Below are 52314 nucleotides of genomic sequence, written 5' to 3'. Positions count from 1 at the left end.
ATGACCGCGCTCACGTTCAGGACCGTCATGGTCACCAGGTGCTACACCACTCTATGGGGCACTACTTATGGTCATCTGGATCTTCGTGGAAACCGGCATCATTGGGGGTTCTCATGGCTGCAAGGGCTCTACTTTGCGACAGGTCTCCTCCAGATAATTCTGGTGGTAGGAATACTCGCCGCAGCCGTACGGGAGAACACGGCGGTCTTCACCAGCGCACCACCCCGAGTCATTGGCCAAAAATGAGAGCATGGCATACCGGCTCCGTAGCAGGCACCCTGATCCTGGCGGAATGCCACATCCCCGCGCCCAAGGCTGACGAACTACTCGTGAAGGTACAAGCCTGAGGGGTGTGCCGCACTGATCTTCACGTCATCGACCGCGCATCCACCAGGTGTGATCCCTGATCATCAAGTCGTCGGAACTGTCGCTGCGGTAGGGGACGCCGCATTCCAACATGACTTAGGTGACAGGGTGGGCGTGGCTTGGCTGCGGAGCACGTGCGGGTCATGCCGATGGTGCCGGGAGGGGCCGCGTTCCTCGGGTTGGCCACTGAATTGCGACTCACTCCCAGAGTTGCTCGTTATTCTTTCCCTGAATTGGTAGCTGCGGTCGACAACCTTAGAGCTGGTCGAGGAGCTGGCTCAAGAGTCATGGTCCTTACCTAACTAACCGGCGTTCCAGTGAGTGGACGAGAGCTGATCAGCTCACCAGAACGTTCGCGAATACCTGCCACGCCAGCAGGCTCTTGGCGACCAGGCTCAGCACGATGTACGTGCGCTCTCCCGTCAGGTAGTTCTTCCATCGGCCGAGTTGCTTGTATTGGAGCCACTGGTTGACGGCAAAGATGTTGAAGAAGATGAACAGCGACACGATGATGCCATAGACGAACCCCGGCGGGCCTTCACCACCCTCAATGCCGACGTTGATGATCAGGTAGATAGCGGCTGCTAACCACGGGCCAACTCCGACGACGCATCCGAACCAGAAAGGGGTCCACCATGCTCGCTCACCACGTGCTGAGCGTCCGTTTTTCCCGTGCATAAGGCCGTTGTTTGCCATTTCCATCAGCCAGCCAAAGAAGATCATGGCGACGTTGGCGAGACCCAGGCCGATGAGAGCCGCGATGTCAGAGATGCCAAGTAGGAGGCTGATGAGCACGATCATGAGCGTCGAGGACAGGCTGTACTCCACCCAGCGGAAGCGGTTCCGTCCCTTAGACAGCTCGCGAATGTAGCGCCGAAAGCCCCAGGGGGAAACGATGAGGAAGTGGAAGAGAGCGGAGAGCAGAAGGAAGGATGCTGTCGCGATCCCGAGAGGGAGATCGAATACCAGGTTCGGGGTGCCTTGTGACACCGGTGTCCCTGGCGGACCGTTAAAAGTGAAGGTGGAGAGGGGCAGGGAAAAGTCATTACTGAGGGCGAGCATGGCTGAGCCGGAGACCAAATGGAGCACCCCGATAACAGCGTTGAATATCCGCAACCGCCAAGCTGTCTGCGATGACACCGTGACGCAAGCCGTGTTGAGCTCGAGAGGGTGGGCACTCATGCACAAGAGTCTCCTCTGATCCAGCCATATCGTGAAGGGCCTTTCGCCTCTCTTATGTCTCCTTGGCTACCGGCCGATACGCAAAAGGCAAGCGGGATAGGCGATAGTGCGGGCAACCAGTTGAAACGTGCGTATCGGCAGCGGAGACTTCACGCCGCCATGAATGCGGTTCACATGACATTTGATGCCGTCAATTAAGAGGCAATGCGAGATGAGCTCGTTGATCGAGACCTCACGGAAGGGCTTAAGGTCTCTCTCGGGCACGTGGAACTACCGCACTATAGTTCAGCCGAGCTCGTGGCGGTACTGGCTGGTGCCTCGAGCCGACTAGAGGTTTAGCCGCCTCAGTCTCTCGGGCCTCTCAGTCGCCTTCTTGGGCGGGAACCGGCGGGTGTTCCTTCAATGCTCTGCGGATGAATGCGTCGCGCACGGCTGCAGAAGTCCGGGAAACCAGCGCCTCCGGAGCGATCGAGTCGAAACTGTGGAACCCGCCGCCCCACATGTGCAGATCTACGCTGATCCCCGCCGCTGAGAGCCGCTGCGCGTAGCTTAGAATCTCGTCTCTGAACGTCTCCGATGACCCGCAGTCAATGTAGGTGCGAGGCAATCCCGAAAGGTCCTCAGCCCGGGCTGGGGCTGCGTAGGGGGAGACATCAGGGCCACCCTGTTGAGAACCCAATAGTGCTTGCCACCCCATGAGGTTTTCATGCTGGTCCCAAAACCCCTGACCGTCCAGCATCTGACTGCTCGGGGTTTCAAGTCGGTCGTCGAGCATAGGGCCGATGAGTACCTGGTGAGACAACGCTGGATAACTGAGGTCACGGGCCATGAGAGCAGTGGCTGCCGCAAGACCGCCTCCGGCGCTGGTGCCGACGATCATGAGGTGCTCCTCGTCGATTCCGAGGTCTGCGGCATTCTGCGCGGTCCAGACCAGACCGGCATAACAATCCTGAACGGGTGCGGGGTGGGGGTTCTCAGGAGCAAGCCGGTACTCCACCGAAACGACGGTGGCGAGACCCTCAGCCACATAATTGACGAGTGCTTCGACCCCGTTCCGGCAGGTGCCCATCATCATGCCTCCGCCATGGATGAAGTAGATCCCGGCAGCAGTGAGGGTTCCAGAGGCTGGTCTCAGAATGAGCACAGTGATGTCCGGAGCGCCGTAGGGTCCAGGGACAGAACGCTCCTCCACCAAGACTCTTCCGCCAGCAGTGAGGTCCGGTTCGGGCTCACCGGGCACGCCTTCGGCCATGTTGCGGCGCCTCTCCTCAAGATTCTCCAAAGAGAGTGCAGGCATGGTGACGCGGGCGTTGGCTAAGGCTGGAACCAGCTCTGGGTCCCAGGGCGGGACGGGGTACGCATTCACCGGTGTTCTCCTCACAATGTGGCACGTCAGATCACTCTATGTGATGGCCATCAACTTCAGGCCCACCTGCGATTCTCCGGTGACATGCCACCCCAGAAAACCCCTGCCGTATTAGCTTTACCCTGCGCTAGAGCGGCTTGTGATGTTGAAATGGCAGGGTAGCGCCGCAGGTGGGATCCGGCCGGGATGCCGCGCATCATATCTGCACCTTGAATCCCAGTATGGGTACAGTCGGGCTGCAGGCATGGAGTCCGCCATGGGGGCCAGTGCCTTTATCTACGGATTCGCAGCGCTCGCCGCCGGGCTGCTGGTGCTGGCACACGTACCTCGCAAACGTGCGACCGAACCAGACCCTCAGGTGAAGTTTCGGACGAGGTCGCCACGGCAGTGATCGTTTCGAGCATTCACGAAGAATGTTTGAAGAAGTGTCGTCCCGTATCCGCCGCAGCATGCTATCGGCTATATCGATGAGTGCTACTAGGAACTGCCGTTTGCCGCGATAGATGGGTGGAGGCAGACTCATCAGCATGGTCAACGTACTTCGCTACTCCGCATTCACTACCGAGCCTGGTGGAGGTAACCCAGCCGGCGTCGTGCTTGGAGCTCTGAACCTGCCTCCAGAGGACAGGCAACGCATCGCTGCAGAGGTGGGGTATTCCGAGACCGCGTTCGTTGAGCCAGGCACAAGACCTTCTGAGTTCCTCGTGCGCTACTACAGTCCCTTGGCAGAAGTGGAGTTCTGCGGGCACGCCACAATCGCGACCGCCGTCGCTCTGGCCGATCGCGACGGGGTGGGAGATGTGGTGTTCGAGACTCGCGCCGGGCGCATAGACGTGAAAACTGAGTGGGTCGATGGCGTCATCCGTGCAGCGCTGACCAGTGTGGAGACTCGGAGCCGGCCCGCAGAAACGCAACAAGTCCACGCGGCGCTGGCTGCACTGGGGTGGTCCCCTGAGGATCTCTCGGCCGAGTTTCCCGTTCATGAGGCGTTCGGTGGTGAAAAGCACCTGATTCTGGTCGCGGCGACCCGCGAGCGTCTGGCCGATCTGGAGTACGACTTTGAGGCGCTGAAAGCGCTGATGAGTGAGCAGGGGTGGACCACGGTGCAGCTAATCTGGCCGGAGACTGACCAGCTCTTCCATTCACGCAATCCTTTTCCGGTGGGCGGGGTGGTCGAGGACCCGGCTACAGGTGCTGCTGCCGCGGCATTCGGCGGATACCTGCGCTCACTTGGGCGTATCCATGGCGTCCGTGAACTTACTGTGCTGCAGGGTGAGGATATGGGGCGTCCCAGTCAGCTCCAGGTGCGGGTTGATGAGGACTCGGCCCGAGTCGTCGTTGCTGGCTCTGCAGTCCAAATCCCGGGCTAGTTCCGCCGTCCCGTAGAGGTGAGAGCGGGGCTGGCGGGCCGACTGGGACGGTTTACCAAGGGTTATTGGAAATACCCTGCGCTATAACGCTGTGTGATGTGAGAGAAGCAGGGTAAAAGGGAACGGGGGCAGAGAAGGCAGGGTAAAACGGAGCGGGGGCCTCGGAGGCGGCGGAGCCCGGCGTCAACTCCCGCAGCGCCCACGCCCCAGCTCACCCAGCCGAAGAACGTAAGCTGAGGGGCTATGGCGCAATCTGCTGAACTTAGTACTGCAGTGGTTGGCGGCGGGATCGTCGGACTGCTGACCGCCTGGCAGCTGCGGTTGACCGGGCACTCGGTCACCATCATCGACCCCGAGCCCGGCGCGCAGGCCAGCTACGCCGCGGCCGGAATGCTCGCGCCCATCAGCGAGGTCCAGTACGGTCAGCAGCAGCTCTGGGACCTCATGACCGCCTCACGCGAGGAATACCCGGAGTTCATCGCCACTGTGGAGCGCGCCGCCGGCATCACCACCGGCTACCGAGAAAACGGCACGGTCCTGGTGGCGGCTGACCCGGGTGACCGGGATGCAGTGGCGGACCTTGTGAGAGTGCAGCAGGCGCAGGGCATGGAGGTCAGCCCGCTGACCAGCTCGGCGCTGCGCCGCCGCGAGCCTGCCCTCAGCCCCGGCCTGGCCAAAACATGGGACGTCCCAGGGGATCACCAGGTCAACCCCCGCCAGCTCATTCGCTGCGTCACCCAGGCGCTGAATGCCGCGCTGACCGAGTCTGACTTTCCGGGTGCTGGGCAACCTGCCACATGGGTCGCCCGCCGAGCATCCGGCGTGGATCGCACCGCTCAGGGCGGCATACGCATCCATTACGACGACGCCGCGTCCGCCGATTTTGCCCATGCTGTGGTGGTCCCGGGGCTGGGATACGACCAGTTGGCAGGTATTCCCAGCCGGCATGCGCTGGATCTTCGGCCGGTCTACGGGGACGTCATCCGGCTTCGGGTGGGCCGCGATCAGCTGGGTCCGGGGGAGGAGCACCTCATTTCTGCGACCGTTCGCGCCCGGGTCGGGGGCCGATCCGTGTACCTGGTACCGCGAGGCTCAGAAGATCCGTTGGAACCCCATGGTCTGGTGGTGGGGGCCTCGTCCCGGGAGGACGGGCTGCCCGGGACCCATGCAGGCAGTGTGGCGGAGCTGTTGGAGGATGCCGCTGCGGTGCTCCCGGCGGTGCGCGATATGGAGCTTGTCGAGATTACGACCCGAGCGCGTCCCGGTACTCCTGATGACCGTCCGTATCTGGGGATACCTGAGGCAGGAACGCCGCTTGTGGTCAGTACCGGCTTCCACCGTCACGGAGTGCTGTTGGCGCCATTGGCCGCCCGGCTGGGTGCGGCACTGATCAACGGCGGGCCGCTCACAGAGCGGGACGCTCAGCTCGTAGAAGCCTGCGCACTGGATCGCTAGCGCTGCGGTTCAGCTGCCCGTCACGTTAGTCGGACTCGGCCGCTTCAGTCTCAGTCTCCTCGGCTTCAGGGTCGATCGCATCCGGAAGGTCAGCCCCTGCGATCAGGTCCCCGTCGGCCGCAGTGATTTCCACTCGGGCGACCTCATCACGCATGATGGCGGCGTTCATGCGGCACTCGATGAGCACCTCCGAGCCGAAGAACGTCCCTGAAGCGTACTCATCGCCCTCCTCGGAAATGAGCACTACCGTGAAGCTTTCACCGGGTTCGAGCCCGTCAATCTCCAGCACGGTCTCGGTGCCCCAGGTGTGGGCGATGAGACTTGCGTCGAGGTCCACGCCCGGAGTTTGGGAGTCGAAGGCAACGTCTTCGACCGCACCGTAGGTTCCGGGCGGGCCATCAGGTGGTGCGTCCATGATCTGCTGGACGCCGACCGTGACAGCACCACCCAGGACCGCGCCCCCAGCTGCGGCCAGAGCGAATGCCGCACGGCGCCGGCTCCTGGTACTCGTTGACCGTGCGAACTGCTCATCCAGGGCTGGATGCAGTGAGGCGTCGGCACTCGAAGTCTCATGGTCAGGGACCGGGCCACCTGGTTGTTCGGCGGGAGTGCCGTCGTCAGAACTAAGATCCCCGGCAAGACTGAGTACGGACTGCTCAAGGCTCGGCGGCGGCGTCGCCTCTTCCCATTGATGTCCCGCGGTGCGCAGCCCGGTCACAAGGGAGCAAAACTCGGCCATAGTGGAGTCAATACTGGGGTCCTGCGCGCGGAGAGCCTCGAACTCCTGCTGCTCCGCTGGGCTCAGGTCACCGGCCAAGGCCGCAGCGATCAGCTCCTGGGCGCGATCGGAATGTTCAGTCATCGCTCTCCTCCCCGGATGTGATGTGCTGACGCAGGGCCCGCAGGCCGTGGAAGGTCCTCGACCGCAGAGTCGACACGGAGACGCCGAGTGCGTCGGAGAGCTCAGCATAGCTGAGGCCCACCACGTGGATGGCGATCACGGCTTGCCGGTGGTCACGGCTCAGCGCTGACAGGGCTTCCAGCAGCACCAGGCTCTCGTCAGGGTCGCGCGCAGGGTCATGAAGATGGGCTCAGGCGGCTATCATCCACCGGCTCCGGGATGCGAGCGCGGCGCCGGAAGGTGTCTCGGATGACATTGCGGGCAATCGCGAAAAGCCAGGTGCGCACGCTTCCCTGCTGGGAATCAAACCGAGACCGCGCCCGCCATGCTCGGGTGAAAGCCTCCTGTATGGCTTCCTCGGCAGCACCGGCGTCGCCCAACGCGTTGAGGGCAAACAGGTACAGCTCGCGGCCGAAACGCTGATAGGCGGATGCGACGTCGAAACTGCTCTCCTGCGGCGGGGATGCCGGAGCCGCACCAGTGGCTGTCGACTGACGTTCGGCCAGTCTGATCACTCCCCGCTCCGGTCAGATGTGAGGACATCCTACCTTGGGCACGGTGCGCAATCCTCAGATGTCCCTCTTAGGGCCCCACCCACCCGGGGAAGAAAAATTCGTCGGCCTTTCCTTTCAACGCTGGCCCTAGGTGGTGCGTATCACTCAGTGACAGGGCGCACCCGCGGTCTGTGAGAGTCATGAGAGAGGAACACATCATGGGTACTGGAACAATGCGTCGCCGGACAGTGGCGGGGAGCTGCGTTGCTGCTGGTGCGGCTGCGTCGCTGCTGCTGGCCACCCCGGCGCAGGCCAACACTGAGGTCGAATGGCCGGATGAGTTCACCAGCGCGTTCACGGCCATGGCTGTGCCGGAGGAGGTCATCGACGGTGACGGTGAAGTCTCCCCCGGTGAGGAGGGCGCCATGGGCGACTTTATGCTCTGGGTCAACTCAGAGACAGACGTCATCTGCTACGAGATCACGCTCGAAGGTGTCACTGGGGACTATGAAAGCCCAGCCATGACGGCTACTCACATTCATGAGGCCGCCGCCGGAGAACCCGGTCCACCACGCATCGCGTTCCCTGACCCTGAGCCGGTGGGAGATGAACCCCGCACTTCTTCGGGATGGATGGAGGGTCCGTTCATGACGGGTATCGACGATGATGAGGGCAACGACACTGGCGAAGGCTTCACCCTGGCTCAGCTTGAAGAAGACCCTGAAGCGTTCTCCGCAGACTCTCACACTGAGGACTACCCGGACGGTGTGGTGCGGGCGCAGCTGATGCAGGTTCCGCTGGACGGAGTGGAGACCGGTGGTGGCGGAACGGCAGCTCAGCAGAGCATCGCTGGTCCCGCACTGGGTGTCGGAGCTGCAGCACTGGCCGGCGCAGGCGCGTTCTTCCTGCTGAAGCGCCGCAACGCTGATCAGCAGGCCTGATCCGCTGATGGTGCCATCGTCACAGGCAGAGCCGCGCCGGGGTGCGGCAGTGCGGCCCGGCCTGTGGCGTGCGGTCATGGGCGCAGCGGTCATCGGGTTCCTCGTCGGGTGCACACAGGCTGCCACCGGTGAGGACGCCGATGACCACGCGGAGGCTGCTCTACAGCAGACATCTCAGTCCACGCAGGAGTCCGAACCTGAGGTGGAAGACTCCGCCGAACCCCGGTCTGATGCGAGCAACGATTCTGGTGCAGCCTTAGCGCTCCCTGCGGCGGCGGAACCGGAGAGCGTGGAGATTCCGCGGATTGAGTTGGATGAGCCGCTGATCGATCTGGCCATTCAGCAGGATGGTCGGTTGGAGCCCCCGGCTGATTGGGATGACGTCGGCTGGTTCGCCAACGGGAGCAGGCCCGGCCAACCAGGTCCAACAGTGATCGCCGCCCATGTTGATTCCGCCGCCGGACCCGCCGTTTTCTTCCGGCTACTCGAGCTCGAGCCCGGTGATGAGGTCACGGTGACTGACGCCGAAGGCGACGAGCACCTCTACCGTGTCAGCAGCACCGCTGACTTCCCCAAGGATGACTTTCCCACCCGCGAGGTCTTCGGCGCTGGCCCTGATGATCAGTTGCGGCTGATCACCTGTACCGGAGAGTTCGACGACGCCGCCGGCAGGCACCTCGACAATCGGGTGGTGTTTGCCGAACGTGAGGACTGAGCCCAGTGTCCCGCGCTACCATGCCTACATTCTCCCGAGGACACGGGAGAACTGATCATGACTCGGTGGAGGAGCTCCCATGACAACTGAACAGTTTTCCGGGCTGAAGGCCGTCATCTTCAACGGGACTCTCACCCGGTCCCCGGGGGTTAGCCATACCGATGGTCTGATTGGCGCGGCTCGGGCCCTGATGGAGCGCAACGGGGTTGAGGTGGAGGTGATCCGCACCGTGGATCACCGGATAGCCCCGGGAGTGTATCCCGATATGACGGAGCACGGCTGGGAGACCGATGAATGGCCCGGCATCTTCGACCGTGTGAAGGCGGCAAACATCCTCATCCTCGCCGGTCCTATCTGGCTGGGAGACAACAGCAGTGAGACCAAGAAGATCGTTGAGCGGCTCTACAGCAACTCCGCGGATGTCAATGACGCCGGCCAGTACGTCTACTACGGCAAAGTTGGAGGAGCGCTGATCACCGGTAATGAGGACGGCGTCAAGCACTGCACCATGAACCTTCTCTACAGTCTTCAACACATAGGGTGTGTGATCCCCCCTCAGGCTGATGCGGGATGGATCGGGGAAGTGGGGCCCGGGCCCAGCTACTTGGATCCAGGAAGCGGAGGTCCTGAGAACGACTTCACCAACCGGAACCTGACGTTTATGACCTACAACCTGATGCATATGGCGGCGATGCTGCGCGATCAGGGCGGCATTCCGGCCTACGGCAATGTGCCTCAGAAGTGGCGTGATGGCGAGAGGTTCGGATTTGTCCCGCCGCAGCCGCAGGACTGAACATCGCGCCACCGCGCTACTCCGGACAGCGGCCTTCCTAGGACTGCTCAACGCCGCCCCGAACCTCTACTGGGCGTTAGGTGGCGACTTTCTCCTGGACACCATCGGCGAGTGGATCATCCAGCTCCAGGCCGATGCGCCGGTGCTGCTCGGAGGTGCCCTGGTGCTGATCTTCACCGTCAAGACAGCTGTGAGTCTGCTACCGCTGCTGCTGCTTGGACGCCTTCGGAACAGCAGGCCGCTGCGGGTGGCTGCGATCACTGCCTCGGCCGCGCTCATCCTCTATGGGGCCAGCGGCGCCGTGGTCAATGTGGTGCTACTGGTCTTCACAGACGTTCAGGACCCCACCGGGCGCATCGGCCAGGCCGCCATTTGGTATCCCATGCTGCTGATCTGGGGACTCGTGCTGGCCGGCGGACTCAGAACCCTGCGAAGGTGTGATGTGATGTCCGCATGACAGGTGACGGGCGGGCTACCGCCAAGTCCTCGGCCCTCAACGATGAAGGCGGCACACAGCACAGAACAGTGGTGCTGCGCGCGATGGACGGAGATATCCAGGCGTTTGAAGCTCTGGTGGATCAGTATCAAGGCCCACTCTCCAGCCTGTGCCGCAGGATGGTGCGCGATGTTCAGGAGGCTGAGGACATTGTGCAGGAAACCTTCATCACCGTCTGGCGCCGACTGGAGACTCTGCAGGACCCCACCAGGTTCAAGCCATGGATCTATCGGCTGGCCAGCAACGCCTGCATCGATCTCATCCGCAAACGCGAATCGAGGCGAAGCGTCCCCACTGACACCTCAGATATGTGGGAGTTCGCTGAACAGGGCGTGAGCCCCGAACGCAGCGCCGTAGGATCCGCCGCGGTCCACGAGCTCGAAAAAATTCTCAATACCCTTCCCCCAGAACAGAAATTGGCATGGATACTTTTTGAGATGCAGGGCGAGTCATACGCACAGATTGCCGATATCCTAAAAATCAGTGAAGGAAGTGTTCGGGGCAGGATCCACCGGGCTCGCCGGACGATCAGCGAAGGAATGGAGGTGTGGCTGTGAGTACGTACGACGATGACCCAACCCAGCCTCCAGAAGACCTGTTCGACGACGAACATCTCGAGGCCAACTATCGCCGCCTCTCCGAGGTGCTGTCTGACTACAGGACGGCCTCCGAGGCGCCGCCTGAGACCCAATCGGGTCTCAAGAGCCGCATTATGGATATCGTCAACAAAGAGGCGCTGCGCGGCCCAAGCACCGAACTCATCACCCCCAAACGGCGCACCTATCAGGTGACGACCTCAGCGATACGGGCTGAAGTGAGAGATGTCATCGACTCCTTCGGAGACCTGCGAGCCCGCAGCGTCAAACTCGAGGAGATCTCCGCCGAGGCATCACAGTTCAGTGTGGGGGCCGGATTCACCATGGCCCCGCATGTGGCTGTGCAGGAGCTCATTCCTCACCTCCGGCGCGGTATCGCAGACCGACTCCACACGGTATTCGGCATTGATGCGGCGGCGATCGACCTGCAAGTGGAGGATATCCATGAAGACTGAGAGCAGCGGCCAACGGCTTTGCGACCTTCACGATGACCTGGTGCGGACCATCACAGAGACCCCCGGGGTCTCACGGCTGGTTCCCAGCTACCGAGAAATACTCACCCGCTCCGCCAAGGCGCTCTTTGGCTCAGCGGACAGAGAAGCCTCCGGGGTGGATATCGTCACCCGGGCCAGCGGAACCAGAATCTATGTTGACTTCTACGTCGCACAGGGCCACGCCACCGGAATGGTGGTCGATGACGTTCACGACGCCGCCCAGCTGGCTGTCAATGCCCGCCGCAGCCAGGAGCCCCTAGGAGAGGCCCCAGCCGAGCTCGATAATGTGGATTTCACCATTCGCGTCCTGGGAATTGAATGAGCGCCGGGCTTTAGCTAAAGAATCGCCCCGTGGGAGTCATCCACACGGGGCGATCTGCGCAGTTGGGCGTGACGGAACCGATCAGTCCAGCTTCACCGCCGCTGCCTCCGACTTTCGGCTGTTGCGCACCGGGTCCACAATCAGCCTGACCTGAGACAGCGGGGCCTGCAATGAGGTTTCCAGGCCGCCCAAGACATCGCGGTGCAGCTGATCGACAGTGTTAGAAATGTCAGAGCGTTCATCGATCTCCACCTTCATGAGCACTCCGGGGTGGTCGGCGGTGCCTTCAATCCGGACCGTTGCCGCCACGACGCCGCGCAGCTGCTGGGCGGCGTCGGACACGGCCCGCTGCAGGGCACCGTTGTCCAGGCGTGTCACTCCGTGGCGTCCGTCCCTGTGCAGTTGGAACTCCCGTGCCTTCACGGAGCGTGGCACAGCCGACGCCGCCCATCACAGTCCGAAAACCGTGAGTAGGACAGAGATGCCCAGCACGGCAGCTGGAGTCCAGACGGGCAGCAGGCTCGCATCCAACAGGTCATCCCCTTGTTCTGGGGCGTACTGCAGGCCGCTGAGCTTCCCACTGGCTACTGCCAGTGCGGTGGTGCCGATGGCGAGGAGCACAAGCCCGATCACCAGTAGGAAGAATCGGTTCGGTGCTTTGGAAACGGCGATCATCGTTTCTCCTTACGTCGCGTGCGCACAGCCACGCGTGGCACGCGCTTGAGCCGCAGTGAGCAAAACCGATCACGGCTGCGTTCTGACACGAGGTTCCGGACATCGCGCCCGTTGGGAGCCACAGTGTCCACCAGGACCTTGACCCGGCCCGGGGTACCTGTGGCCCGGACGCCGACAGTGCCTTCGGTGCGCTCTGCTTCAGCATTTACGATCCGTGCCAATCCCTTGGTCGTCACCACCGTGTTCCGCTCGGGGCCCACGTTCGGAACTCTCATGGGAGTCACGGCAGCTTTTCCGGGAATCAGGGCGACCAGAATGAGGACCAGTCCTAGGAGCACGGCGCCTGCAGCGCCGAGAATCAGCAGCAGGCTTTCCCAGGTGCGACCCTCAAGGCCGTCGAGACCGGCAAGGTTCTGACGCTCTATCAGGGCAGCTGCGGACCACCAAATACCCAAGATGCCGACCGCTGCCATGATGAAGGCTACGGCGAGCGCGGGAGTGCGGCGGTCCGGTCGCTGCCGGATGCGCGGACTACTCATTGCAGTGTCCTTTCCGAAGAGGATATGTGCAGCTGGGTGATGCGGACATCCACCCAGGAGACCGAGACCCCGGTGAGGCGCTGCACCTCGGTGGTGATATGCGTGCGCGCCTTCTCCGTCAGGTCTCGCAGCGGAGCGGGATAGGGAAGCGCCAGATGAACAGTGATTCCGGCGATGTTCCCGCTGATTTCGACCTCAACTTTGGGCCGCTTGCGTTCGCCGGTGCCGGAGTTGAAGCCGCGCAAGCTGAGCCTGTTGGTGGCAGAGACTCCCTCCAGCTGCTCCGCGAGGTACGCAGCAGTCTTCTCCACGGCAGCCTCTTTGACGGTGAGGCGACCGGTGGCCTGAGTCGCCTGGCTCATCGCCGACGCCGTTCCGCGCCGGTGATACCGCTGATGTCCAGCCGGCCCTCCACGATCAGTCCGACAATCAGACCCAGCGCCCCGAGGGCTGCGACACCGAGGAAGGCAAGGAATCCTCCCGTGACGGCGACGATTCCGAGAATCAGCCCTGCGAACAATCCCACATAGCTTGCATTCATGATCAGTCTCTTTCTGTTGGACGGAGCTGTATCCGCTCAGGTTCGCTGTGCTGCGGTGCTCTATCGCGGTTATGAATCAGGCGAGTTCGTGGCCGGATTCGCGGGGGGCATCCTCATCCTCAGGGAGGTGGACGTCTGCGACGGTGATGTTGACCTCGACGACCTCAAGGCCAGTGCCGTACTCCACGGAGCGGATCACGTTGTGGCGGATCTTTTCGGCGATGTCTACGATCGAGGCACCGTATTCCACGATGATGTTGAGGTCGATAGCTGTCTGACGTTCGCCCTTCTCCGCTGAGACGCCGCCGCTGACCTGGGTGCGGGAGCCTGGGATCCGCTCGGAGATGGCGTCGAATGTCCGGCGTGCTGCGTTGCCCATGGAGTGGACACCGGGGACTTCGCGAGCTGCGATACCGGCGAGCTTCTGGACCACTGTCTCTTCCACGGTGGTCTGGCCGTATTCGGTGACGAGCGGACTCTTACCCTGCGTGGACCTAGCCAGAGCAACCGCGTCAGAGGTCGATGAAGTCTGAGCGGCTGTTGCGTTCTTAGCGTTGATGTTCTCTGCCATGATGCTCCTTTGTGTTGCAGCGCATCAGGGGATGCGCGTAGCTCTTCACGCCGTCTGCGTGATGTTGACATGGGTTAAGACGCGGCCCGCGCAGAATCCTCACGGTGCATTTTCCAAAGAATTTTTCTGCCTGCCGTATCCCGGTTGCTGTGTGAGGCATCTGTCACCTCACGCCGTACGCGTAGTCAGCGTTCTACTCGCGGGGGTGCGGGGCGGCGTCGTACTGGGAAGAGCGACTGCTGAACGCATCCATGGCAGTCCCGATACCGAAGAAGGACATCATCGCGTCGAAGTGCCGGACGTTCATCGCTCGTGCCACGGGAATAGTGCGGACCAGCGGCGGCATGATCAGCTGTGTACGACGCCGTTCGACCGCGCGCAGAATCTTCCCCGCCACACGGCTCGCCGACAAGCGGGGGAGCAGCCAGGCAAAACGGGTGGTGACGCCGTCGAACCGTGCCGTATCCAGATGGGACGGGCACACCGTAAGGGACGTGACACCGGTCCGATCCTGCCGGAGTTCTCCGCGGAGCGCCTCGGCGAATCCGAATGCCGCGAATTTGCTGGCCGCGTAGTCTGTCAGGCCGGGGACACCGACTAGGCCGGCTGAGCTTGCGACGGTGACCACGGTGCCGTGACCGCGCTCGATCATTCCGCCCAGGAATGCGCGAGTCACCCAGAAAAGAGCCATAGTGTTGACGTGCAGAGTTGCGGAGATCTGCTCGTCAGAGGAGTCCAGGAGGCGCTCGCCACTGACGATGCCGGCATTATTGATGAGGACGTCGATCTCCCCGCAGTGCAACGCTGCGCTTTTGACCGCTTCACGTTCTGCGACATCAACAACCATGGCGGAGGCCGTCCCGCCAGACCGTGCGATCTCATCCGCGGTTGCCTGGCCGGCTTCTTGATCAACGTCCCATATCACCACGTGCGCACCGCGTTCTGCGGCTTGGTGTGCCAGATGCCGCCCCAGGCCGCTGGCGCCTCCAGTGATGAGGACCTTTCGGCCGGCGAGGTGATAGCGCACGATCGGACATGCTATCTGATGCTCCTGAGCGTGCGGACTCCTCTCATCATCATCTGCGCCCACCGTTTCTGTGAAACGCCGGGGATGCGCGCCACAGGGGCCAGCCGCTGACGGGCGACCGTCTGAGCTTCGGTGTATTTCGTGATGCCCTCCCGGCCATGTCTGCGGCCGATTCCAGACTGGCCGAACCCGCCCATAGGCGCGTCCATAGACGCCCAAGCTGCTGTGTGTCCATCGTTGATGTTCACACTGCCGGCCCTGAGCTGTTGAGCGACCTCGTCGCCGCGCTGCTTGGACCAGACGCTTGCCAGTAGGCCGTATTCGGTGTCATTGGCGGCCGCGATGGCCTCCTCTTCACTGTCCACCCGGTACAAGCTCACCACGGGGCCGAAGGTCTCCTCGCGGTGGACTCGCATCCCCTCCGTGACCCCGGTGAGCACGGTGGGCTCATAGAAGTAGGGACCGATGTCTGGGCGGGCTCGGCCGCCTGCAAGTACCTGCGCTCCGGCCTCGACCGCCTCGTCCACATGGTCGGCGATTCTTTCCAGCTGCGCTGGGCCCACCAGGCTTCCCACATCGGCTTTCCAGGTCAGACCGGCGCCCAGCTTGAGGGCCCGAACCCGTTTCAGCAGCGCCGCTGTGAACTCCTCCCACTGTGAGGAGTGAATGTAGATCCGCTCGATGCTCATGCATAGCTGACCGGTGTTGGCGAAGCAGGAATTGACTGCCGCATTGGCCGCTTGGGAGACGTTAGCGTCCTCCAGAATCAGCATGGGGTTCTTGCCTCCAAGCTCCCCGGAGAAACCGATCAGTCGCTGCGCGCAGCGCTGAGCAACCACCCTTCCGGTGGCGGTAGACCCGGTGAACATCACATAATCTGCCCGGTCCACCACCGCGGCCCCGGCCTCATCACCGGACCCCAAGACCACGCGGAGCAGATCCTCCGGCAGCCCTGCCTCGCGGAGCAGGTCCACCAGCCGCAGAGCAGTGTGCGAGGTCTGCTCATCAGGTTTGAGCACGACGCCGTTGCCCGCCAGCAGCGCAGGAAGCGAGTCAGTCATGGGCAGAGTCAGAGGATAGTTCCACGGGGTGATCACTCCCACCACACCGAGGGGCACCCGCCGCTCATACGTCGTCGTCAGAAGGGGAAACCCGCCCTGCCGCTGTTTGGTGCGCAGTGCTGCAGCTCCGTGGCCGACCAGGTAGTTCGTCCACAGCCCAATATCTGCCAGCTCTTCTGCTGCGCTGATACGCGCCTTGCCCGTTTCGCGTTGGGCCAGGTCCAGCAGCTCATCGTGATGCTCCGCCACCCGATCCGCGAAACGGCTGATCACCTTCAGTCGCTCATCCACCGGCACCTGCGCCCAGTGCCGCTGTGCCATGCGCGCGGAGGTGAAGGCGTCGTCGATCTGATCCGGTGTTGACCTCGCCAGCCGTCCCACCTCGGTGCCGTCAAAGGGGCAGGTCACGGTGAAGCTGTGGGTATTGGCAGCGGTCGCGGCGTCGGAGTGCTTCTGAAGATCCATACGTAGGAGCCTAATCGCCGGACCTTGCGCAGAGCCGCAGAAAATTCTCTCGCACAAGACCGTGAGGATCCCTGCGCTGGTGCGTCTTAGTTTGTGTCTAGCCCGACGGGATAGAGCTTCTACAACCATTGAGGCGCCTCAGCGGCGCTGTCGGATTCTGAAGGAGACAGGAATGACTGAGAACACCTCAGCTGCACAGAAGACCGGTCAGTCCACCAACGGTGCTGCAGGCACAAGCCAGAGCGCTGAACTGACTCGGAAGCAGCGGGCTGAAGCGGTTCGCAGCCCCTTGGTGACAGAACAGGGCTCCACCACAGTGGAAGAGACCGTGGTGCAGAAGCTCGCCGGGATTGCGGCGCGCGAGGTACCGGGTGTGCACTCGATGGGCAATATCGCCCGGCGCACATTCGATGCCATCTCCGAGCGGATCCCAGGTTCTCAGACCCAGGTCAGCGGAGGCGTTTCGGTGGAGAAGGGCGAACGCCAGGCAGCCATCGATCTCACCGTCATCGTGGAGTACGGCGCATCGATCGTTGAGGTCGCGGAAAACATTCGCCGCAACGTCATCCGGTCCGTGGAGCACGGAACCGGTCTTGAGGTGGTGGAAGTCAACATCAGCGTCGCCGACGTGCACCTTCCCGAGGAAGACGACGCCCCCCGCGGTTCCGGGCACGAACTGGCCTGAGCCGCACCCCAAAGACCACACCCTGTGGAAAGAAAAACACTCAAGACATAGAAAGGACATCTGATCATGAGCGCAGCAGACAAGATCAGCAATGCAGCAGAGAAAGCAGCCGGCGCGGGGAAAGAGACCGTGGGCAAGGTGACCGGAGACAAGGAGACCCAGGCTGAAGGCATGATGCAGAAGAAGAAGGCTGAGGCCAAGCAGGCTGGGGAGAAAACGAAGGACGCCGCCAAGGACATCACCGACTGATCGGCTGATTCCTCTCGAGTGGCCCCGTGGGAATGTCTCCTGCGGGGCCACTCGTATGCCGGATCAGGACAGGCTCAGCCCTCGGTAGCGGTTCAGGGCAGCGTGCACCTCATGAGGTCGCGGCCTGGCGAGATGGCCCGGATGGCCGCGGTGCGGGGAGAGCACGTCAAGACCGTGGTCATCCACTTTCCGGAGAATTTCCCGGACCACCTCATGGACACTCTGGGTGCCGTCAACGGCTTCGGCGAGTCGGTCCAGAATCTTGGCGACCGCTTCCGTCTGTGCTGAGTCGACCACCTGGGCCAGGGCAGCCAGGTCAATCATTTCCTTGCCGAACTGCACAGTGTCCCGGCCTTTGGCCCGGGCCGGCTTGGTCTTCCCCGACGCGCGCAGGGAATCAGAGTCGAGCCTGCGGCTTCCGGCGGTGGAGAAGATCGGAGCCCGAGGGCTCTCATGATCCGGCTGCTGGGTGTTACTCGCGGCGCTGGCATATTCGGCCGCGATACTGCGAGCGCGTTCAGTGACCTCGCGCAGGGTGTAGTCCTGCAGAGCGATCACATGGTCGGCTACATCGAAGAACGCGCCGGATCCTCCTGCTACCAGCACTGTGGAGACCCCTCTTTCGGTGAACAGGGGGCGGACCCGCTCCACAAACGGTGTGATGGGTTCCCGGTCAGCGGGAATGAGCTGGCGCATCCGCTCATCGCGGATCATGAAGTTGGTCGCGGAGGTGTCCTCATCAATGAGCAGTGCTGACGCGCCCGCCTCCACTGCCTCCACAAGGTTCGCCGCCTGCGAGGTCGATCCGGAGGCATTGGCAGTGCTGAAGTCCGCAGTATCTGTGCCTGATGGCAGACCAGAGATGAATGGTGAAATATCGACACCTGTCACGGCTCTGCCGTCCTCTGCCCTGATGGAGACCGCATCTTCACGGGTGATGACCCATTCGCGACCGTCACCGGCAATATGCGGGTAGACGCCGCGTTCCATGGCCCGCAGCAGCGTCGATTTGCCGTGGTACCCGCCACCGACGATCACGGTCACCCCCTCGGGTACGCCCATACCGGTGACCTCGCGGCCGCTGGGCAGGGTGAAGCGCGTGCGCAGTGTTTCGGGGCTGGAGAACTCTACGACCCCGTGGTCCAGGGGCTTATCGGAGTTCCCGGAGCGGCGGGCCAGGACAGCGCCGTCGCCCACGAAGGCCACCAGGTGCTCCTGAACCAACTGGCCGCGCAGGTACCGCTGATCCCGGTAGAGCCGAACATGGTCCTCTAGGGCTTGGTGATTCAGCGAGCCGTGGAGCAGAGCGGCGGAGGCAATATCGGGAAGCTCCTGGCTGAGCAGGCGTGCGGCCTTCCTCCCCAGGGCTTTGCGGCCCGCCGCGGGAAGCTCCACCGCGATCCGAGCCTCCACTGACTCCTCGGTGATCAGAACACTGGAGCGTTCCAGTACCTGCTGCCCCGGGGCCCCGATGCTCACCGGGCTCCTGCGTCCACTGTCAGACTGCGCGGAGCGGCTCCGCACGGCATCCGCGAAGGCCCGGGTGATGAAATCGCCCACCGCAGTGCGTCCAGAACGGTCGGATACCAGGTGCTCAGGGAGTCCGGCCTCGGTCCGTGGGACGCTGATCCGCATGAGGGAGGGCGGAGCGAAAGGGTCGACCTGAACCTTGTCCACATTCAGTGTGAATGCCCCCAGCTGGTGGGTGCCCGCGATCTTCTTATACCCACCGTAACCGCGCCCGTCGAGGGAAAGCAGTGTGCTTTCTAGAGTGGATCGGTCCGTCATAAACCTACTGTCCTACTATCGGCTGACCTGGTCGTTGTGTGACATCCTCTCATCGGTGTCCACCTGCAGAGCCTCTGCGCAAGCAATGAGAGACTGGCTCCATGGTGGCGGTGGCTGTGCGTCTTGTGAGCGGTCTGTGGAGGTCCTCGCATCCGGGCCCCACCCTGGTGGTGACCGCTTTGGCCGCCGGATTAGCGATCGCCAGCGGTGTGAGCCCTGGGCGAATCGCACTGCTGGGGTCCGCAGTGTTCGCTGGCCAGCTCTCAGTTGGGATATCCAATGATGCCCTGGATGCTGACCGCGACCGTGCCGTCGGCAGGACAGACAAACCCATTGCCTGCGGGGACATCAGCGTGCGCACCGCATGGGTTGGGGCTGGGGCCATGCTGGTCGCCGCCCTCGCGCTCTCTGCGCCCTTAGGGGTGGGCCTGCTGGTGGCCCATGCGGCGTTCATCGTCTCCGCGTGGAGCTACAACCTGGGGCTGAAGGCCACGTGGTGGTCGATCCTGCCGTACCTGTTCAGCTTCGGGCTCTTCCCCTCCCTGGCCACTGTGGCTTCCGCGCAGCCGCAGTTCGCTGCGCCATGGGCGTGGCTTGCGGGTGCCGCACTAGGGGCAGCGCTGCACCTGACGAATGTGCTCCCAGACCTGGACGACGACGCCCGCACCGGCATCCGCGGTCTGCCTCACCGGATCGGCGGCCCCGCCTCCGCCCGGCTGGCAGCCGCAGCGGTCATCATCGGCGGGTTGGCAGTGGCGCTGGGACCCAGCCAGGGCAACCCGGCAGATGTCCCAGTGCTGGCGTGGATGTTCTTCGGCGTCGTCGCCCTCTTGGCTGTGGCGACGGTGGTCATGGTGCGCGCTGGCCGTTCCGGCAGAGTGTTGTTCCGGCTGGTCATGCTCGCTGCCTTCGTGCTCGCCGCGCAATTGGTGGCATCGGGTGGTTCGCTCACCGGGTGAGCGCTCGCAGCCAAGCGTGGTCTAGGCGTGGTGGTCGAACCCCATGGCATAGGCGCGGGTCAGCAGCCTTCCCGGACCGGGGCCGAGCATCAGCTGCACCAGGTTGCTGCGCAGCGTGTTGAGACCTGGAGAGGCAGCGCGCCCCAGCCGCGTGTTGAGCCCCGCCATGGAGGCGGCGCGGCGGGCAGAGCTCACACGAGCCCGTTCCCAGTGGCGCAGCTGCGTCTCAGGGGCGTGACCCGACCGGACCCATTCGCTCAGCAGCGGGGCCAGTGTGGCGGCGTCGAGCAACCCCAGGTTCATTCCCTGCCCGCCGATGGGGCTCACCTCATGGGCGGCATCACCAATGACCACGACCCGTCCATTGCGTAGGCTCGGGGCCACAAACCGTCGCACCCCGAACCCGCGTACTGCGAACCTTGCGGGGGTCCCTTCCAGCGGCTGGCCGTGCACCGCCAATGCTCGTTCCATGCGCGAGTGTTGCGCTGCCGGATCCTTGTCTGCCTCTGGTGAATCCCAGGTCACGAACCTCCGGCGGCCTCCTGGCAGTGGGAAAGACTCCAACACGCCCCCTTCGTCGAGGTGGATCACCGCAGTGCTGGTGTCGTCTTCTGCAGCAACGGGTGCATCCACCATCAAGTACCGGTCCGGGTAGCTTCGGGCCTGGGGCTCTCGGTACACCAGGGACCGGGACCGTGCACCCCCTGCGATCACCACAATCGGCGCACCGCGCTCACCGGCTGAGGTCTGCAGCTGCACCTGATGCTCGCTCTGCGAGATTCCAGCGACCGTCACTCCGCGCTGCGCTGCGGGTGCTGCTGCTGTGAGGATCTGCTCGGTGGTTTCCTGCGGCAGGGTCGCCACGAACGGGAACCGGGTGCGCAACTCGTTGAAGCCCACCGCACCAAGGAGACGGCCCTGGGACCGGGCTTCCCCGCGGCCAACCCGCACTGCGTGCTGCAGCAGCTGGTCGGTGATCCCGGAGCTCTCCAGTGCCGCCAGGGTGGGAGGGTGGATGCCGATGGCTCGGCTGCCAGGACCTGCCTGCTCCCGGGATTCCAAGAGTTCGACGCCGATACCGCGGCTGTTCAGCTCAGCAGCCAGCAGCAGTCCCACCGGCCCGGCTCCGATGACGATGACCTCAGGCACGGCCTGGCCCTTGGGCTAGGAGCCGGAAGGCCGCAGGTGAGGTGACACTCCAGTCATCTCCCAGGGCGGTGCTGAGTTCTACTGCGCGGTAGCTGCGCCTGATGGAACGCAGCCCGTCCACCCGCAGGAATGTGCCTGGGGCCAGGGGCGCGATGCCCACACTGTAGAGGCCGTAGGCGAGCCGGCTGCGGGCGATGTCATTGTGCAGCGCCGCCGTCTTCGCCAACTGACGGGATGCCTCGGTGAAGCTGATCAGCTCCTCAGGCTCCAGGTGGTGCAGAACATGATTGGAGATCACCAGGTCAAACGACCGCCCCTGCGCCAGAAGCTCGTCTGCGTCAGCACATAGGAAGGTGCTGTTGGGCACCTGGGCGCGGGAGGCGACGTCGTGCGCTCTGGGGTCCGGATCAGCACCAGTCCACTCCACTTCCAGCCCGTCACGGCGGGTGAAGGCGGCGAGGTGCGCGATGACGTCACCGCCGCCGGAGCCGAGGTCGAGCACCCGCGCTGGGCGTCCCAGACCCACCAGGATCTTCTTCAGCCGGGTGCGGTAGATCGTGCCCCAGCCGGAGACCATTTTGTTGACCAGTCCGAACCGTCGCAGGGTCGCGGCGAGGCGCTGCGGGTCGCAGTTGTGGTCGTCCATGAGTTCGCGGAGGTGCTCATCGCGCGTCGACAAGTCCATGGGGCGCCTCAGTTGGAGGGGATCTTGTGCAGCAGGGCGGACTCTACGGTCAGTCCTGGGCCGAACGCCAAAGCAGCGATGCTCCCGGTGACATCGGGATCAGCCATCATCTGGCGCAGGATGAACAGGATGGTGGCGCTGGACATATTGCCGTAGTCGCGCAGGACAGACCGTGACGCGGCCAGAGCCTCCGGCGGCAGGTGCAGGCCTTTCTCCACCCGGTCCAGCACACTGCGTCCGCCAGGGTGCACAGCCCATGTCTCTGGTGGTTGGTGACCGCCCAGAAAGGTGTCGACTGCCTGCCGGATTTCACGTCCGATGATGCGCGGGACCTCGGCGGAGAGCGTCATTTCGAATCCGTGATCGCCGATCGTCCACACCATGTCCGATTCGCCTTCGTTGGTGAGGGCTGAGGCAAACCGATCCATGTGGACTCCGCCGGGGCGCCCCACCTGCTCCTCGGCGGTGACAACAGCGGCTGCGGCACCATCGGCGAATACGGAGGAGGCAACGATCTGCTCCGGGTCGGAACTGTCCCGCACGTGAAGGGAGCACAGCTCAATGCAGACCACCAGCACCACGGCATGCGGCCGGGCCTCGGTGATCTGTGTAGCGAGCCGCAGCGCGGGCAGGGCGGCGGCACAGCCGATGAAGCCCAAATGGCTGCGCTCCACCGTGGGGGACAGTCCGAGGTCTCGGATGAGGCGGTAGTCGATTCCTGGGGCGAAGAACCCGGTGCAGGACACGGTGATCAGGTGGGTGATCTGCTCAGCTTCAATATCGGCCTCCGCCACGGCTGAGCGTGACGCACTGGCTGCCACTATGGGCGCCACCTCGCGGTAGAGCGCGTTCCGTGTGCCCGTGGTGGGTTTCAGCAGGGTTCTGTCCTCGGCGATGAACACCCCGTCGGGTGTGCCGCCCAGGCCGGTGAGTGCAGTATGCCGGTTCTGGATGCCGGCGGCGTCGAACGCGGCGGTGATATAGCGGCGGGCGAGCCTGTCTCGGCCGGGTTGCTCTGCGAAGAAATCGCGCAGATTGTCCTGGGACACGGAGGTCTCGGGAACTGCGGTGCCGATGGATGCGATGCGCGTGGGCATGAGTCCACTAAACCATGCTTGGGTGGTCCTGGCGTTCGGCTGTTGCGCCGGAAACGCCGCAGGTCAGGTCTAGCCGGAGGGTGGGATGCGCTGGACCAGGAGGCCCAGTCCAGTTCAGCGGCCCTCGGTTCCAGTACGCTCAGTATGTGGAAGGTCCGGGGGATTCGAGCGGCACGGTAGGGACCTCAGACGCCAGAAAACCACAGGATTCCCGCAAGGTAGTCATCGTGAAGGCCGCGGCGCTCATCGTGGCCGTCGGTATCTTCACGGCACTTGCTCTGGCGCTCCCCACGCCTTCGGTGGAGCAGCTGCGGAGCGTGATCGCAGAAATCGGGTGGTGGGGGCCGGCCGGTTTCGGCATCGGGTACGCCGTCCTCACCTTGGCGCCGGTTCCCAAGAATGTGCTCTCCATTGCCGCAGGCGTGATCTTCGGATTCGGGCCAGGTCTGCTCACCGTGTACATCGCGGCCGTTGTGGGCGCAGCGGGATCGTTTTGGCTCGGGCGCCTCCTAGGCCGGGCCGCTGTAGAACGCTTTACCGGCGCCAGGGTGTCCCGGGTGGATGAGGTGCTGCGCGGGCACGGCTTCGCAACAGTCGCAGGCGTACGGCTCATCCCAGTGCTGCCGTTCACCGCGATCAACTACTCAGCCGGACTGACCTCAGTCGGCTGGTGGCCCTACATTGCCGGCACCGCGCTGGGAATCATTCCCGGCACGGCCAGCTACGTCGCGCTGGGCGCCTACGGGTTCGAACCGGGATTCCGCGCCGAAGCCGCACTAGCCGTCCTGGGCATCCTGACTATCGGTGCTGCAGTATTCGCAGTCCGGAGAAGAAGACACAGCAGGAGCGACCATGTTTGATGCTCGGCTACGCTCAGCGCTCGCCCCTGCCTTCGACGCCATCGCCCGCCGCATCGATCATCCATGGGTGACCCCGAACCGGTTGACGGCGCTTAATCTCGCCGCCGGTCTGGCCAGCGCAGTGCTGGCAGCAGCCGAGCAGTGGATACCCGCGCTGATCATGTGGTTGCTCTGCCGGCTCGCCGACGGTCTCGACGGGCCGCTGGCCCGGCGCCGAGCTGATGACCCCTCTCAACACTCGGGTCAGGGCGGATACTGGGACATCTGTGCCGACTTCATCGTCTACGGCGCCACAGTCATCGGTGTGGCCATCGGCGCCAACGCCGCCTATGAGGCTCCGTGGCTGCCGTTCCTACTGGTGCTCTTCTCCTACTACATCAACGGGGGATCGTTCTTGGCGTTTTCATCAATCGCGGAACGCCAAGGCAAACAGCTCGACGACGGGCGCTCTCTTTCCTTCCTGGGTGGCCTGGCAGAAGGCGCCGAAACGGTGCTGGTGCACAGCCTCTGGCTGATCTTCCCCGCCGCAGCCGCCCACATCGCGGTGGCGTGGGCGGTGCTGGTCAGCATCAGCGCCGGCCATCGAGTCGTCGCCGGTTTTCACGCACTGCGATGATCCCTCCCCAGTAGTCTGAGATGCAGAGCCCATCCGTACCCACGCAGAACACCACACGCGCGTAACTTCACACCCACAGGGAGCCGGACCATGGCGAAGTACACCACCATCGCGCCACTGTATGACCTGCTCTCAGCTGAGTACCCCGTCTACGGTGCTGGGCGGCGTCGACTCGCTGAACTTATTGGTCTGCAGGAGGGCCAACAGGTCCTCGACATCGGTTGCGGCACCGGGTTGAACTTTCCGTGGCTCTGCGAACGCGTGACATCCACAGGAACGGTGATCGGTATTGACCGCAGCCCAACTATGCTCGCCCAGGCGCGAGGCAGAGCCCAGCGCAACGGCTGGACCAACGTCATCCTCATCCAAGCCGATGCCACCGAACTGGAGACGCCAGACACCTCAGCGCGAATCACCAGCGCCGGTGGCAGGGCGCTCTCCGACGCCGCACTGGCCACCTACTCCTTGTCCCTCATGGGCGACTGGCCTTCGGCCTGGCAGGCCATGTGGGACCTCACCACAGCCCAGGCGCGCCTAGGGATCCTGGACATGCAGAAACCCACCGGTTTTGCAGCAGCGTTCCGCCCACTCGCCCAGCTCGCCTGCCGCCTCGGCGGATCCAATATTGACGCCCATCCGTGGACCGCGCTGGAGCAGGACTGCACAGAAGCGCTGCGCGACTCGCTCAGGGGCGGACATCTGCAGGTCAGAGTCGGTTCCAAGCCCCAGGCGGCCTGAGACGAACCCCCAGTCCGGCGTATGCTGGCACCATGACCACAGTCCGCATCAACGACCGTGACGTAGAGCTCCCAGAACAGGCCACAGTAGTCGACGCCGTCGCCCACACCACCGGACGCGAACTCACCTCCACAGGGGCACCCGTGGACGGGGGACGCCTCGGTGTTGCCGTGGCACTAGACGGTGAAGTGGTGCCCCGCAGCCGGTGGGCTGCCACTGAGCTCAGCGCCGGGCACGAGCTAGAGATCGTCACCGCGGTCCAGGGAGGTTGAGATGGAGATCGCTCCGCTGACAATCGGCGACTACTCGCTGCGCTCCCGCCTCATCATGGGCACCGGAGGCATCACAGACCTCAGTGCCTTGGAAAAGGCCCTGGTGCAGTCGGGCACCACACTGACCACGGTGGCAATGCGCCGCTACAGTCCTGAGACCAAGACCTCAGTGTTCTCTATGCTCGAGCGGCTGGGAATCGACGTCCTGCCCAATACCGCAGGGTGCTACACAGTCAAAGACACAGTGCTGACCGCTGAGCTGGCCCGTGAGGCCCTGGAAACGGACCTCATCAAAGTGGAAGTCATCGCTGATGAGCACACGCTGCTGCCCGATGTGATCGAAACCCTGGAAGCCACCGAGCAGCTCGTCGACAGAGGGTTCACCCCGCTGGTCTACACCAGCGATGACCCGGCGGTCGCCCTGCGGCTGGAGCAGGCAGGTGCCGCTGCGGTCATGCCGCTTGGCGCGCCAATCGGCACGGGACTGGGAATCCTCAACCCGCACAATATTGAACTCATCTGCTCCCGCGCCCAAGTGCCGGTGGTGCTCGACGCCGGAATCGGCGCCGCCTCACAAGCGGCCCTGGCCATCGAACTGGGCTGTTCGGCAGTCCTGGTGGCCTCCGCCGTCACTCGGGCACAGGACCCCACTGCCATGGCCGAAGCCATGCGCCTCGCCGTCGAAGCCGGCCTGCACTCCGCCCGCGCAGGACGCATCCCCAAACGCGAACATGCGCTCGCCTCATCACCCGAGGCGGGCATCATCAACCCCCTGGAGGACCTCACCTAGGGCTTTATCAGTCAGCTGTTGGGGGTTCAGCATCCTATAGGAGCCTGAAATCCCAACAACCTCCTGAAGATTGATCAGAAGGAACACCATGAACACCTTGAACATGTTCAACCGCAGCCAGGCTGAACGTTTTCAGCGCCACTTCGCGCTCGCCGGATTCGGAATCGACGCGCAGGCCAAGCTGATGAACTCCCGCGCCGTCGTCATCGGCGCCGGAGGGCTTGGCGCGCCGATCCTCACATACCTCACCGCCGCCGGCGTGGGCTCCATCGACATCATTGACCACGATGTGGTCGACCGCAGCAACCTCCACCGTCAGGTGATCCACTCTGAAGACACCATCGGCCAGCACAAGACTGCCTCCGCCGCTGCCACGATGCGCGGCCTGCACCCGGAGGTGAAGATCACCGAGCACCGGGAAGCGATCACCGAGGCCAATGCGCTGCGGCTGATCGAACCGGCAGACATCGTGATCGACGGCTCAGATAACTTCACCGCGCGCTATGTGGTCTCCGATGCCTGCGAAATCGCCCACAAACCCCTGGTCTCCGGGTCCATCCTGCGCTACTCCGGCCAGGTCAGCCTCTTCTGGTCTCGGCTACCCTCCGGCGAGCGCGGCCCCACTTACCGGGACCTCTACCCTGAGGCCCCGGACCCAGGCGAGGTGCCCACCTGCGCCGAAGCGGGAGTGCTCGGTGTGCTCCCCGGCGTCGTCGGGTCCCTCATGGCCACGGAAGCCATCAAATTCCTGGCTGATATAGGGGAGCCGCTCATCGGCCGCGTCATCACCTACGACGCCCTGAACTCCCACTTCGGAGAGTTCCGGCTGCGTCCAGATCCGGAACGCGAGCCGGTCACCGCCATGAGCACCGGGGAGGTCACCGAGCCTGAACCGGTTGCCACTGCTGGCCCCACAACGCACGACGACGCCGCCAGCACCAGCACTGACCATGAGGAGCCTGCCGTGCCGGGAGACATCGATTTCAACCCTTTCACCGGGGAAACCAAACAGGATGATGACCTCTCTCCTGCGGAGTTCCAGCGGGCCGCCGACGACGGGAAAGTTGGGCTGATCCTCGATGTCCGCGAACCGCATGAGCACAGCGCCGGCAGCATCGAATCCGCCGTGAACCTTCCGCTGATGGACCTGTGGCGTTCGGAAGATCCTCCGGCTGGTCTGGAAGACGCCACCGAGGCCGCCCCAGCAGTGGTCTACTGCGAGCACGGAGTACGCTCCCGGCAGGCACTGGCCATGATCAAACAGCGATTCCCTGACACGCAGGTGAAGAACCTCCTAGGCGGATACGCCCTCTGGCAACAGCGGTGACGGGCCAAACTCTCTACCCGTACCTGGAACCCCGGCCTGCTCAACTGCGGTGTGGTGGGGTAGCTTAGAGGGGTGGATCCGTACCTAGCAGTCATAGGCGAATGCTTGGTAGACGTTGTCGAATCAGAGACGTCTGCCCCAAAGTCGCACGTTGGGGGCAGCCCGTTCAACGTCGCCGTGGGGCTGGCCCGGTTGGAGCACAATGTCGTCTTCGCAGGCCGGCGCGGAAACGATGACTATGGCCGCATGATTGCCCGTGCGCTGAGAGCTCAAGGCATCACTTCAGTCCTGGATGCTGATGAGCATCCCACCTCAGTGGCCACAGCCACGCTGGACCCCACTGGCCAAGCAAGCTACGAGTTCTCGCTGGACTGGTCGTTGCCCCCAGCGGACGAGCTCACCAGCAAACTGATGCAGCCCGGCAGCGCCATCGAACATCTGCACACCGGATCCCTGGCGGCCATGATCGAACCCGGCGCGTCAGTGGTGAAGACCGTGCTGCGTCAGCTGCGGGAAACCTCCACCATCTCCTACGACCCCAACTATCGGCCGACACTGGTGCCGAACCGAGACCTAGCCCGCGAACAGACAGAAGAATTCGTGGCACTGGCAGACGTCATCCAGGCCTCCACCGACGATCTTGAGCTGCTCTACCCAGAACGCAGCTTCGAAGACACTATGAGCGCCTGGCTCGACCTGGGACCAGCGCTGGTCACCGTGACCCGCGGTGCCTCTGGGGCCATGGCATTGGCCCGATCTGGGTTCGCTGAGCAAGCAGCTTTCCCGATCGACGTCGCCGATACCGTCGGTGCCGGTGACTCATTTATGGCGGCCACACTGTCCAGTCTTCGGGCCCGGGGGCTTCTGGGTTCTGCGCACCGTGACGCGCTCCGGGAGATCTCCGAAGAAGACGTCGCTGAGGTGCTGCACACCGCCGCACAGGCCGCAGCCATTACCTCTTCACGGTTCGGGGCTCAGCCACCGACCGCAGGGGAACTGGCCGCAGCTCTGGGCGATCCCTCCGCACCACTGTCCTGACCTCTCCGGGTCAGCGTCAGATGCAGACTCAGCGCGGCGTAGTAAAGGACGTATCCGCCGGAGAGGCCGACCAGCCACAGGCTCGGTGACGGGAACTGCACCAGAATCAGCGCGTAGAGCCCGAGCCAGAGCGTCGTGAGCATCATAGTGGGCCACCATGCCGTCTCAGTCCTGGAGGGGTAGACGTATTTGATGGGGACGAACACCAGCACCGTAAGGACCAGCAGCGTGGTCACGGTGGCGGTCGGCCCAGCCCCGAGCACGATCAGGTAGAACGCGGCAATGTTCCAGTAACTGGGGAACCCTAAGAAGAAGTGGTCGTCGGTCTTCGCGTCGCTGCGGCAAAACTGGTAGCAGGAAGCCAGCAGGACCACTGATGCCACGGCGCCGCCGAGCCAACCCTCGGGGAGATACCCGGTGCTCCAGAGAAGCACCATGGGCGCGAAGGCATACGTGATGTAGTCAATGATGTTGTCCAGTAGGGCGCCGTCGAACCCGGGGACCACTTCCTTGACGCGGAAGCGCCGGGCGAGGAAACCATCGGTGCCGTCAATGATCATCGCGGCGAGAAAAAGCCACAGCACAATCTCAACTTCGCCGGCATAGGAGAGGTGCACCATGAGCAGTGCAAGGACCACACCCAGCGCTGTGTAGGCATGAACCGACATCGCCGCGATGCGATGCCGCGAACCGCTGTGGGGTGCAGACATGGCCTCACCCTACCCGCATGTGTTCAGCGGAGTGGGGAGGACCCGGCCCCTCCTGTGTCGTACTCTTCTGGTGCCATGGTCTCAGCACGGCCCTTCACCGGCTCGGAGTTCTGCTTCCGGTAGGTGATGGTCTGGACCACGAAGTAGCAGATGGCGCCCAGGATGGGCACAAAAGCGATGATCAGAACCCACAGGACGTTCCATGGTCGCTGGTGCTTGGTCTGGGCGTAGATCATGAACGCCGCGACCAGCAGCGCTCCATAGACCAGCACGCCGAAACGCAGCCACCAGGGGATGACCACCGAGCCTGCCGGTGCCGGGTCGGCAAGCACGGTGAGAGCCTCTAGGAACATACCCAAAGGCTAGTGGGTGGGCCTGGCCGCCACCTTGGCCTGACGTGGGAGAAGAGTGACTGCTAATGCTCTACAGGTTCTGTTTGGGGCCATACGGACCGTTCCCGCATGACCTCTGCCAGCGCCTCGGCGTCGTCGGTCATAATCCCATCGACGCCCATGTCTAGCAGCCGGTGCATCTCGGCCGGGTCGTCGATAACCCACACGTGGACCTGAAGCCCGGCCCGGTGGCAGCGCTCCACGAACTTCGGGCGCACGATCGGCACTCGGGTCTGACGAATCGGGACCTGAGCGCAGTCGAAGCGCGCGAGCCGCTGCGAAAGTCTGCCGAAACCGCCCAGGGGGCCCAAGAAGACCATCAGGGCAGTGGAGACCCAGCCGCCGGAGGACGCGACCCTTCTGGCCACCAGCCGGCCGACCCGGTGCCGGCGGGCATCATTGAAACTGGCGGCGAGCACCCGGTGGTGGGCACCATGCCGGTCCACGATTTCGGCGAAGTGCTTCACGGCTTCGGAGTCTTTGAGGTCTACGTTGAAATGAGTCTCCGGCAGCGCTTGCAGTGCATCCTCGAACCGCACCAGAGGTTCACCAAGAACTGGTGCCGCATCATCTGATGGATTGGCTGCCGTAACTGTGGTGAGTCTCACCCGGCTCAGTTGTTCCCAAGTGTGGTCGGAGACTTTGCCGGTCCCATTGGTCACCCGGTCCAGCGTTTCGTCATGAAAGATGACAAGCACTCCGTCAGCGGAAGTTCGCACGTCGATCTCGAGGTAGCGGAACCCCAAGTCCACCGCTCGGCGAAATGCCGCCATCGTGTTTTCGCGTTCCGGGTCAGCTCCGCGGTGTGCAAACGCCAACGGGGCGTTGTGTAGCCGCCCCGGGACAGAGTTCAGAAGGTAGGGCACCTCACGGTATGGGTGCGCGCGGTACGGAGCCTGAGCGGACTGCTCTTTCATCAGGTCAACGTGCCTTTCAGCAGCAGTTCCAGCACCTCAGCGACCCCGTCATCCTCACAAGTTCCCGCCACCCGGTCAGCGGCGGAGCGAGCCATCGGATGGGCGGAGCCCACCGCCCAGGAGGTTCCGGCCCATTGGAGCATCTCAATATCGTTCGGCATGTCCCCGAACGCGATGGTGTTTTCGGCATCGATTCCCAGAGAATCCGCGTACCTACGCAGCGCCTGGGCCTTGTTCACGCCCTTGGCGGAAATCTCCAGCAGGCTTATCCCAGGCGCGGAATGCGTCACTGTGACCATATGGCCGACCCGCTCCTGCGCGGCGGCAATGAAGGCATCAGCTTCCATCTCATGGGTTTTGGCCAACAGTTTCAGCACCGGCACCTGCGGTGTGAGCCCCTCGGCGGCGACCGGCCATGCGCTGTGCCGCTCCAAAGTGTCGTCCAACGGCCCCATGGCGATCTCCTCGTCGCGGATCCCCACAGCTCGACGGCGCTCATCGTCGAACCACAGTGACCCGCGCGCAAAGGACTCTTCCATATGCAGCATCCGCGGTGTCTCCGCGGCGAACGCCACCGTCGGGTCCAATTCCTGGATGAGGTCCTTAGCTGTGAACAGCGCCTGCGCTGCAAGCGGCTGATGGTCCAGCGGCGCATCCGCTGCGAGGTCATAGGTCATCGCACCATTGGAAGCGATCACCGGACCTATGAGGCCAAGAGCGCTGCTGACTCCGCGCAGGCCACGCACTGGGCGGCCCGTGACGAGCACCACGGCAATTCCGGCCTCGCGAGCAGCTTGGAAGGCCTCCACGGTCCGGGCGGACACCTCCCCGGTCATGGACTGCGCGTAGGAGAGGATCGTGCCGTCCACATCAGTGGCGACAAGCTTGACTGGAGCGTCGCCCACTATGGGTGCTCCGAAAGAAACGGGAGCGACGGGCTGAGAGTTCATAAAACTAAAGTACCGAACAAACGTAGCCAGCATCGCCGTGTCGTGGATGTGACGTCATCCTGTGGTCTGAGGTTTCTTGACCATAGGCTCCCTAGACTTAGGCTCATGCCTGACCGCCCCCTCGCCGCTCCGCCAGTCCACGTAAGGGTCGTGCGGTTCTTCGAGCGCCGTCTCTGGCTGGGGGACACCCTCTTCAAGGTCGTCCCGCTGCTGTTGCTCAGTGCCCTGTTCTGGATGGGGAGCTCCGGTGGCTCCACGTCTGGCTACACCACGGGGATGCTCGGCACCTCGGTGCTGCTCCCCGCCATGGTGGTCCTGGAGTTCCTGGCGATCGCGCCCCTAGCTCTGTCTCGCATACGACCAGGGCTGGCCTCTGGGATCATCGCTTTCGCCGCACTGTGCCAAATGTTAGCCATGTACGGCCCGGGTTACTCCGCGATCTCTGTGCCCTTGGCGGTCTACGCATGCGCAAAATACGGCAATCGGTCGGTGAGCCTGACCTATCTGGTGACCGGCCTCATTGGTGCGGTGCTGCTTGGGCTTCTGATGGTGGCCTCCGCCAGTGGATTGACCGGTGAGCCGGCCGGCGGTGACTGGGGTGTGGCTCTCACCCTGGCTGTGTTGATCACAGGGTTCGCCGCTGCTGTGGTGCTCAGTGCCTGGCTGTTCGGTGATTTGGCGGGGCGGCGTCGTCGTGAACGGGAAGCCATTGAGGAAAAGAACCTCCTCCTGCAACGCGAACGCGACCAGGAGGCCCGGTTGGCGGCCGATGCTGAACGGTTGCGCATCGCCCGGGAAATCCACGATGTCGTCTCCCACTCAATGGGCGTCATGATCGCCCAAGCTGATGGTGGCCGGTACGTGATCGACCAGGACCCTGTGCGCGCTGGTGAGGCGTTCGAAACGATCGGGGACACTGGCCGGGAGGCGCTCACCGAGCTGCGCCGGATGCTTGGAGTGCTCAGAGAGGAGGGAGCCCTGAAGAAACGGCCGGCACCCGGTGTGTCAGATATCCCGCGGCTCGTGGACGATGTGCGCTCCTCAGGGCTGGAGGTTGAGCTCAACATCGCTGAGCAGACGCTGCCTCCCCTGAGTGAAGGTGTTGAACTGGCGCTCTACCGGATTGCCCAAGAGGCGCTGACCAATACGCTCAAGCACGGAGGCCCCCACGCGAAGGCGTTCATCTGGTTGGGCACCGACTACCGGGCGGGAGAATTGACTCTGGAGATCAGCGACACTGGGCGCGGCGCGACAGCAAAGAACGACGGCGCCGGCTCGGGTCTGATGGGTATGGTCGAGCGGGCGAGGCTCTACGGCGGCACACTGACGGCCAAACCCAAAGGAGAGGAATCATTGGAGGCCGGCTTTGCGGTGGAAGCGCGTTTTCCCCTGGAGCGCGTCAGACCCCAGGGGAGGGGACGTTGACCATAGAACAAGACCTGAGACCGCTGCCCAGCGGTCAGGAAGCGAGTCACCGATGAACGCCGCCCCTGAGCAGATTTCTGTGTTGCTGGCCGATGACCAGGCGCTGCTGCGCGCTGGGTTCGCCATGGTGATCGACTCCCAAGCCGATATGGCAGTCGCCGCGCAGGCAGGTGACGGCGCCCAAGCCTTGGAGCAGCTGCGGAACCTCTCTGCTGCGGGCAGCGCCCCAGATGTGGTGCTGATGGACATTCGCATGCCGGTCCTCGACGGGCTGGAGGCAACAGCTGCGATCACCAAGGACCCAGCGCTGGCGGCAACCCGGGTAATCGTCCTGACCACGTTCGACACCGATGAATACGCTCTGCAGGCCCTGCGCTCCGGAGCGGCGGGATTTCTGCTGAAGGACGTTCAGCCTGAGGTCCTTCTGGACTCCATCCGCACCGTCGTCACCGGGGGCGCGGTGGTCGCGCCGACCACCACCCGTCGCCTGCTCGATTCCAACCTATTGGGGGAGGGGCGACGACGCACCCCCACCAGTAATCAGCAGAAGCGCCTGGCCCTTTTGACCAACCGGGAACGTGAGATCCTTGCAGAAATGTCCACCGGTGACTCCAACACTGAGATCGCCGCCCGGCTCTACCTCTCAGAGGCCACGGTCAAGACCCATGTGGGACAGGTCCTAGCCAAACTCAGTTGCCGGGATCGTGTTCAGGCAGTGGTATTCGCCTACGAGTCAGGGATCGTCGGCGACTGACCTCATACCGCAGGATGAGGCGAGGTTCGGTCTATGGGCCGATGCTGCGTCGTCGTCGGTTCCGTAATCTCACAGGTATGGAGACAGTTATGACCACTCGCGCGGCGCTCCGCGCTGAATCCCTCACCAAGACCTACGGCTCAGGAGAGGCGACTGTGCACCCGTTGCGCCGGCTGAGCGTGGAGATCCCTGCCGGACAATACACCGCCATCATGGGACCTTCAGGTTCCGGAAAGTCAACACTGCTCCATGTGCTCGCAGGGCTGGACAGCGCCGATGAAGGCAGCGTACTCCTGTCCGTGGATGACCGACAGGTGGAACTTACTGGGTTGTCGGAGCGGGAGCTGACACTGGTGCGGCGCCAGCACATCGGTTTTGTTTTTCAGGCCTATAACTTGGTTCCGGCGATGACCGCCCGGGAGAACATTCTGCTGCCGAGTTCCCTGGGTGGGCCGGAGCCGGAGCGCCACTACTACGACATGGTGATTGACCGGCTGGGGTTGACGGACCGGTTGGATCACCGCCCCTTTGAACTCTCTGGTGGACAGCAGCAGCGGGTGGCGGTGGCCCGAGCGCTGGTCTCCAAACCTTCGGTCATCTTCGCTGATGAGCCAACTGGGAACCTGGATTCGCGCACCGGGGCTGAGGTGCTGGCCCTGCTGCGCGCTGCGGTGGACGAGTTCGGGCAGACCGTGGTGATGGTCACCCATGATGCTAATGCTGCTGCTGAGGCGGACCGCACAGTGGTCCTATCTGACGGCCGTGTTTCAGAGACGCTCAACCACCCCACCGCCCAGCTGCTTGCCGCCAAGATGATCGGCGCCGACCACTAGTGCGCGGTCGCAACGAACGCCTGACGGTGCTGCGCGCCAATCTGCGCTCCTCCGGAAAGCGACTCTGGGCTGCCGCAGCGGCAGTCGCGATCTCTGTGGCGTTCATTGTGGCCGGGTCCATGCTGGTCGACTCCATGACGCGGGCGGTGACGGCCGAGGCTGAGCAGGAGGCAGCCGGTGCCGATGTCGTGGTCTTCACCGCGCCGCTGTTCGACGTGGAAGAAGGCGCGGAAACAGCCGACGGCTCTCGCCATGGAGACACCGCCCTTGCGGAGGGGATCGAAGCGCTGCCAGAGGTGGCGAAAGCCGAAGCCATCCGCAGTACCTACCTCTACCACCGGGTTGAAGGAGGCAACTACTTCACCGGAGTGGAGGTCCGCACGCTCAGCTCGCTGCACGAGCCCGAGCTCTCTTCCGGCAGGGTCCCACAGGCAGCAGATGAGATTCTGCTGAACACCACATCGGCTGACTCCCTGGGCCTGCAGGTGGGGGACACTTTCCTTGATTCGGAAGAGGCTGCCGCCGAGGAGCATGAGGACGGCACTATCGAGACCATTGGTGAAGAAGCCAGCTTCACCGTCACTGGAATCACCACCGACCAGGGCCAGCACAGCGGCTGGCTCACTCCGGAGGGTCTTGCAGCCAGCGATGATGTGTGGCCGGACCAGATCATCGTGCAACTCCCAGAGCCACTTCACGGTCACCAGGAGGCCCAATCGGCCGTCCAGCAGCAGATCGGTACGGTCATTGGGGACCTCATGGATGCTGGGGAATTGCCGATGCTTGCAGAAGAAGGTTCCGCAGGCACCTGGCAGTCGAATGAACTCGGCAGTTACTTTGTAGGGGACACCTTCTCCCTAGAGGTACTCACGCACGAACAGGTCGTGGAACTGTGGATCGCTGAACGCACCGGAGATGCTCAGACCATGCAATGGATCGCCTTCGGTTTCGGCGGGATTGCAGTCTTCGTCTCGGCTTTGGTGATCGCCAATACTTTCCAGGTCATTGTGGCCTCCCGACTGCGCACTATGGCGCTTATCCGCGCAGTCGGAGGAACGGCTGCTCAGCTCAGGCGGGCCACCCTGGCCGAAGGCGCTGTGCTGGGTCTGCTCGGTGGTGCTGCGGGACTCATGGTCGGCTGGGGCATCGCCCAGGGGGCTGTGCTGCTGCTGAACCAGGTGAATGACAGCGTTCGGGAGATTCCCCCTGTGCTTCTGATACCGCTGGCAGTAGGCATCGCTCTGGGACTCGGCGTGCTGATGTCAGCCGGATCAGCGCTTCTGCCGGCATTGAAGGCTGGGCGCGTCTCGCCGATGGCGGCCTTACGGCCGGCTGACGTCGAAGAGCCCGAACGTGGTTCCTCGCGCAGACGCGTCATCCTCGGTTCCATCATCACCATCGTGGGCCTCGGCGCGGTGGTCCATTCGGCCGTCACTGATCCTTCATCCGATCAGGCCGCGGAGGTCTACCAAGTATTCAACACCGATCCCGTCACGCGGCTGCCCCTTCCCGTCCTGGGTGTGCTGGGCGCGTTCGTCGGGTTCATCGGAGTGCTGATTCTTGCCAAGGTGCTGTTTCCGCGCATCGCCGCGCTGCTGGGCACTATGCTCTCCCGGCTCGGCGTCGCCCCTGTTGTCACGAAGCTCGCTGGTGAGAACGCCCGGAGGGTGCCAGGCCGCACTGCTGCTACATCGGCGGCGCTGCTTGTCGGCATCACATTGGTGATGACCATGACCGTCGGTGCTGCCACAGCTCAGAAGCTGCTGCAGACGGAGCTTGCAGAGTCACAGCCGCTCGACGGGTTATCGGCGACTGTGGATGAGGATCTGATGGAGGATCTGCGCCAGCGGGACGTGATCCAGACAGTGCAGGAGATCCCGACGGTCCACGTTCAGTCGGAATCCAACAGGGACTGGTCAGCCATGATCATGGACTCAGAAACATTCGACGACGTCGCCCACCTACCGCTGGCAGATCTCACCGAAGGCCGGACCGTGGGATTTGTGGGTACCGATGTGTGGCCTGAGGTCTCCGGAGGTGCGGAGACCGGGACGCTCACACTGAGTCCCGTCGGGTCAGATACACCACACGATTTCACCGTCGACATGGCATGGTGGGCTCCTGCTGATGCGGTGCTGCTTCCCGAGACTGCCATTCCCGATGGCTGGGAGATCTCAGGTGATCCTGGGGTGATGGTCCGGGTTGCCGAAAAAGCTTCCTCCTCAGAGATTTGGACTCTGGATTCCGAAATTGTTGGAGAGTACGGCGTCGAGTTGAGACTTGATGGTGGCGCCTCGCGGGCGGAAATGGCCGTGGCCATCGATACCGTGCTGTTGGTGGTGATCGCGCTGCTGGGTGCCAGTGTTCTTGTCGCAGTGCTGGGTGTGAGCAATACCCTGTCGCTCTCCGTTTTCGAACGCCGACGGGAGGGTGCGCTGCTGCGGGCGTCGGGAATGACCCGGGGCTCGCTGGGCGCCACCATAAGTGTTGAGGCTCTCCTGCTGGCGGCGGTCGCTCTTATCTTGGGCTCTGGCCTCGGAATCCTCTTCGGCTGGGCCGGGGTCAGTACATTGGCGGCCGAGGAGGACTGGTCTGTGACCGCGCAGATCCCCTGGCTTCGCATAGCCGCCGTGTGGGGTGTGACCTTCCTTGCCGCGCTAGCAGCAGCATGGTTGCCGGCTCGTCGGCTTTCCCAAGTTCAGCCCGCAGCTGGCCTGAGCCATGCTGCGTGAGTGGTTTACTTGACGGCACCCATGGACAGTCCGCGGACCAGCTGCTTCTGAGCGAACCAGCCAGCCAGGACCACCGGCAGCGATGCTAAGACGCTGGCTGCGGATAGCTGGGCTAAGAACAATCCTTCAGATGTCATGGTGCTCATCAGGTAGATCGGCGCCGTCGCGGCGTTGGCGGCAGTGAGGTTGAGAGCGAAGAAGAACTCGTTCCAAGCGAAGATCACGCAGATTAGGGCAGTAGCGGCGATGCCGGGAGCCACCATGGGGATCAGCACCCGTCGCATGGTTCCCAGCAGTGATGCCCCGTCGATCGAAGCAGCCTCCAAGACTTCGCTTGGGACTTCGAGGAAGAATGACCTCATCATCCAGATCGCGATCGGTAGGTTCATCGCGGTGTACAGGATGATGAGGGTCAGGATATTGTCCAGCATCCTTATCTGCCCGGCGATCACGTATATCGGCATAATGACGGCCACGATGGGCAGCATTTTGGTTGAAATGAAGAAGAACAGAGCATCTTGGGTTCGCTTGATCGGACGAATGCTCAGTGCGTAGGCGGCGGGGACCGCGAGTATCAGCACCAGGATGGTGGAGCCCGCTGTGGCGATCAGCGAGTTCATGAAGTACGGCCCGGCGTCTGAGCTGATGATATTTCGGTACTGGTCCAACGTCGGTTCGAAGAAAAAGCTTGGGGGCGACGACGCGGCTGCCGACTCTTGCTTGAAGCTCGTGAGTACCATCCACGCCACTGGAGCGAAGAACAGCAGCGCCACCACCCAGGTCAAGGCGGTGAGGAGGCTGCCTTTGCGACGTCTTGCGGGCGCTGGCCTGGCATCTTTCTTCGTGCCATGGCTCTCTGCGCTAGGCGGTGCGGTGTGTGCGGTCTCCGATGGGGCTGCGGCGTTCATGACTGCTCCTTCGCGTTCAGGCCGCGGAAAATAAGCCGCAGCGCCAACAGAGAGATGATGATGGTGGCAATGACGGTGACCACGCCCATAGCCGCTGACTGGCCAATGTCGAAACCGAGGAAAGCTCGTTGGTAGATGTAGAAGGGAAGGTTAGCGCTGGCTGTGCCAGGTCCTCCTGCTGTCATCAGATAGATGTGATCGAAGGTATTGACCACATAGATCACACCGAGCAGCACGGACAGCTCGATGTAGAACCGCAGATGCGGCAGTGTGACGAATCGGAAGGTGTCCCATGTGCTGGCGCCGTCCATGGATGCGGCTTCGAGCACGTCGCGCTGCTGTGACTGAAGTCCGGCCAGCAGGAGCAGCATCATGAAGGGAGTCCACTGCCAGACCAAAGCCACGACTATCGAGAACAAAGGGTATTGGGAGGTCCAATCCACGGGAGGTATCCCGACCAGCCCGATCATCCAGTTCACTAACCCGTAGGAGGGGTTGAACATGGAGATCGACCACAGCATGGCTCCTGCCACCGGCATGATAAGAAACGGTGTGATCAGAAGCGTGCGCACGACCCCGCGACCGGCGAAGGGACGGTCCAGCAGCAACGCCAGTCCCAGCCCAAGAAGAAGCGCTACGAACACGCAGCCAAAAGTGATGAGCACTGAGTTCAGCGCTGCGGACCTGAACGTGGAGTCGAGGAAAATATCGGAAAAGTTGGACAGCCCGACGAACTGTTCGCCCTCAGGACGAAGCAGATTTCTCGAGCGAAGTGAATACCAGATCGTCAGAAGAAAAGGTATCTGCGTGCAGATGATCACGAAGATCAGTGCCGGCAGCAGGGGTGCTCGCCGCCGCCACCCCTCTGCGCGCTCAGCCGTTTTCTGCCGTTGCACCTCTTCAGTCGATCTGTTGTCGGCGTAGCGGGTTGTCGTCGTGGTCATATCAGCTCCCCCATCCGTAAGTCCGGGCAACGGCCTCAGCGAATCGCTGCGACTGCTCCAGTGCTTCCTGCACGGTCTGTTGACCGGCGATGGCTGCGGACAGCTGCTGCCCCACGCGAGTGCCGAGGTCTTGAAACTCTGGAATTGCGACGAACTGAAGTCCGTCGTAGGGGACCTCATGCACCATTGAGTTCTCCTGGGTGGCGTTCTCCATCGAGGTCAGGGTGGGCTCCGCGTAGTGGCCTGAGATGTCCGCGTACTCCGGGATCTCATATGTGGATTGGCGTGAACCGGGAGGAAGGGCCTCCCAGGAGATTTCGTTGCCCACAAGCTGAAAGTAGTCAGGGTGCGTCATCCAGGTGATGAAGTCCCATGCGGCCTGTTTGTGCTGGGAGGTCTCCGGAACGGCAAGGCTCCAGGCGTAGAGCCATCCGGCGTAGTCGGTCTCCATCACCGGCGCGAGAGCATAATTGGTGCTTCCGACGACCGTCGAAGAGCGGGGGTCCTCGATGCCTGAGACCATGGCAGAAGCGTCGTACCACATGGCGGCGTTCCCCTGGTTGAAGTGCGTCATGCATTCGCCATAGCCGGACGTCGCGGCCCCGGGCTGTCCCCATGTGCGCACAGTGTCCACGTAGGTGCTGACCGCATCCACGACCTCGGTCGAGTTCAGCAGGGGTTCCCAGTCAGGGGTAAACCACCGCCCGCCGAAGGTGTTGATGACAGTGTTGATCGGAGCAAGATTCTCGCCCCACCCTGCCAAGCCCCGCAGTGCGATTCCAGAGAAGCCCTGCCCCGGGTCGTGCAGTTCTGCGGCGAATTCACGGATCTGATCCCAGGTCGGCTGTTCGGGCATCTCAAGGCCGGCGTCGGCGAAGAGATCTTCGCGGTAGACCAGGAAACTGGACTCACCGTAGAAAGGTACTGCGTGCTGGCGCCCGTCGTATGACAACGCTTCGCGAATGGTAGGGATGAAATCGTCGTCGTCGTACCCTGAGGTCTCGCTGATATAGGGCTCAAGGTCAGCGAGCCACCCGCGTTCGGCCCAGATCGGTGTTTCGTAGTTGGAGATCATCACGACGTCGAATTCACCACCGCCTGAGGCCACAGATGCTGTGATCTTGGCTCTCGCTTCATTCTCCGGCAGGGAGACGAACCGGACGTCCACGTTTGGGTGTGCACGGTGAAAGTCGCTGATCAGGCTCATGGCGTCCTGCATCTGCGGGTTGGACACAATAGCGACGACGATCTGCTCGCGAGCACCGCGTCCTGTTCTCCCACAACTTGTCACGCTGAAAGCGGCTGCGCCGGCGGCGGCACCAAGGCCTGTGGTGAGCAGGCTCCGTCGACTGATCCGGTCGGAGATTCCGGTCATATCTGTTCCGTCCTGGTCTGGGCGGCCACTCGGCCGCGGTTCTCGAAATCATGCAATCTGCTCGTATGAGCGGTCGAGAACGCTCAACTGTTATGTGACTCTAGTCATAGTAGGCTCGAATGAGCAAGGAGACAGCAGGTTTCGGTCCAGAATGAGGGGGTGAATATGTCTCAGAAGAGCGATATACAGCTCATGGCAGAGGTCTCCGCTGAGCATTTCCTGAAGGGTCGTTCTAAGGTCGAGATCGCCGCAGACCACGGAATCTCCCGCTTTCAGGTGGCAAGACTCCTTGAGCGAGCCCGGCACGAGGGAATCGTCCAAATCCGTGTGGTCAATCCATTGGATACGGGAGAGGACCAAGTCGCCCTGGCATCGCGACTAGGAATTTCCAGCGCAACAGTGGTCACACCACGGACGGGCGAGACTCTTCGCTCCGCCCTGGCCAGACAGGCAGCGCAACTTCTGCAGCAGAAGCTCCACGACGGTGCGCGGCTGGGGGTCGCATGGTCACGCACCCTGATGCATCTCCCGGATCATTTGCAGGGGCTTCCCCGAGTCGACATCGTGCAGCTCGTAGGACCCCTGTCTGCGCCCGGAACGTCAGCTTCTGCGTCCTCTGGGCTTGTGCATGCATTGGGTTCTATGGCTGGCGGTCAGGTGTGGCCCCTTCCCACCCCACTCATTGTGGACAGCGATGAGGTCGCAGCGTCCCTGCGTGCCATGGCGGAAGTTCGAGCAGCACTGGAGGCCGCCGATGATCTCGACGTAGCAGTCGTCTCCGTTGGGGGCTGGGGTGAGGGAGCCTCGACGCTTCGTGCACGGTTCAGTCCGCAGGAGCAGCAGGACGCCGTAGAGGCCGGCGTGGTCGCTGAGTGTTCGGGAATCCTGGTGACAGCAAATGGCGATATCGCACGTTCAGGCATGGAAAATCGAGTGATCGGGGTGCGGGCCGAACAGCTTCGCAGCACCCGAGTCATCGCTCTTGCTCCAGCACAGGAACACCCAGAGGCAGTGATTGCAGCCGCACGTGCCGGTTTCGTGGATGATCTGGTGCTCTCTGAAGATCTTGAGCTTCGGGTCAGCGCGGCCCTTGACTGAAGGGCTAGAGCGCTCATTTGAGCGCTTACAGAAGCTCATGTGTCGCCAGGTTGCTACTATGTGGTAATGATCACCCTCAGCCGCGAAACCCTTTCTCAGATCGACGTTCCTGGACTGCAGCTCCCCACGTACTCTCTCGAGGGGCGGCGCGTCGGGATCGTGCACTTTGGAGTGGGCGGATTTCATCGGGCGCACCAGGCGCTCTATCTGGATCGCCTCTTCTGTGCCGGCCACCCTACGGAATGGGCCATCTGTGGAGTGGGCCTCATGCCCGGTGACACTGCCATGCGTGACGCGCTCAATCCCCAGGACGGGCTCTACACACTCGTCGCCAAGGCGCCGGACGGCAGTCGTGATGCCCGTGTGATCGGTTCGCTGGCCGAGTATGTGTATGCGCCGGATAATCCTGCTGCAGTGTTGGAGAGGCTGTGCGATCCCAGCGTGCGGATTGTGTCCCTCACCGTCACAGAGGGCGGTTACAACTACAACTCCGCCACCGGAGAGTTTCAGCACGCAACACCGGCCATCGCGGCGGATATTTCGGCTGACTTCAATGCAGGCGCCGTTCCTCAAACGATGTTCGGCTATGTCGTGGAGGCGCTACAAAGACGCCGCGCCAGCGGCCTGCCGCCCTTTACAGTTCTCTCCTGCGACAACGTGCGGGGCAATGGCGACCTCGCCAAGCGCATGATCGTCGCCTACGCAGAGCGCAGGGACCAACTGGCGGCCGGGGCACCCATTGCCGAATGGATCGGGCGGCACGTCAGGTTCCCCAACACGATGGTCGACAGAATCACCCCCACGACATCAGACGCGGACCGAGACATGGTCCGCAGCGAGTACGGGATCGACGATGCCTGGCCAGTGGTGAGCGAGGACTTTCTGCAGTGGGTGATCGAAGACGATTTCTCTTCAGGGAGGCCGCCCTTCGAGCAGGCCGGTGCCCAAATGGTGGAGGATGTCGAACCCTACGAACTTATGAAACTGCGACTCCTGAACTGCAGTCACCAAGCGATGGCGTACTTTGGCCTGCTGCTGGGTCACACGTACGCCCATGAGGCTGTTCAAGACCCTGACTTGACGCACTTTACGCGTCACTTGTACATGGACCGAGAAGGTACGCCTACGCTCCCGTTCGTGCCGGGGATCGACCTCGGCGAGTACAAGCAACAGCTGATGTCCCGGTTTGGCAATGAACATGTACGCGACACATTGGCGCGATTGGCTGCAGAGTCTTCCGACCGCATTCCCACGTGGTTAGTGCCGGTGATCCGGGAAAACCTTGAAGCTGGGCGTGACGTGAGTGCTTCAGCCGCAATCGTGGCGTCCTGGGCGCGCTACGCAGAGGGAGTCGGAGAGAATCAGGAGCAGTGGCCGGTGGTTGATCGACTGCGGGAGCAGGTGATGCAGGCTGCGTCCGAACATGAGCACGATGAGTTGGCCTTCCTCCGGCAGGCTGATCTGTTCGGGGACCTCGCTGACTTTCCGGCCTTCACGGAACCTTATGTCACAGCACTAGCTACACTGCGCTCTCGAGGGGCGAGAGCTTTGTTGAGAGAGCTGATCGAGGCCTCTTAAACGCCAGGAAGCCTGCACGACTCAGTCGTACAGGCTTCCCCAGCGCTTTTGCTATCGGATCAGAGGATCCACACCAAAATGATGATGATCGCAATAATGGTCAAAAGACCGCCGCCGATGTAAATTCCGCCACCGCGCATAATTGATACTCCTTGTGTGTTGGGTGCTACAGGTCGGTAAAGGCTGTGCCGCTAAGGTGCGGCTCGTGTGATGCCCCGAACGACGAACAGTGCGACCACCACGATGAGGATCGAGAGGATCACGCTGCCCACGATGCTGATGATTTCAGTAAGCAACCACCATGCAAGCCAAATGAAGACAATTGTGAGCAAAATGGTAATGACAATTGACAATGCATTTCTAGCCATGTCTCAACACTAGGAGATCACTGCTGGACGTTTCCTGTATAGAGGCATCATGTGCAGTGTGAATACGGCAAAAGGCGACGGAAAGGGTGAAAATCACCGCTTTCCGTCGCCTTAATCAGCTGTTGTGAGATTTTAAGTCATGACGCCGCTCTTGGCGTTGGGAATCTACTCCTCGGAGCCGGCCAGTGCTTCGACGTCGTCGAGGGTTGCGTGGGGAGTGTTCTCAGGAATTGCTCCGTTGAGGCGCAGCCCGGTCTCCACGTCGAAGAGGTGCACGTAGTCAGGTGAGGGCTTGATGTAGACGTGCTCACCCTTGTTGGGAGGCCGCCGACCGCTCACGCGCACAATCAAGGGCTGGAAGGTGTGAATATCCTGCGGAGTGCCGTAGATGTATGCGTCTGCACCCAGTTCCTCGAGCACATCGACAACCATGGCCATGCCGGAGTTGTCGTCTGAGACATTCATATCCTCGGGGCGGATGCCCATGATCACTTCAGACTTGCCGGCAAGGTCGGCACCTGGCACGGTGATGCGCTCGTTGCCCACCAAAAGCTGGCCGCCCTCTACCTTGGTCTTGAACAGACTCATGGCAGGAGATCCGATGAAGCCTGCGACGAACACGTTGGCCGGAGTGTCGTAGAGATTGCGGGGACTGTCGACCTGCTGAAGAACTCCGTCTTTCAGCACGCAGACGCGGTCGCCCATGGTCATGGCCTCGACCTGGTCGTGCGTGACGTACACCGTGGTGGTCTTCAGCTCGCGAGTCAGGGCGGCGATCTGCGTACGGGTCTGTACACGCAGTTTGGCATCCAGGTTCGACAGCGGCTCATCCATAAGAAAGACCTTGGGGCTTCGCACAATCGCGCGGCCCATCGCCACACGCTGACGCTGACCACCGGACAGAGCCTTGGGTTTACGATCCAGATACGCTTCGAGGTCCAGAATCTTCGCGGCGTCCTGCACTCGTTTAGCACGCTCGTCCTTGGAAACACCGGCGATCTTCAGGGCGAAGCCCATATTCTCGGCGACCGACATGTGTGGGTAGAGCGCGTAGTTCTGGAAGACCATCGCGATGTCGCGGTCCTTAGGGGAGACGTGTGAGACATCTTCGCCACCAATGAGGATGCGGCCTTCGTTGACTTCCTCAAGTCCGGCGAGCATTCGAAGAGCGGTGGACTTGCCGCAACCCGATGGGCCGACTAATACCAGGAACTCGCCGTCGGCGACCTCCAAGTTGAGCTGATTGATAGCAGGCCGCGCGCCAGGCGTATAAATGCGGCTCGATTGGTCATAGGTCACAGAAGCCATGATGGTTCCCTTTCACGGGCAGGTACGTGCCCGACGATCCGTAGTGAAGGTGTACAGCCCAAGCGTGACGCAAATGTGTTACGTCTCACACAGACGACAAAATCACACCACATCTGGGCATCTAAGTCCACTTGTGACGCGCGTTACGAAACATAGGTACTGACGACGGGATCCTCCGGGCACAAAAAAGCCCCCTCCTTATGGCAGGAGGGGGCATCTGGCCAGGTTGAAGAGTGCAGTATTAGTGGCTGTCGTCGTCGGGATCGTGGTGCGCAGCGCCACTGCCCCATGTATCGGGACCGTGCTCAAGATGGTCCAATACGCTGGCATCAAAGCCATCTGGCAACAGGTCGCGGTATTCCTCCAGGGTTCCGTCCATCACCGTGGCATTGAAGGACTCCTCTGTACCGTCCACGCTCACAGTGACTTCTTGAAGTGATCCGGGGCCTGCATCGATGGCCGAGACAATGAGCTCTTCATCATGCTCAAGGTTGATCGCTTCGCCGGGCTCAAGATCCAGGTCAAAGGTATCGCCAGCTACCTCGATCGACACCTGCGCTGGTCCCTCTGCTGCAGGATTGGTGTGCGAGGCCAGTCCGAGAAGTCGGGCCGGCCCGTTCTCTTCTCCGGCGACGAGGGCCATATGCCGCAGCGCCACGTCCTCTGTGTCGAACATGGTTCCGTCGGATCCGGAGTAGACGTGCGTCGTCGCCTGGTAGTTGATGGCTGAACAGCCTGTAGCACTGAGGGCGCCGATGAGGACAGCTGCCGCAGCTGCACGACGAGCCGGGGAGGGGTACTTCACCGCGGAAACTCCTTCAAACGATTGATGCGCGAACCGATAACACCAGACTACTCGATCTCCAGAAAGTTCTACTTTGTGTAGAAGAAATATTGCGCGGCGAACCCTAATGCTGACTGTGGCATGCGGTCCAGCGACACGCCGATGATTCCCCTGGCGTGATAAACTGATCTGCGGGAAAGGGGAATAATTACATGAATTTTGAAGTCGGCGAGACAGTCGTTTACCCGCACCACGGTGCAGCCACCATTGAAGAGGTGGAGATGCGAACTTTCAAGGGTGAGGAAAAGACTTACCTGACCTTGCGGGTCTCCGAGGGTGATCTAACCATTAAGGTCCCTGCGGACAACGTCGACTTGGTCGGCGTACGTGACGTGGTGGATGAAGAAGGACTGCAGAAAGTATTCGGCCTGCTTAAGGCTGAGCACACTGAAGAGCCGACCAACTGGTCGCGCCGATACAAAGCTAATGTGGAGAAGCTGGCCTCCGGCTCCATCCACAAATTGGCTGAGGTAGTGCGTGACCTCTGGCGGCGTGAAAATGATCGCGGTCTTTCCGCCGGTGAGAAGCGCATGCTCTCACAGGCTCGCCGTATTTTGGTCTCCGAGCTCCGTCTGGCCAAGGAGCTCGAAGAGGAAGACGCTGAGAACATGCTCGACGACGTCCTCCGCGACGCAGCCCCTGCTTCTGCGTAGGCATTTGCTGCAGACCACTTAGAATTCCATATATGACTCAACGCCTGGATGACACTGTGCCCTCAAGCACGGATCGTCACCGGGCGTTAGTCATTGTGGCGGCTGGATCAGGCACGCGTCTTGGTCACGGGATGCCCAAAGCGGCAGTCAAGATCACTGACCGGACCGTCCTGGACCACGCCCTGGACGCCGTCACCGAGGACCTGGACGTGGACTTAATTGTGCTCGTGCTGCCACAAGATGCGCATTCCCCGCACCAACTGGCCCCCAACGGCCATAACCTCGGTCAGCGCAGTCGGGCCGTCCTCACCGTCTCCGGAGGCGATACACGCACGGAGTCAGTCGGTTCCGGGGTCCGAGCTGTCCAGCACCATGCTGAGCAACAATCCTGGGCTGGCGCTGTTCACGTGCTGATACACGACGCCGCCCGTGCGCTGACACCCACCTCTGTCTTCAGCCGTGTGCTGGATGCCCTGGACTCCGGAGCAGTGAGCGTTATACCTGCCCTGCCAGTCACCGATACGATCAAACGCGTCGACGCATCAGAACGTGTCGCGCAGACAGTTCCGCGCCAGGACCTCCGCGCCGTTCAGACGCCTCAGGGCTTCACCCTCGAACTGCTGCAACGGGCCTTCGCCCATATAGAAGGGCTCTCTGAAGCAGAAGCCGCGGTGCTCACCGATGAGGCCATGATCGTCGAAGACCTCGGTGAGACGGTCACCGTAGTCGAAGGGCACCCCCATGCGCTGAAGATCACCACCAGTATCGACCTCACCACGGTCCGTGCCCTGATCGCCGAATATGACGAGAGCCGCGACGCTGCATCCGGCCACGAGCGGTCGCTTACCCCGACTCCGAGCCCAGCCCCGGATGAAGAAGCAGTAGTACCGCAACTAGCGGTCCCCAGGGTAGGAATCGGACACGATGTTCACGCCTTCGCACCGGTGGAAGAGCCCACAGAACTCTGGCTCGCCGGGCTCCACTGGCCAGGTGAACGCGGCCTGGCCGGTCATTCCGACGCTGACCCGGTAGCTCACGCGGCATGCGCTGCACTGTTCTCCGCTGCAGGTCTGGGGGATCTGGGCACCCACTTCGGTGCCGACACCATCGGCACAAGCCGAGCCCAGTACAAGGGAGCAAGCGGCGTCGTCCTGCTCGCGGAAGCTGCCCGAATTGTTCGGGACGCTGGATTCCGAATCGGCAGTGTCACCGTTCAATTCATCGGCAACCGTCCCAAATTCGCATCCCGCAGGCAGGAGGCCGAAAACGTCCTCAGCGATGCGGCGTCCGCGCCCGTAGCCGTCTCGGCCACCACCTCTGACGGGCTGGGCTTCACCGGCAGGGGCGAAGGCATCATGGCTACTGCAACTGCCGTCCTGTACTGATCACAGCGGCTTTCTTGCCGGAAGCCGGTAAGGTATGGCCCGTGGCCCTGAGACTTTACGACACCAAAACTGCGCAAGTGCGCGACTTCCAGCCCCAGGAACCGGGCAAGGTGTCCCTCTACTACTGTGGTGCGACTGTTCAAGGAAATCCACATGTCGGTCACATCCGGTCAGCTGTCGCGTTTGACATTCTGATCCGGTGGCTCGAGGCATCGGGCTACGATGTCCTCAGCGTCCGCAACGTCACCGATATTGACGACAAGATCCTGGAGAAGTCAGCTGCCTCCTATGCCGATGACTTCACGCCCGATGTCGACTATCCCGCCCAAGAAGCCTGGTTCGCCCTGGCCTACAGGTTCGAGCAGGCATTCCACCATGCCTACGACGCCCTAGGTGTCCGCCGTCCTAGCTATGAGCCACGTGCCACAGGCCACATCACCGAAATGCATGCCCTCATCCAGCGGCTGATCGACGCCGGCCACGCCTACCCGGCCCCGGACGCTTCTGGAGATGTCTACTTCGACGTCCGTTCCTGGTCGGCCTACGGTGAGCTGACGCGGCAGAACCTGGAGGATATGCAGGATGCCCCAGATGCTGACCCGCGGGGTAAACGCGATCCTCGTGACTTTGCGCTCTGGAAGGGCCACAAACCTGGAGAGCCGGAGACCGCCGCCTGGGATTCGCCCTGGGGCCGAGGCCGTCCCGGTTGGCACGTGGAGTGCTCGGCGATGTCCACCAAGTACCTCGGAGAGACCTTCGACATCCACGGCGGAGGGCTGGATCTGCGGTTCCCCCACCATGAGAACGAGCTGGCCCAGTCCGCTGCAGCTGGCCACGGTTTCGCAAGGTTCTGGTTGCATAACGGGATGGTGACCTTCGAAGGGGAGAAGATGTCCAAATCCTTGGGCAACACCATCTCCCCGGGCGAAATGCTCGCGGCCGCCCGTCCCAAAGCCGTGCGCTATTTCCTAGGCCAGGCGCACTACCGATCGCAGCTGGTATACAAACCGGGTTCACTTCAGGAAGCTGAAACTGCTCTGGCGCGTATTGAGCACTTCATCGATCGCGCACTGCCCCAGAAAGCCAACCAGCCAGGCACCGCAGACCTCCCAACGGCATTTCGTGCCGCAATGGATGATGACCTCAACGTGCCAGCGGCCCTAGCTGTGCTGCATGAGACGGTTCGCGCAGGCAACACAGCTTTGGACGCCGGCGACGCCACCACGGGGCAGTTGCGTGCCCGTGAAACAGTGGAGATGCTCCACGTCCTGGGCATCAGTGAGGTACCTGAGCCCCAAAATTCAGACGGACCTGCCGATGCAGCCCTGGGGAAACTCGTGGAGACTATGCTGAGCAGCCGGGCTGAAGCGAAGGCATCGAAGGACTTCGCCCGAGCAGATGCCATCAGAGACCAACTAGCTTCTGTGGGTGTTCATATCGAAGACACCGCGCAGGGCGCACAATGGTCAGTAAAGAGTGGAGTGTGACCATGCCGAAAGACTCTCGACCCAAGAGCTCCGCAGTGCGGAAAGAACGCAAAGGCCCGACCAAAGGCACTGGCGGTCAGGGTAAACGTCGCCTCGAAGGCAAAGGACCGACGCCCAAGGCAGAGGACCGCGTCTACCACAAGGCGCACCGTCAGAAGCAGCTGGCCGAACGCGCCGCTTCCAAGCGGCCTCAGGGCAGACCCCGCACCTCCGGTTCCGGATACGGCGCTGACGATGTAGTCGCTGGACGGAACTCCGTGGTCGAGGCGTTGGCCGAGCATGTCCCCGCCAAGCAGCTGCTCATCGCCCGGGATATTGAAACCGATGGGCGAGTCCGAGAGTCTCTTGAACACTGTGCTGCGCAAGGAATCCAGGTCAAGGAAGTCAGCAGAAGGCAACTCGACACCAGCACCGGTGACGCGGTTCATCAAGGGATCGCCCTTGTTCTGGAGCCCTACGACTACGCTGACGCGATCGAGATGACTGCAGATCTAATCGAATCCGCAGCCAAAGGTCATATCCCTCACCCACCCCTTCTGGTGGCCTGTGACTCCATCACCGACCCCCGCAACTTGGGAGCCATACTCCGGGCCTCGGCTGCTTTCGGAGCACACGGCGTCGTCATTCCTGAAAGGCGCAGTGCGGCGGTCACAGCCACAGTGTGGAAAACGTCAGCTGGTGCAGCGGCGCGCATCCCCGTGGCCAAGGCCAAGAACCTGACCCAGACGCTCAAAGATGCTCAGGAACAGGGCTACTTTGTGGCTGGGCTCGACGGCGACGGCGACACCGACCTGCCGAATCTGAACCTTGCGGACCAACCGTTGATGGTCGTGGTCGGTTCCGAAGGTCGTGGCCTTTCCCGGCTGGTCCGGGAGACATGCGACGCGATCGTGTCGATTCCGATCGCCGCGAGTACCGAGTCGCTCAATGCCTCTATGGCTGTTGGGATCAGTCTCTACGAGGTTTCCACGCTCCGTCAGGGGGTTCGTCGGCAGTGACCCAGAGGTCCCGGATTCGTGGAGAAGAACAGCCTGGGTTCTTAGACATCCTGGCTAACTGGCTGCCGCACCAATCGTGGTTTCCTGCGCCGCGGGGTCGCCGTGGTCTGACTCGAATCGGTGGGCTGCGTCTTCCCACTCCAGAAGGTGACGCCGACTCGCAGCTGTTTCTCGAGCTGCATCTCTTCGAGGTCGCCAACACCGAGACGCCCGGGGGTCTTCCGACCGCTATCTCCGTGCCGATCGCCTTGCGATCCCGGCCTTCTGCTCTGGCAGGCAAGGCCGCTTTCATCGGCAAACTCGCTGCCCAGGACGGCAACGAGTGGTGGGTCTACGACGGTGCCCGAGACCGTGCCTTCTTGGCCGCTGTTCTGGAGATGGCGAGGCGGCAACAAGGCAGCCGAAATGGTCGCTCGAGAGGACACGCCTATGCAGAATTTGCTGAGCGCGACGTCTTCACATTGGACTTGCGCAGACAACCCGCGGAACCAATCCTGCCGCACAGCACTCGGACCCTGGTGCAGCCGAGCGACGCCGATGAGCAGGATTGGCAGCAGAAAGTCACCCTAGATTTCCCTCGACGGCCTGCCGCGCGGCGGGGCCTGCTCCTGGAGACTGTCCACACTCTCACAGCGGCTCACTCGACAGCGGTATCCCGCGTGCTCGGTATGGTCACGGGTGCCTGGGAGGAACGGCCGCCTGGCGGCGACTGGAGCAGCGCAGAGTGGGTCACGGGGGATCTGGTTGTCATCAGGGAAGCTGGTGCCGAAGCTCCTGAGGCGTTGACCTTGGCCCGTGAAGCGTTGAAGGCCGGCAACTCATTCGCCGAAGTGGCACGGCATCTCGGTGAGCTGCTCGGAAATTTCCATGCAGACTTAGCGGGCTCTTTCGGCGCGTACCCCCAGACCGCAGACCAGTTGAAGTCCTCTGCGGCCGATGCGCAACAGGAGCTTCTTGACCAATGGCGCACGGTGCGCCAGGAGTTCGATGAAGATGAAGCCGCAGATCTCAATGAAGTCATCGATCTGATGAGCATGCAGCTTCGGGATGCTGACGAGCCTCTCACTCTCCAGCGGATTCACGGCGGACTCAGTCTGTCCCAATTCCATCAACTGGGCGACGGTAACTGGGTCGTCAGTGAAGCTGGTGGATTTGTGGAGCACGCCGCGGGGTTCCGCGATGTGACGACGACGTTGATGTCGCTGGCCAACACTGTGATGGAGGTGGCCAGTGAGACGCCAACTCCTAAGGATCCTAAGTCGGACCCCAGCAGTAACCAGTCGGATCGTGAGGATGCGCAACGCGACGAACGTTCTGAGGAGACGCCGAAACCGGTCAACTTTGGGCAGTGGTACGAGGAGTTCTCCGCGGAGTTCCTGAAAGGCTATCGAGGATCTGACGCCGACAGCAGAGCGGTGGACTCGGTGTTCTTCCGGGCAGCGATGTTGACCGAGGCACTTGGGCTGTTTTCCCGTTGGGAAGGCCGGTGGGTCTTCCGGCCGTCGATGCTGCTCCAGGCCGAAAACTAGGCCGGTTTACGCGGAGTTTACATTCGCCGGAAACTGGTGCTAGAGTAACTATCCGCGCCGCATTGCGACGGGAACTTATCCGGAGCTGAAGCGCGAAACAGGACCAACAGGTCCGATCTTCTTTCCAACAGGAACTGAAAATACCGAGTTGACATTCGGAAGACAGTTCCGGTAAGATTGAAAAGTTGCTCCGGAGCGATTCAGAGGGTTTCTTCTGATGGTGCCGGTGGCAGTCGTAGCTTGAGAACTCAATAGTGTGCCAAGTTTGTTGAAAACCAATTATTTACATTGGTTATGGTTGCAGGTCCGTCACCCCCGTGATGGATAACTGCGACATTAGCCATGGATTATGCAACAGCTTTTTGTTTTCTGGTCCTGTGAGGCTCCGTTTTCCGGCGGGGTTGGACCAGTTATCGAGGTTGTTGTTTCTCTATTAATTTTTTGATGGAGAGTTTGATCCTGGCTCAGGATGAACGCTGGCGGCGTGCTTAACACATGCAAGT

Annotated in this window: 59 protein-coding genes and 1 rRNA gene; 33 read left to right on the top strand and 27 right to left on the bottom strand. The window is 62.3% G+C overall.

Annotated elements, in window-relative coordinates; translation table 11 throughout:
* Both FEF26_RS15930 and FEF26_RS16105 read left to right on the top strand, forming a co-directional pair.
* A partial coding sequence (locus tag FEF26_RS15930; RefSeq protein WP_208012887.1) for a hypothetical protein occupies positions 1 to 246 on the top strand: 246 nt, incomplete at its 5' end.
* 114 nt (positions 247 to 360) lie between these two features.
* Positions 361 to 606, top strand: coding sequence for an alcohol dehydrogenase catalytic domain-containing protein (locus tag FEF26_RS16105; protein WP_424991733.1), 246 nt, complete (start codon positions 361 to 363; stop codon positions 604 to 606).
* A gap of 96 nt (positions 607 to 702) precedes the next feature.
* Here the strand turns inward: FEF26_RS16105 and heR are convergent, their stop codons facing one another.
* The gene (gene heR, locus FEF26_RS09595; protein WP_138253318.1) at positions 703 to 1548 is read right to left on the bottom strand and encodes a heliorhodopsin HeR; all 846 of its coding nucleotides are present in this window, start codon (positions 1546 to 1548) and stop codon (positions 703 to 705) included.
* A gap of 361 nt (positions 1549 to 1909) precedes the next feature.
* Positions 1910 to 2914 carry an alpha/beta hydrolase fold domain-containing protein gene (locus FEF26_RS09590; RefSeq protein WP_243730507.1) on the bottom strand — a complete coding sequence of 335 codons (1005 nt, stop codon included), beginning with the start codon at positions 2912 to 2914 and terminating at the stop codon, positions 1910 to 1912.
* Between the two features lie 527 nt (positions 2915 to 3441).
* Between FEF26_RS09590 and FEF26_RS09585 the strand changes: the two genes are divergently transcribed.
* A complete protein-coding gene (locus FEF26_RS09585) occupies positions 3442 to 4284 on the top strand; it encodes a PhzF family phenazine biosynthesis protein (RefSeq protein ID WP_138253317.1) in 843 nt (280 codons plus the stop codon).
* Positions 4285 to 4527: 243 nt separating this feature from the next.
* Entirely contained in the window at positions 4528 to 5739 is a 1212-nt protein-coding gene (thiO, locus tag FEF26_RS09580; protein WP_138253316.1) for a glycine oxidase ThiO, read from the top strand.
* Positions 5740 to 5764: 25 nt separating this feature from the next.
* Here the strand turns inward: thiO and FEF26_RS09575 are convergent, their stop codons facing one another.
* The 3 genes from FEF26_RS09575 to FEF26_RS09565 are packed head-to-tail and all read right to left on the bottom strand — an operon-like array spanning position 5765 to position 7155.
* A complete protein-coding gene (locus tag FEF26_RS09575; protein WP_138253315.1) occupies positions 5765 to 6601 on the bottom strand; it encodes a hypothetical protein in 837 nt (278 codons plus the stop codon).
* Positions 6594 to 6788: a sigma factor-like helix-turn-helix DNA-binding protein gene (locus tag FEF26_RS09570; protein WP_166432991.1), complete on the bottom strand. Its 195-nt coding sequence runs from the start codon at positions 6786 to 6788 to the stop codon at positions 6594 to 6596. The genes FEF26_RS09575 and FEF26_RS09570 overlap by 8 nt, the downstream gene beginning before the upstream one ends.
* Positions 6789 to 6816: 28 nt before the next feature.
* Complete coding sequence (locus tag FEF26_RS09565; protein ID WP_138253313.1) at positions 6817 to 7155, bottom strand: RNA polymerase sigma factor; 339 nt, start codon at positions 7153 to 7155, stop codon at positions 6817 to 6819.
* Positions 7156 to 7352: 197 nt separating this feature from the next.
* Here FEF26_RS09565 and FEF26_RS09560 point away from each other — a divergent pair, with 197 nt between their 5' ends.
* The 7 genes from FEF26_RS09560 to FEF26_RS09530 all read left to right on the top strand — a co-directional run bounded on the left by FEF26_RS09560 (position 7353) and on the right by FEF26_RS09530 (position 11491).
* Positions 7353 to 8075, top strand: a complete 723-nt coding sequence (locus FEF26_RS09560) for a CHRD domain-containing protein (RefSeq protein ID WP_243730506.1) — start codon at positions 7353 to 7355, stop codon at positions 8073 to 8075.
* A 7-nt stretch (positions 8076 to 8082) separates the two neighbouring features.
* Positions 8083 to 8790, top strand: coding sequence for a class F sortase (locus tag FEF26_RS09555; protein ID WP_243730505.1), 708 nt, complete (start codon positions 8083 to 8085; stop codon positions 8788 to 8790).
* Between the two features lie 79 nt (positions 8791 to 8869).
* A complete protein-coding gene (locus tag FEF26_RS09550; RefSeq protein ID WP_138253312.1) occupies positions 8870 to 9583 on the top strand; it encodes a flavodoxin family protein in 714 nt (237 codons plus the stop codon).
* Positions 9558 to 10040 carry a DUF3995 domain-containing protein gene (locus FEF26_RS09545; protein WP_166432990.1) on the top strand — a complete coding sequence of 161 codons (483 nt, stop codon included), beginning with the start codon at positions 9558 to 9560 and terminating at the stop codon, positions 10038 to 10040. The genes FEF26_RS09550 and FEF26_RS09545 overlap by 26 nt, the downstream gene beginning before the upstream one ends.
* The gene (locus tag FEF26_RS09540; RefSeq protein ID WP_138253310.1) at positions 10037 to 10636 is read left to right on the top strand and encodes an RNA polymerase sigma factor; all 600 of its coding nucleotides are present in this window, start codon (positions 10037 to 10039) and stop codon (positions 10634 to 10636) included. Before FEF26_RS09545 ends, FEF26_RS09540 begins: the two co-directional genes overlap by 4 nt.
* Entirely contained in the window at positions 10633 to 11130 is a 498-nt protein-coding gene (locus FEF26_RS09535; RefSeq protein ID WP_138253309.1) for a hypothetical protein, read from the top strand. Before FEF26_RS09540 ends, FEF26_RS09535 begins: the two co-directional genes overlap by 4 nt.
* On the top strand, positions 11120 to 11491 hold the full coding sequence (locus tag FEF26_RS09530; RefSeq protein WP_138253308.1) for a hypothetical protein: 372 nt from the start codon (positions 11120 to 11122) through the stop codon (positions 11489 to 11491). The genes FEF26_RS09535 and FEF26_RS09530 overlap by 11 nt, the downstream gene beginning before the upstream one ends.
* 81 nt (positions 11492 to 11572) lie before the next feature.
* On the opposite strand, the gene FEF26_RS09525 is transcribed toward FEF26_RS09530, so the two are convergent.
* From FEF26_RS09525 to FEF26_RS09490, 8 genes are all read right to left on the bottom strand, one after another.
* On the bottom strand, positions 11573 to 11869 hold the full coding sequence (locus FEF26_RS09525) for an Asp23/Gls24 family envelope stress response protein (protein WP_138253307.1): 297 nt from the start codon (positions 11867 to 11869) through the stop codon (positions 11573 to 11575).
* Positions 11870 to 11941: 72 nt separating this feature from the next.
* Positions 11942 to 12166 carry a hypothetical protein gene (locus tag FEF26_RS09520; protein WP_138253306.1) on the bottom strand — a complete coding sequence of 75 codons (225 nt, stop codon included), beginning with the start codon at positions 12164 to 12166 and terminating at the stop codon, positions 11942 to 11944.
* Positions 12163 to 12705 (bottom strand): DUF6286 domain-containing protein, encoded by a 543-nt coding sequence (locus tag FEF26_RS09515; RefSeq protein ID WP_138253305.1) that lies wholly within the window; start codon positions 12703 to 12705, stop codon positions 12163 to 12165. The genes FEF26_RS09520 and FEF26_RS09515 overlap by 4 nt, the downstream gene beginning before the upstream one ends.
* Positions 12702 to 13067, bottom strand: a complete 366-nt coding sequence (locus tag FEF26_RS09510) for an Asp23/Gls24 family envelope stress response protein (protein WP_138253304.1) — start codon at positions 13065 to 13067, stop codon at positions 12702 to 12704. Before FEF26_RS09510 ends, FEF26_RS09515 begins: the two co-directional genes overlap by 4 nt.
* Positions 13064 to 13246 carry a hypothetical protein gene (locus FEF26_RS09505; protein ID WP_138253303.1) on the bottom strand — a complete coding sequence of 61 codons (183 nt, stop codon included), beginning with the start codon at positions 13244 to 13246 and terminating at the stop codon, positions 13064 to 13066. The genes FEF26_RS09510 and FEF26_RS09505 overlap by 4 nt, the downstream gene beginning before the upstream one ends.
* 76 nt (positions 13247 to 13322) lie before the next feature.
* Entirely contained in the window at positions 13323 to 13817 is a 495-nt protein-coding gene (locus tag FEF26_RS09500; RefSeq protein ID WP_138253302.1) for an Asp23/Gls24 family envelope stress response protein, read from the bottom strand.
* 193 nt (positions 13818 to 14010) lie between these two features.
* Entirely contained in the window at positions 14011 to 14844 is an 834-nt protein-coding gene (locus tag FEF26_RS09495) for an SDR family oxidoreductase (RefSeq protein ID WP_138253301.1), read from the bottom strand.
* An 11-nt stretch (positions 14845 to 14855) separates the two neighbouring features.
* Positions 14856 to 16370, bottom strand: coding sequence for a succinic semialdehyde dehydrogenase (locus FEF26_RS09490; protein WP_138253300.1), 1515 nt, complete (start codon positions 16368 to 16370; stop codon positions 14856 to 14858).
* A 172-nt stretch (positions 16371 to 16542) separates the two neighbouring features.
* On the opposite strand from FEF26_RS09490, the gene FEF26_RS09485 reads away from it, so the two are divergent.
* Entirely contained in the window at positions 16543 to 17055 is a 513-nt protein-coding gene (locus FEF26_RS09485) for an Asp23/Gls24 family envelope stress response protein (protein WP_138253299.1), read from the top strand.
* Between the two features lie 66 nt (positions 17056 to 17121).
* Positions 17122 to 17304 (top strand): CsbD family protein, encoded by a 183-nt coding sequence (locus FEF26_RS09480; RefSeq protein WP_138253298.1) that lies wholly within the window; start codon positions 17122 to 17124, stop codon positions 17302 to 17304.
* 63 nt (positions 17305 to 17367) lie between these two features.
* Here the strand turns inward: FEF26_RS09480 and FEF26_RS09475 are convergent, their stop codons facing one another.
* The gene (locus FEF26_RS09475) at positions 17368 to 19092 is read right to left on the bottom strand and encodes an ABC-ATPase domain-containing protein (protein WP_138253297.1); all 1725 of its coding nucleotides are present in this window, start codon (positions 19090 to 19092) and stop codon (positions 17368 to 17370) included.
* Positions 19093 to 19193: 101 nt separating this feature from the next.
* On the opposite strand from FEF26_RS09475, the gene FEF26_RS09470 reads away from it, so the two are divergent.
* Positions 19194 to 20051, top strand: coding sequence for a UbiA family prenyltransferase (locus FEF26_RS09470; protein ID WP_138253296.1), 858 nt, complete (start codon positions 19194 to 19196; stop codon positions 20049 to 20051).
* Between the two features lie 21 nt (positions 20052 to 20072).
* On the opposite strand, the gene FEF26_RS09465 is transcribed toward FEF26_RS09470, so the two are convergent.
* The 3 genes from FEF26_RS09465 to FEF26_RS09455 are packed head-to-tail and all read right to left on the bottom strand — an operon-like array spanning position 20073 to position 22982.
* Positions 20073 to 21200, bottom strand: a complete 1128-nt coding sequence (locus FEF26_RS09465) for an FAD-dependent oxidoreductase (protein ID WP_138253295.1) — start codon at positions 21198 to 21200, stop codon at positions 20073 to 20075.
* Positions 21193 to 21885, bottom strand: coding sequence for a methyltransferase domain-containing protein (locus tag FEF26_RS09460; protein WP_138253294.1), 693 nt, complete (start codon positions 21883 to 21885; stop codon positions 21193 to 21195). Before FEF26_RS09460 ends, FEF26_RS09465 begins: the two co-directional genes overlap by 8 nt.
* An 8-nt stretch (positions 21886 to 21893) precedes the next feature.
* Positions 21894 to 22982: a type III polyketide synthase gene (locus FEF26_RS09455; RefSeq protein ID WP_138253293.1), complete on the bottom strand. Its 1089-nt coding sequence runs from the start codon at positions 22980 to 22982 to the stop codon at positions 21894 to 21896.
* 146 nt (positions 22983 to 23128) lie between these two features.
* On the opposite strand from FEF26_RS09455, the gene FEF26_RS09450 reads away from it, so the two are divergent.
* The 7 genes from FEF26_RS09450 (at position 23129) to FEF26_RS09420 (ending at position 28623) form a co-directional block, all read left to right on the top strand.
* Entirely contained in the window at positions 23129 to 23842 is a 714-nt protein-coding gene (locus tag FEF26_RS09450) for a TVP38/TMEM64 family protein (protein WP_166432989.1), read from the top strand.
* Positions 23835 to 24458, top strand: coding sequence for a CDP-alcohol phosphatidyltransferase family protein (locus FEF26_RS09445; protein ID WP_138253291.1), 624 nt, complete (start codon positions 23835 to 23837; stop codon positions 24456 to 24458). The genes FEF26_RS09450 and FEF26_RS09445 overlap by 8 nt, the downstream gene beginning before the upstream one ends.
* Before the next feature lie 90 nt (positions 24459 to 24548).
* Positions 24549 to 25196, top strand: a complete 648-nt coding sequence (locus tag FEF26_RS09440; protein ID WP_138253290.1) for a class I SAM-dependent methyltransferase — start codon at positions 24549 to 24551, stop codon at positions 25194 to 25196.
* 32 nt (positions 25197 to 25228) lie between these two features.
* A complete protein-coding gene (thiS, locus tag FEF26_RS09435) occupies positions 25229 to 25468 on the top strand; it encodes a sulfur carrier protein ThiS (RefSeq protein ID WP_138253289.1) in 240 nt (79 codons plus the stop codon).
* Position 25469: 1 nt separating this feature from the next.
* Entirely contained in the window at positions 25470 to 26258 is a 789-nt protein-coding gene (locus tag FEF26_RS09430) for a thiazole synthase (protein WP_138253288.1), read from the top strand.
* Between the two features lie 88 nt (positions 26259 to 26346).
* Complete coding sequence (gene moeB, locus FEF26_RS09425) at positions 26347 to 27585, top strand: molybdopterin-synthase adenylyltransferase MoeB (RefSeq protein WP_138253287.1); 1239 nt, start codon at positions 26347 to 26349, stop codon at positions 27583 to 27585.
* A 72-nt stretch (positions 27586 to 27657) separates the two neighbouring features.
* Complete coding sequence (locus FEF26_RS09420; protein ID WP_138253286.1) at positions 27658 to 28623, top strand: carbohydrate kinase family protein; 966 nt, start codon at positions 27658 to 27660, stop codon at positions 28621 to 28623.
* Here the strand turns inward: FEF26_RS09420 and FEF26_RS09415 are convergent.
* From FEF26_RS09415 to FEF26_RS09400, 4 genes are all read right to left on the bottom strand, one after another.
* The gene (locus tag FEF26_RS09415) at positions 28560 to 29333 is read right to left on the bottom strand and encodes a CDP-alcohol phosphatidyltransferase family protein (RefSeq protein WP_138253285.1); all 774 of its coding nucleotides are present in this window, start codon (positions 29331 to 29333) and stop codon (positions 28560 to 28562) included. The genes FEF26_RS09420 and FEF26_RS09415 overlap by 64 nt on opposite strands.
* Before the next feature lie 23 nt (positions 29334 to 29356).
* Complete coding sequence (locus tag FEF26_RS09410) at positions 29357 to 29686, bottom strand: PLDc N-terminal domain-containing protein (RefSeq protein WP_138253284.1); 330 nt, start codon at positions 29684 to 29686, stop codon at positions 29357 to 29359.
* Between the two features lie 62 nt (positions 29687 to 29748).
* Positions 29749 to 30642 (bottom strand): glycerophosphodiester phosphodiesterase family protein, encoded by an 894-nt coding sequence (locus tag FEF26_RS09405; protein ID WP_138253283.1) that lies wholly within the window; start codon positions 30640 to 30642, stop codon positions 29749 to 29751.
* Positions 30642 to 31592, bottom strand: coding sequence for a Cof-type HAD-IIB family hydrolase (locus FEF26_RS09400; RefSeq protein WP_166432988.1), 951 nt, complete (start codon positions 31590 to 31592; stop codon positions 30642 to 30644). Before FEF26_RS09400 ends, FEF26_RS09405 begins: the two co-directional genes overlap by 1 nt.
* Before the next feature lie 105 nt (positions 31593 to 31697).
* Here FEF26_RS09400 and FEF26_RS09395 point away from each other — a divergent pair, with 105 nt between their 5' ends.
* From FEF26_RS09395 to FEF26_RS09380, 4 genes are all read left to right on the top strand, one after another.
* The gene (locus tag FEF26_RS09395) at positions 31698 to 33017 is read left to right on the top strand and encodes a sensor histidine kinase (RefSeq protein ID WP_138253281.1); all 1320 of its coding nucleotides are present in this window, start codon (positions 31698 to 31700) and stop codon (positions 33015 to 33017) included.
* 52 nt (positions 33018 to 33069) lie between these two features.
* Positions 33070 to 33771, top strand: a complete 702-nt coding sequence (locus FEF26_RS09390; protein ID WP_138253280.1) for a response regulator — start codon at positions 33070 to 33072, stop codon at positions 33769 to 33771.
* Between the two features lie 89 nt (positions 33772 to 33860).
* Entirely contained in the window at positions 33861 to 34604 is a 744-nt protein-coding gene (locus FEF26_RS09385) for an ABC transporter ATP-binding protein (RefSeq protein ID WP_138253279.1), read from the top strand.
* The gene (locus FEF26_RS09380; RefSeq protein ID WP_138253278.1) at positions 34604 to 37336 is read left to right on the top strand and encodes an ABC transporter permease; all 2733 of its coding nucleotides are present in this window, start codon (positions 34604 to 34606) and stop codon (positions 37334 to 37336) included. The genes FEF26_RS09385 and FEF26_RS09380 overlap by 1 nt, the downstream gene beginning before the upstream one ends.
* A gap of 5 nt (positions 37337 to 37341) precedes the next feature.
* On the opposite strand, the gene FEF26_RS09375 is transcribed toward FEF26_RS09380, so the two are convergent.
* The 3 genes from FEF26_RS09375 to FEF26_RS09365 are packed head-to-tail and all read right to left on the bottom strand — an operon-like array spanning position 37342 to position 40563.
* Positions 37342 to 38244, bottom strand: a complete 903-nt coding sequence (locus FEF26_RS09375; RefSeq protein WP_138253277.1) for a carbohydrate ABC transporter permease — start codon at positions 38242 to 38244, stop codon at positions 37342 to 37344.
* Positions 38241 to 39188, bottom strand: a complete 948-nt coding sequence (locus tag FEF26_RS09370; protein ID WP_138253276.1) for a carbohydrate ABC transporter permease — start codon at positions 39186 to 39188, stop codon at positions 38241 to 38243. The genes FEF26_RS09375 and FEF26_RS09370 overlap by 4 nt, the downstream gene beginning before the upstream one ends.
* Before the next feature lies 1 nt (position 39189).
* Entirely contained in the window at positions 39190 to 40563 is a 1374-nt protein-coding gene (locus FEF26_RS09365) for an ABC transporter substrate-binding protein (RefSeq protein ID WP_138253275.1), read from the bottom strand.
* A 165-nt stretch (positions 40564 to 40728) separates the two neighbouring features.
* Between FEF26_RS09365 and FEF26_RS09360 the strand changes: the two genes are divergently transcribed.
* Together FEF26_RS09360 and FEF26_RS09355 are read left to right on the top strand one after the other, a co-directional pair.
* Positions 40729 to 41661, top strand: a complete 933-nt coding sequence (locus FEF26_RS09360) for a sugar-binding transcriptional regulator (protein WP_138253274.1) — start codon at positions 40729 to 40731, stop codon at positions 41659 to 41661.
* A 66-nt stretch (positions 41662 to 41727) separates the two neighbouring features.
* Entirely contained in the window at positions 41728 to 43239 is a 1512-nt protein-coding gene (locus tag FEF26_RS09355; protein ID WP_138253273.1) for a mannitol dehydrogenase family protein, read from the top strand.
* 191 nt (positions 43240 to 43430) lie between these two features.
* Here the strand turns inward: FEF26_RS09355 and FEF26_RS15745 are convergent, their stop codons facing one another.
* The 3 genes from FEF26_RS15745 to FEF26_RS09345 form a co-directional block, all read right to left on the bottom strand.
* The gene (locus FEF26_RS15745) at positions 43431 to 43607 is read right to left on the bottom strand and encodes a hypothetical protein (protein WP_166432987.1); all 177 of its coding nucleotides are present in this window, start codon (positions 43605 to 43607) and stop codon (positions 43431 to 43433) included.
* 165 nt (positions 43608 to 43772) lie between these two features.
* On the bottom strand, positions 43773 to 44915 hold the full coding sequence (locus FEF26_RS09350) for an ABC transporter ATP-binding protein (RefSeq protein ID WP_138253272.1): 1143 nt from the start codon (positions 44913 to 44915) through the stop codon (positions 43773 to 43775).
* Between the two features lie 241 nt (positions 44916 to 45156).
* A complete protein-coding gene (locus FEF26_RS09345) occupies positions 45157 to 45720 on the bottom strand; it encodes a hypothetical protein (RefSeq protein WP_138253271.1) in 564 nt (187 codons plus the stop codon).
* Positions 45721 to 45911: 191 nt separating this feature from the next.
* On the opposite strand from FEF26_RS09345, the gene FEF26_RS09340 reads away from it, so the two are divergent.
* The 6 genes from FEF26_RS09340 to FEF26_RS09315 form a co-directional block, all read left to right on the top strand.
* Positions 45912 to 46412, top strand: a complete 501-nt coding sequence (locus tag FEF26_RS09340; RefSeq protein WP_138253270.1) for a CarD family transcriptional regulator — start codon at positions 45912 to 45914, stop codon at positions 46410 to 46412.
* Positions 46413 to 46444: 32 nt separating this feature from the next.
* Positions 46445 to 47797 carry a 2-C-methyl-D-erythritol 4-phosphate cytidylyltransferase gene (ispD, locus tag FEF26_RS09335; RefSeq protein WP_138253269.1) on the top strand — a complete coding sequence of 451 codons (1353 nt, stop codon included), beginning with the start codon at positions 46445 to 46447 and terminating at the stop codon, positions 47795 to 47797.
* Positions 47798 to 47838: 41 nt separating this feature from the next.
* A complete protein-coding gene (gene cysS, locus FEF26_RS09330; protein WP_138253268.1) occupies positions 47839 to 49284 on the top strand; it encodes a cysteine--tRNA ligase in 1446 nt (481 codons plus the stop codon).
* Between the two features lie 2 nt (positions 49285 to 49286).
* On the top strand, positions 49287 to 50282 hold the full coding sequence (gene rlmB / locus FEF26_RS09325) for a 23S rRNA (guanosine(2251)-2'-O)-methyltransferase RlmB (RefSeq protein WP_138253267.1): 996 nt from the start codon (positions 49287 to 49289) through the stop codon (positions 50280 to 50282).
* Positions 50279 to 51811, top strand: coding sequence for a maltokinase N-terminal cap-like domain-containing protein (locus FEF26_RS09320; RefSeq protein ID WP_138253266.1), 1533 nt, complete (start codon positions 50279 to 50281; stop codon positions 51809 to 51811). The genes rlmB and FEF26_RS09320 overlap by 4 nt, the downstream gene beginning before the upstream one ends.
* Positions 51812 to 52252: 441 nt before the next feature.
* Positions 52253 to 52314, top strand: a 16S ribosomal RNA gene (locus FEF26_RS09315); the annotation flags it as partial.

The sequence above is a fragment of the Nesterenkonia salmonea genome (genome assembly GCF_005771525.1).
GTDB lineage: Bacteria > Actinomycetota > Actinomycetes > Actinomycetales > Micrococcaceae > Nesterenkonia > Nesterenkonia salmonea.
The sequence above is the reverse complement of the archived record's forward strand: the minus strand, read 5'-3'. Positions and strand labels throughout refer to the sequence as shown.

Bases quoted from the DNA above. Each gene is read 5' to 3' on its own strand.
- FEF26_RS09585 (WP_138253317.1), top strand. From the start codon at position 3,442: ATGGTCAACGTACTTCGCTACTCCGCATTCACTACCGAGCCTGGTGGA.
- thiS (WP_138253289.1), top strand. From the start codon at position 25,229: ATGACCACAGTCCGCATCAACGACCGTGACGTAGAGCTCCCAGAACAG.
- FEF26_RS09485 (WP_138253299.1), top strand. From the start codon at position 16,543: ATGACTGAGAACACCTCAGCTGCACAGAAGACCGGTCAGTCCACCAAC.
- FEF26_RS09460 (WP_138253294.1), bottom strand. From the start codon at position 21,885: ATGGACTTGTCGACGCGCGATGAGCACCTCCGCGAACTCATGGACGAC.
- FEF26_RS09575 (WP_138253315.1), bottom strand. From the start codon at position 6,601: ATGACTGAACATTCCGATCGCGCCCAGGAGCTGATCGCTGCGGCCTTG.
- FEF26_RS09445 (WP_138253291.1), top strand. From the start codon at position 23,835: ATGTTTGATGCTCGGCTACGCTCAGCGCTCGCCCCTGCCTTCGACGCC.
- FEF26_RS09415 (WP_138253285.1), bottom strand. From the start codon at position 29,333: ATGTCTGCACCCCACAGCGGTTCGCGGCATCGCATCGCGGCGATGTCG.
- FEF26_RS09385 (WP_138253279.1), top strand. From the start codon at position 33,861: ATGACCACTCGCGCGGCGCTCCGCGCTGAATCCCTCACCAAGACCTAC.
- FEF26_RS09515 (WP_138253305.1), bottom strand. From the start codon at position 12,705: ATGAGTAGTCCGCGCATCCGGCAGCGACCGGACCGCCGCACTCCCGCG.
- FEF26_RS09355 (WP_138253273.1), top strand. From the start codon at position 41,728: ATGATCACCCTCAGCCGCGAAACCCTTTCTCAGATCGACGTTCCTGGA.
- ispD (WP_138253269.1), top strand. From the start codon at position 46,445: ATGACTCAACGCCTGGATGACACTGTGCCCTCAAGCACGGATCGTCAC.
- FEF26_RS09360 (WP_138253274.1), top strand. From the start codon at position 40,729: ATGTCTCAGAAGAGCGATATACAGCTCATGGCAGAGGTCTCCGCTGAG.
- FEF26_RS09555 (WP_243730505.1), top strand. From the start codon at position 8,083: ATGGTGCCATCGTCACAGGCAGAGCCGCGCCGGGGTGCGGCAGTGCGG.
- FEF26_RS09375 (WP_138253277.1), bottom strand. From the start codon at position 38,244: ATGAACGCCGCAGCCCCATCGGAGACCGCACACACCGCACCGCCTAGC.
- FEF26_RS09550 (WP_138253312.1), top strand. From the start codon at position 8,870: ATGACAACTGAACAGTTTTCCGGGCTGAAGGCCGTCATCTTCAACGGG.
- FEF26_RS09510 (WP_138253304.1), bottom strand. From the start codon at position 13,067: ATGAGCCAGGCGACTCAGGCCACCGGTCGCCTCACCGTCAAAGAGGCT.
- FEF26_RS09430 (WP_138253288.1), top strand. From the start codon at position 25,470: ATGGAGATCGCTCCGCTGACAATCGGCGACTACTCGCTGCGCTCCCGC.
- FEF26_RS09530 (WP_138253308.1), top strand. From the start codon at position 11,120: ATGAAGACTGAGAGCAGCGGCCAACGGCTTTGCGACCTTCACGATGAC.
- FEF26_RS09475 (WP_138253297.1), bottom strand. From the start codon at position 19,092: ATGACGGACCGATCCACTCTAGAAAGCACACTGCTTTCCCTCGACGGG.
- FEF26_RS09400 (WP_166432988.1), bottom strand. From the start codon at position 31,592: ATGAACTCTCAGCCCGTCGCTCCCGTTTCTTTCGGAGCACCCATAGTG.
- FEF26_RS09560 (WP_243730506.1), top strand. From the start codon at position 7,353: ATGGGTACTGGAACAATGCGTCGCCGGACAGTGGCGGGGAGCTGCGTT.
- FEF26_RS09505 (WP_138253303.1), bottom strand. From the start codon at position 13,246: ATGAATGCAAGCTATGTGGGATTGTTCGCAGGGCTGATTCTCGGAATC.
- FEF26_RS09390 (WP_138253280.1), top strand. From the start codon at position 33,070: ATGAACGCCGCCCCTGAGCAGATTTCTGTGTTGCTGGCCGATGACCAG.
- thiO (WP_138253316.1), top strand. From the start codon at position 4,528: ATGGCGCAATCTGCTGAACTTAGTACTGCAGTGGTTGGCGGCGGGATC.
- FEF26_RS09470 (WP_138253296.1), top strand. From the start codon at position 19,194: ATGGTGGCGGTGGCTGTGCGTCTTGTGAGCGGTCTGTGGAGGTCCTCG.
- FEF26_RS09540 (WP_138253310.1), top strand. From the start codon at position 10,037: ATGACAGGTGACGGGCGGGCTACCGCCAAGTCCTCGGCCCTCAACGAT.
- FEF26_RS09455 (WP_138253293.1), bottom strand. From the start codon at position 22,982: ATGCCCACGCGCATCGCATCCATCGGCACCGCAGTTCCCGAGACCTCC.
- rlmB (WP_138253267.1), top strand. From the start codon at position 49,287: ATGCCGAAAGACTCTCGACCCAAGAGCTCCGCAGTGCGGAAAGAACGC.
- FEF26_RS09440 (WP_138253290.1), top strand. From the start codon at position 24,549: ATGGCGAAGTACACCACCATCGCGCCACTGTATGACCTGCTCTCAGCT.
- FEF26_RS09500 (WP_138253302.1), bottom strand. From the start codon at position 13,817: ATGGCAGAGAACATCAACGCTAAGAACGCAACAGCCGCTCAGACTTCA.
- FEF26_RS15745 (WP_166432987.1), bottom strand. From the start codon at position 43,607: ATGGCTAGAAATGCATTGTCAATTGTCATTACCATTTTGCTCACAATT.
- FEF26_RS09410 (WP_138253284.1), bottom strand. From the start codon at position 29,686: ATGTTCCTAGAGGCTCTCACCGTGCTTGCCGACCCGGCACCGGCAGGC.
- FEF26_RS09490 (WP_138253300.1), bottom strand. From the start codon at position 16,370: ATGGATCTTCAGAAGCACTCCGACGCCGCGACCGCTGCCAATACCCAC.
- moeB (WP_138253287.1), top strand. From the start codon at position 26,347: ATGAACACCTTGAACATGTTCAACCGCAGCCAGGCTGAACGTTTTCAG.
- heR (WP_138253318.1), bottom strand. From the start codon at position 1,548: ATGAGTGCCCACCCTCTCGAGCTCAACACGGCTTGCGTCACGGTGTCA.
- FEF26_RS09405 (WP_138253283.1), bottom strand. From the start codon at position 30,642: ATGAAAGAGCAGTCCGCTCAGGCTCCGTACCGCGCGCACCCATACCGT.
- FEF26_RS09340 (WP_138253270.1), top strand. From the start codon at position 45,912: ATGAATTTTGAAGTCGGCGAGACAGTCGTTTACCCGCACCACGGTGCA.
- FEF26_RS09350 (WP_138253272.1), bottom strand. From the start codon at position 44,915: ATGGCTTCTGTGACCTATGACCAATCGAGCCGCATTTATACGCCTGGC.
- FEF26_RS09520 (WP_138253306.1), bottom strand. From the start codon at position 12,166: ATGATCGCCGTTTCCAAAGCACCGAACCGATTCTTCCTACTGGTGATC.
- FEF26_RS09395 (WP_138253281.1), top strand. From the start codon at position 31,698: ATGCCTGACCGCCCCCTCGCCGCTCCGCCAGTCCACGTAAGGGTCGTG.
- FEF26_RS09365 (WP_138253275.1), bottom strand. From the start codon at position 40,563: ATGACCGGAATCTCCGACCGGATCAGTCGACGGAGCCTGCTCACCACA.
- FEF26_RS09370 (WP_138253276.1), bottom strand. From the start codon at position 39,188: ATGACCACGACGACAACCCGCTACGCCGACAACAGATCGACTGAAGAG.
- FEF26_RS09480 (WP_138253298.1), top strand. From the start codon at position 17,122: ATGAGCGCAGCAGACAAGATCAGCAATGCAGCAGAGAAAGCAGCCGGC.